Raw genomic sequence first — 57,671 nt, 5'->3', positions numbered from 1 at the left:
TATTTGGAAACCGTATAATATCTAATTGGAGGGCCTGTTTATGCGAATTATAGGATTTCTATTCGTGTACCTGTTTTCGTTGGCCGATTTGGGTGCACAGGTAAAAGACCGGTATCTTGAACTCACTCACGATACTCTTTCTGCCGAAATGGTTGGTACTAACTTCCTGCGTACGACATTTTCTTCCGCTCCGCAGGCTTTCTTTATGAATAAGGATTGCATGGATGATTGTAAAGCCTGGGAAATAGAGCAGTTGGACGATATCTATCGGTTCAAAGCGATTGAGGGCCATCGTCTTTTTCATTATTCTACAGACAGATTATCTGCTAAAACGATGGAAGCACCGGCTGACCGGGAGTTGTACGACCTGCTTTCGAATCTGTTCCGCCGTGCCCTCCTGCTGGCAGAAGATGTAGACGGGTATAGTCTCGGACTGGATGGGTATACCTGTTATTTCGCTTCGACGGATACTTGTGGAAAAGTGAACGTCGCTTTGAAATGGGCACCTGAGGCCGGTTCTTTGTGCCGCGAATTGACCGACCTGGGAGATTCCGTTTACAGCCGGATTGTCAGGAATGAGACTGATTGGGCTTTGACGAAGCAGGTTGCTGCCGCCCTTTTGGAGAAGTTGGAAAAAGAACCTGTCGATACAGTCCGTAATCCGGTTTATCGTGGCATCTGGCAGCTGGGATTACAACTGAAAAATCCGGTGGAGTTAAGTGAGGTGCCTCAATTTCCGGGTTTTGTAGATATTGAAAAGTATTTTTATGATAAGATGGAGTATCCTGTAGATATGTTAAAAGCAAATAGGGGAGGTTACGCCGTTTGCCAGTTTACGATAGACACAATGGGGATGGCAAAAGATGTTTTCACGCTGGAAAGTAGTGAGCCGGCCTGTGAAAAAGAGGTAAAGCGTCTGATAAATACAATGTCGCATTGGCTTCCGGCCTATGATAAAGCCGGCAAACGGGTGGAATGTATGTACGCTGTTTATGTCTCGTTTCGTCCGCAACATCATTATACCCGGCAGAAAATACGCGAAGCATGGGATAAACAGAAAGAACAGCTGTTTGTCGATTATGAATCGATGCCGGAGTTTCCCGGCGGTAGTGCTGCCTGTTTAGAGTTTATCAGGAAACATCTACAATATCCTTCTTCGTATATCGGTTCGAATAAGAATGTGAGGGTTACTTGTACATTTACTATAAATACGTATGGAGAGTTGGAGGATATTGAAGTTGTTCGTGGTAGCAATATTCCTGTATTTGATGAAGAGGCTTTGCGGGTACTTCGGCTTATGCCACGTTGGAAACCGGCTGTCGGTTACTATCAGCAACCTCGTTTTATGAAATGTCGATATACTGTTCCTGTTATATTTACAGACCCGGGGAAATAAGAAATTAGTCAAAACGCCTCTTCCGGTATTCTGACAGTGATTTTCTTTTCGTCTTCACGCTGCTTTTTTTCGTTTTCCTACCTGGGGATTGTGAAGTGCCGATTATTTTGTTTTTCTTTGTTACAGGAAATAAGATGCTATGGATTCGTTTGATACCTATATTGCCCGGAGACTTCCGCTGGTCAGCTTGATTAGTACGGTTTTTATCATATACCCAAACATCGCCTGTATCCCCTGGGAGTTGAAATATGTGGAGGGGACTGGCGTTACCGGTCTTCTTTCCTTTTTCGTGTATCGCTTCCTTTTCTTCTGGGGATTAATCAGCTTGCTGATACGCTATAATCTGAAGAAGATGCCGGCTACCCTGTTCAAGCAACGGTTGATGCGTAACTTCCTGTTTTCTTTTATCGCTTACCTGCTTTATGGCTCCATATCGTACGGGGTTTCTTCTTTGGGTATTCATACGGATGCTTTAGGCAGTATTCTGATATTCCAGTTCTTCGTGACATGTTTTCTCTGTACGTTTATCGGATATATTTCCATGTTGTATTCCCGGCAGCGGGAGAAGGAGTCGGAGATAGAGCGTTTGCGTTTTGAAAATCTGCAAAGCCGCTGCGATGCACTGGCCAACCAGATTAATCCGCATTTCTTTTTTAATTCGCTGAACGGCATCTCTTCATTGATTCGTAAAAAGGATGACGAAAAGACGCTGATGTATGTCCATCAGTTGTCCGATATCTTCCGCTATATCCTTCAGAGTGACCGGAAAGGGTTGGTCTCATTGCGGGAAGAGCTGGAGTTTATGCTGTCTTTCCAGTATGTCATGGAAGTTCGTTTTGCGAATAAACTGACCTTTTCAGTCCGGGTGGAAGAAGAACGGAAAGATTTGTTGATGCTGCCCGTTCTGTCTTTACTGCCTTTGGTGGATAACGTGGTTGTCCATAACAGGATAGACAGCGAACATAAAATGGAAATCTCAATCGTGCTGAACGAACAGGACGAACTGGTCGTATCGAACCCGGTCTATCCGAAGCTGTCCGCTCCCGATACCAACGGAACAGGACTTGCGAACCTGGAGAGCCGCTTTACTTTGTTAATGAATAAGCAGATACGGATAGAATCGACAGAAGAAACTTTCCGCGTCTGCCTCCCTTTAAAATGATACTTGTATGAACGTGTTGATTGTAGAAGACGAAACAGCAGCTTACGAAAACCTGGTGGATATATTGATGGAGGTTGCCCCGGATATACAGATTGCCGGGAATACCGAAAGTGTCACCCAGACCGTCCACTGGCTTCAGTCGAACCCGGCTCCGGAGTTGATATTTATGGATATACACCTGTCCGACGGTTCGGCCTTCAATATATTTGATAAAATAGAACTTGAAACGCCTATCGTTTTCACGACGGCTTACGACCGGTATGCGATAGAAGCTTTTAAAGTGAACAGCATCGACTATCTGCTGAAACCGATTAAGGTCGAAGATATCAGGCATGCTTTGGATAAATACGGCAAACTGAACCGGCAGGATATTCTCCAATACCTGTCACAGCTAACCCGGCTGGCTCCTGCCCCTAAATACAAGGATAAACTGCTGGTCCCTTATAAGGACAAGCTCTTGCCGGTCAACCTGAAGGATGTTTCCTGCTTTTACACATCCGGCAAAAATACCTCCATCTATCTGAAAGACGGAGCCAGTTACCCGTATTCCCGGACATTGGAACAGATAATGCCGTCCCTTAATCCGGCTGATTTTACCCGGGCGAACAAACAGTTCATCATTAACAGGGACAGTATATCCAATATCACTATCTGGTTCGACAGCCGTCTGCTGGTGACGCTCGATGTGGAGGTTCCCGAACGTATCTATGTCAGCAAGAATAAAGCATCCGAGTTTAAAGCGTGGCTGGTAAATGATTGACCGGCATTTCGCGATTATTCCCTTTTTTTTCGTTTTGACGAGACGTCTGTATCTTTTATATTAAAAATCCGGCATATTTGTACCGGATTATTAATCAATAATAGGATACATGATGTTACGAAAAATCAGACTGATAGCGGCTACCTTATGTTTCGTGCTTATCACTCTACTGTTCCTCGACTTTACAGGAACGTTGCACGGATGGTTCGGGTGGCTGGCTAAAATCCAGTTCTTACCCGCCGTGTTGGCATTGAATGTGGGTGTTGTGTTATTTTTAGTCCTTCTGACGCTGGCTTTCGGACGTGTTTACTGCTCGGTGATTTGTCCGTTGGGCGTTTTTCAGGATGTTATTGCGCGGATTGGCAGGAGAGGGAAGAAGTTGCCTTATTCTTATTCACCGGCGTTGTCCTGGTTACGTTACGGAGTATTGTTCGTTTTTGTGCTGGCGTTGGTTGCGGGGGTAGGATCTCTGGTTGCTTTGCTGGCTCCTTACAGTGCGTATGGGCGTATCGCTAATAATTTGTTTCAGTCGCTTTGGATGTGGGGGAATAATTTATTTGCTTATCTGGCGGCACGGGTGGAGAGTTATGCTTTTTATGAGGTGGATGTATGGATGAAGAGTCTGCCGACGTTTTTGGTGGCTTTGGCTACGCTGGTAGTTCTTGTCGTATTGGCCTGGCGTAACGGGCGTACTTATTGCAATACGATTTGTCCGGTTGGTACGGTGTTGGGGTTTATCTCCCGTTATTCTTTGTATCGTGTCACGATAGATACGGATAAATGCAACAGTTGCGGCCTTTGTGCCCGCCAGTGTAAAGCAGCCTGCATCAACAGCAAGGAACATAAAATCGACGGCAGCCGTTGCGTAGCCTGTATGAATTGCCTGGACGTCTGTCGTAAGAATGCGTTAACCTACGCACCGGTATGGAAAACGAAGAAACAGGCAACCGGCACGGAGAAACCTGAACCGGAAGATAAAACGAACCTTTCCCGTCGGCGGGCCTTGTCGGCAACAGCCCTGGTTGTGATGGGCAGTGCCCTGAAAGCCCAGGAGAAAAAGGGGGAAGAGGTTATCATGAAGAGAGACGGGGGACTGGCACCTATCAAAGAACGGAAAGAACAGGAAAAACTGACGGCGATTGTACCTCCCGGAGCCTTGAGCATACGGAATATGAGGCAGCATTGCACGGCCTGCCAGCTTTGTATCTCTGTTTGCCCGAATCATGTCCTGCGTCCTTCCGGCGATTTGATGACATTGATGCAGCCGGAGATGTCTTATGAGCGGGGCTATTGCCGTCCCGAATGTACAAAGTGTTCCGAAGTCTGTCCGGCAGGAGCCATCAAGCCGATAACGAAAGCTGATAAATCATCTGTCCAGATAGGGCATGCCGTATGGGTGAAAGCGAATTGTATCCCGCTGACCGACGGTGTCGAATGCGGTAACTGTTCCCGGCATTGTCCGACGAATGCGATAGAAATGGTTGCATCTGATGCGGATAATCCGAAATCCCTGAAGATACCGGTCATTAATACCGAACGTTGCATCGGCTGCGGTGCTTGCGAACATCTCTGCCCGTCGCGTCCGTTTACGGCTATCTATGTGGAAGGGCATGAAAGACATCGAGTTATTTAATCCGTTTTTAAAGAATAGACCTATGAAGAATCAACATATCAATCGCCGCGATTTTCTGAATATCGTAGGCATCACGGCGGCAACTACTACGGCGGCACTCTATGGCTGTGCCCCGAAAGACCAGAGAGGTTCCGGAAGCAAAGCCTCTTCGCCTGTCCCGACCGATCAGATGACTTACCGCACATTCCCCGGACTGGGGGATAAAGTGTCCCTGCTGGGCTACGGTTGTATGCGCTGGCCGACTATCCCTTCACCCGACGGGAAAGGTGACTTGATTGATCAGGATGCTGTCAACGAACTGGTGGATTATGCCATCGCCCATGGGGTGAACTATTTCGATACGTCACCCGTTTACGTGCAGGGCTGGTCGGAAAAGGCTACGGGAATTGCCCTTAGCCGGCATCCCCGGGACTCGTATTATCTGGCTACCAAATTGTCGAATTTCTCGAACTATACGCGTGAAAACTCGATGGCGATGTACCGCCGTTCATTCAGTGAGTTGCAAACCGATTATCTGGATTATTATTTGCTCCACTCCATCGGTGGCGGCCAGGGAATGAAGACATTCAACGACCGCTATGTCGATAACGGAATGTTGGATTTCCTTATGAAAGAGCGGGAAGCGGGGCGTATCCGCCATCTGGGTTGGTCGTTTCACGGAACGTCGGACGTTTTCGATGAGGTGCTGGCTATGCACGATACCGTTCATTGGGATTTTGTGCAGATACAGTTGAACTATGTCGACTGGCGGCATGCGACAGGAAGGAATGTGAATGCCGAATATCTTTATCAGGAGTTGGAAAAGCGGAATATCCCTGCGATTATCATGGAACCGTTACTGGGTGGCCGCCTGTCGAATGTGCCCCAGCATATCGTTACCCGGTTGAAACAACGCCGCCCCGAAGATAGCGTCGCCTCATGGGCTTTCCGTTTTGCCGGTTCGCCCGAACTGGTGCTGACGGCTTTGAGCGGCATGACGTATATGGAGCATTTGCAGGATAATATCCGCACGTATTCCCCGCTTATTCCGCTGACGGACGAGGACAAGGATTTTCTGGAAGAGACTGCGCAACTGATGATTAAATATCCGACAATTCCCTGCAACGACTGCAAATATTGTATGCCGTGCCCGTATGCGATAGATATTCCGGCCGTGCTTCTTCATTATAATAAATGTGTGAATGAAGGAAATGTTCCGAAAAGCCGGACGGATGAAAACTACCGCGAAGCCCGTCGTGCCTTCCTGGTCGGCTACGACCGCAGCGTCCCGAAACTGCGCCAGGCAGACCATTGTGTCGGTTGCGACCAGTGTAACGAGCATTGCCCGCAAGCCATCGATATTCCAAAAGAGTTACGCCGCATCGACCAGTTTGTGGAACAGTTGAAACAGGAGACGTTGTAAGTGGTGAGTGTTACTTTTCTCTTGAAAGAAAAGTAACCAAAAGTTCAAGGCTACACCGGAGCAGTGAAGCCGGTGCAGCCTTGATCTTTTGTCTGCTTTTCCATCAAGGGAAAAGTAGGTTCATTATTCTATATTCTTACGAATCTTAGTCAGATACCCCTTCATCGCTTCGGAGTCTTTGTCTTTGATGATATCTTGCAGGATATTCAATTCCTCCTGTATCCGGGAAATCTGTTTCGGAGTGCGCGGATTGAAGAGAATTTCTGTCAATAGATAATCATCTTCAGACAGCAAGCCGCGTGCAATTTTCATATGACGTTTGAAGGTCGTACCCGGAGCATCCTGATGCTTCATGATGGCTGCAAAAACCATTGTTGAAGCGAACGGAATACCTAAAGAGTAGGCAACCACCTTGTCATGTTCTTCAAATGTATATTCGCGGATATTCAGGCGCAGGCTTGAATAGATATCCTTGAAGAAAATCTTACCCAGGTGGTCACCTTCGGAAATGATAATCGTGTTTTCTTTTTCCAGATTTCCCAGGTTGGCGAAAGTAGGACCGAACATCGGGTGGGTGGAGACATACGGGAAACCGCAGGTTTCGTAAAACTCTTTCAGGTGGGTTTTTACGGAAGCTATGTCTGAGATAATGCAATAGGGTTGCAGATAAGGCAGAACCGCTTTGAATGCTTCGATCGTGTAGTTCAGTGTTACACAGTTGATAACCAATTCAGGAGCAAACTCTGCTACCTCTTCGGGCTTTTGCAGGCGAAGGGCGTTGTAGATGAAACGCATCCGTTTCGGATCGTTTTCCAATACAGCCACTTCATGGTCGAAACTCAGCAGGTCGGTGAAGAAAGAACCCATCTTTCCGGCACCTAATATTAATATTTTCATTGTCTTATTTTGTTGATAAATTATTTCCGGCGGGTTGTTTTTGTTTTTCCGCTTTCACAACGACTTTGTGACGCCCGTCACAACACCCTTTTGGTGTCCGTCACAACGACCTTGTGATGCTCGTCACAAAACCCTTGTGATGCCCGTCACAAGGTCGTTGTGCAAAATCTGTGTGCAGTTTTGTTACTCATTCATGATAATCATCTGCTGGCGAACAGACTCTTCGTGGATCTCTTTCAGGATTTCTTTTACAAAGTCCGTGTTCAGGTCCATCGTCTGTCCCATATCCGAACGTTTTTCCAGGATTTCGCTGTAACGCGGTGACTGGAGGATGGGCATGTTATGTTCCTTTTTATACACACCGATTTCGCGGGAGATACGCATACGTTTAGCCAGCAGTTCGAGCAGTTGCTCGTCGATACCGTCGATCTGGCGGCGCAGTTCTGCCAGGTTTTCTGTTGTCTGTGTCTCGTTACGGATAACCAGCAGGTTGACAACATAATCCAGTACATCCGGAGTGATCTGCTGGGAAGCGTCGCTCCATGCACAATCCGGACAAGGATGCGATTCGATCATCAGGCCGTCGAAGCTCAGGTCCATTGCCTGCTGAGACAGCGGAGCGATCAGTTCGCGCTTACCACCGATATGGCTGGGATCACAGAAGATCGGCAGGTTCGGCATACGGCGGCGAAGTTCGATAGGTATATGCCACAACGGCAGGTTGCGGTACATTTTCTTATCGTATGAACTGAATCCGCGGTGGATAGCACCCAGTCTGCGGATACCTGCACCATACAGACGTTCGAAAGCACCAATCCATAATTCCAGGTCCGGGTTGACCGGATTCTTGATCAGAACAGGTATATCTACACCTTTCAAAGCATCTGCGATTTCCTGTACGGCGAACGGGTTAACGGTGGTACGTGCACCGATCCACAGGATATCTATTCCGGCTTTCAACGCTTCGAATACATGGTCTTTTGTGGCTACTTCGGTAGCTACATACATACCTGTTTCTTTCTTTACACGTTTCAACCACTGCAAGCCTTCGGCTCCGATACCTTCGAATCCTCCCGGTTTAGTACGGGGTTTCCAGATTCCGGCACGGAATATTTTAACGCCTTTTGATGCCAGCTGATGGGCTGCGTCCATTACTTGTTCTTCTGTTTCGGCACTGCACGGGCCCGAGATGATGATAGGACGCTGTGGGTCTACACCGGGTAATAAGATTGATTCTAATTCCATTTCCATGATCGTATAATTTTCAATTTTTAATTTTCAATTCTTTAATTCTCATAAGTGCTTCCTGTAATGCTTCGTTCTTGCAGCAAAGTGAGATACGGACGTAACGTTCGCCACAGCTTCCGAAGATAAATCCGGGGGTAATGAAAACGTTGGCTTCATACAATACCTTGTTTGCCAGGGCTTCGCTGCCTTCTGCTTCTGCCGGGATCTTTCCCCAGAGGAACATGCCAACCTGATTTTCGTCGTAGGTACAACCGATGGCGTGCATGATTTGTCCGGCCAGGTCGCGGCGGCTACGATAGGTACGGTTCATATTGTCATACCATTCTTTCGGCGCTTTCAATGCTTCCACAGCTGCATGCTGCATCGGTTTGAACTGGCCGGAGTCGATGTTGCTCTTCACTTTCAATATCCATTGAACGAACTGGGCGTTCGAGGCCAGCATTGCCATACGCCATCCCGGCATATTGTGCGCCTTACTCATCGAATTCATTTCGATACAGATATCTTTAGCTCCCGGAACACTCAGGATACTTAACGGCTGGTCGTTCAGGATGAAACTGTAAGGATTGTCGTTACAGATAATGATACCGTGTTTACGTCCGAAAGCAACCAGCTTTTCAAAAAGTTCCCTGCTGGCGTTTGCTCCGGTAGGCATGTTCGGATAGTTGACCCACATCAGCTTTACGTTGGAAAGGTCCATCTTTTCCAATGCCTCGAAATCCGGCTGCCATCCTAATTCTTCTTTCAGCTCATAAGGAATTAGATTTGCCTGTACCAGCTTGCTGACAGAGCTATAAGTCGGATAACCGGGATTGGGAACCAATACGCCATCGCCCGGATTCAGGAATGCCAGTGAGATATGCAGGATACCTTCTTTGGAACCGATCAACGGTTGTATCTCTGTTTTCGGGTCCAGTTCAACTCCATACCATGTCTGATACCAGTCGGCGAAACCTTTACGCAGTTCGGGGATACCCACATACGGTTGGTAACCATGCTCATTCGCATTATGTGCATGTTCGCACAATGTCTCGATGGTCTGTTCCGAAGGAGGCAGATCAGGGCTACCTACGCCCAGGCTGATCACATTCTTGCCTGCGGCATTCATTTCGGCTACTTCTTTCAGTTTCTTTGAGAAGTAGTATTCCTGTACGCTGCCTACACGGTCAGCGGGTGTGATGTTACACACTTTGTTTTCCTTCTGCATATTCGCCTAAAATTTTTAAGTCCTTTGTTAATGGAGTGATGGCATCCAATGCCTGTCTGTATCTTGTATAATCAGTAAATGTCAGGTCGATATAGAACAAATACTCCCATTCGCGGCCGATGATCGGTAACGATTGTATTTTAGAAAGATTCATGTCGTAAAAAGAAAGAATGGAGAGGACTTTGGAAAGACTGCCGGAGGTGTGGGGAAGAGCGAAAACTAACGAAGATTTGTTGATGTCTGATTTTTCAAGAAGATCTTCAGCCGTCCAGCGGTCTGCTATGGCAAGGAAGCGGGTGAAGTTTCGTTTGTTGGTCTCTATCCCTTCGGCCAGTATTTCCATCTTGTAGATTTGGGCGGCCAGTTTCCCGCAAATAGCAGCGTGTCCTTCCAGGTTATTCTCGGCAATCCATCGGGCACTCATCGCCGTATCTTCTTTCTCAACCACCTTGGCATTCGGCAAGGTATCGAGGAAGTCGGTACACTGCATAAGCGCAATAGGGTGGGAGTTGACTTCCGTGACATCGTGTATCGATGTTCCCGGCAGTGCAACAAGCGAGTGCGAGATGCGCAGTTTGTATTCGCCGATCACTCTCAGTCCGCTTTCGCGAATCAGTTCATGATTTTGCAGCAAGCTCCCTGCAATAGTATTCTCGATGGCCATCAGTCCCAACAAAGACGGGTCTTTCTTGATGGCTGAAATAACATCTCTGAATGTATTGCATCCAACAATTTCAATATCTTCACCTTCATAGAAGCTACGGGCTGCGATGTCGTGATACGAACCGGCTATTCCCTGAATTGCTACTTTCTTTTTCATCTTTCTAATTTATTGTCACAAAAAAAGTCCCACCGAAACCGGCAGGACTTTATATTGTTTATTGATACATATTTTCTATCATCAACGCTTTACATACAAATTCCTGCCTTCACTCTGCTAAAGTAAAAGTAATAAAAGAAATATGTAAAGCTAAATCGATTCATTTGTCTCGTTTGTTTTTAAATACGCAGCAAAAGTAACGCTTTTTTGGAAACTACAAGCAAAAAGTAATAATTTTTTTTGTTAAGCGATAAAAATAATGTTCAGACGACTTTTAATCCGGCTTGCAGCGTCAACATCTCTTTGGGTACAGACTTCTTGATGCTCTCGATCAACATACCGGCAATGGTATGACGGATAAAGTCTTTCCGTGTGATCCAGACGATTTCGCGTGCCGGTTTAGGAATGGCAAAAGGACGTACCAGTTTTTTCTGATCTTCGCTGAGTTGCAGGGTTGCCAGTTCCGGAATGAAAGTGACGCCATTGCCGCTTTCTACCATGCGCATAAATGTTTCCAGGCTTCCCAGACGGTAAGCGGCCTGGCGCAGTTTTACCTTTTCCATCTGGCAGAAACGCATTAACTGGTCGCGGAAACAGTGACCTTCATCCAGCAACCAGAGATGTTCGTCGCTGATATCTGCCGTACGGATCATATCTTTTTTGAATACCGGATCATTTTTAGCCACATATCCGAAGAACTGCTCATAATATAATGTATCGCCTTGTATCTGGTTTTCTGTGGGTTGGTTGGCGATGATGGCTGCATCTATCTCGCCATTCAGGATTGCAGCCATAGTGGGAGCCGTTTTCATTTCAAGGATGCGAATATCCAGCTCCGGATGTTTTTCAGACAACTGCTGGAAAAAACGGGGTAGCAGGTAAGGAGCGATCGTCGGAAGTACTGCCAACCTGAAAGTACCTTTTAGTGACTGTTCTTCTTCATTGACAATATCTTTGATAAGGGAAGCCTGATAAAGAACGGTACGAGCCTGGTCGATCACCTTACGTCCGGCGGGGGTAGGGCAGACCGGCTGCATATTCCGGTCGAATAATTTAATGCCAAGTTCGTCTTCCAGTTTTTGTATCATCATACTGAGCGTAGGTTGTGTTACTCTGCAATGTTCTGCTGCTTTTGCGAAGTGGCGGTATGTATCTACTGCCAGGATGTACTCGAGTTGTTGTATATTCATAATGCTTTCAGTTTTTATCTATGGGCTTTCGTGAACATTGTTCGGTTTGTTATAGATAAATGCAAAGGTAGAAAATATATGGTAGCTTTTCTAATCTTCTTTTGTATAATAATGAGATAAACGAAAAGGCCGGAAATCATCTTCCGGCCTTCATCGCTTTTAATAGATTAAAGATCAATCGGTGATCTTTTAATTCAATTTAAACCTAACCCCTAATTTTACCCCGAAAGACATAACCTTCACTTTATCTGTTACGTTTGAATTCATCATGCCATTATAAGGAATACCCTTTCCTACCGTCATGTTCCCATCCGGATGATAAGATGCAGGAGTGGTTAATAACCCCTGGTCTTTCTTTTTCTTCATGTTGGTGAAACCGTAGTCGATGTAGCCGCCCAGCAACAGGTCGGTGTCTTCGCCCAGGGTGAACAGGAAACCGAGTTCGGCAGTTCCGGCTACGCCCAGTTTCAGTTTGTTCTTTCCGCTCCAGTCCAGCTCGCGGCCGGGATCGTTGATCGTGCCGAAGCCGTGGTGAGGAACAGGCGCCTCCGATGGAGAACCCACGTCGGAAGGGATATGGGGGTAGTAACCCGAAACATTCAGTTCGCTGGCTGTATTGCCTTCGACCTTGTATTTGGCTTTGACCGGAATCTGCAACTTCACTCCCAGGCCGGCGTACATGCCCCATTTTTCCTCTTCGCCGAAATGGGTCTGGTACATTGCCAACAGCGGGATATCCAGCAGGAAGGCGGTCTGCTTCTCTTCCAGATTCTTCAATCGGGCACGCAGTTCGAACTCACGCGGGTGGCCGGAGAAGTCATCGTCGTCGGTCATATTGCCCAGTTTCATGTATTTATCGTCGGACATATCACCTGTCAGTTTGCCTGTCGTTGCATAACGGGAGATACCTACCCCCGTCGAGAAACCCCAATGACGGTTGAAGAAGTAGCTGTAACGGAGATCTATTTCATACCCCAGTTTTGCGTTGCGCTTGCCTTTCTCTTCAAAACCTTCGATCTGGTAGTTCAGCTTGTAACGGAAGGAAGAGGAGCCGACACCGCCCGATACCGTCAGGTAAGAGGTCTTCGTTGTATCTTTCTTTTCCTCCCGGTAGTCCTCGCGGTATTCCTGACGCTGGCGCTGTTGCTGCTGGCCGTTGTTATACTGGCTACGCTCTCTGCCACCCGTTTCCTGCTGGGCCGAAACGGTGGTGGCAAGGCAGCCTGCTGCGAATAAAAAGATTGTTTTCTTTATGTTTGAAATTATTGTTGACATATCTGTTAGCTTATTTTACGATGATTTTATGGGTTGTTGTTCTTCCTGAATCGGTGGTCACCTTCACGATGTAGCTGCCTGAAGCCATATTCGCGGGGATGGTGGTTTCGACTGTCGTGGTCGACTGCTTTTCGACCAGCTGACCGTTCAGGTTATAAATCTCGATGACTGCCGCCTCCGAGGCTTCGCCAGGCATGCCCAGCTTGACGGTTATCGGACTGTTCTTTTGAACCATCGTCGGGTAAACGGTGGTTACGGGGAACTGTGTCAGCGTATCGAACGTGATCGGGCAACTCACCACATAGCTGTCGTCTGCACGGTAGGCCTGGATGAAGTAACTGCCCAACAGGCCCTCGGGCACGGAGTAGTAGATCGAAGTGCCGTTCTTCTCGATTTTCTGCCCGTCATGATACCACTGGAAACGGACAAACTCGTTGTCCGGATTGGTGATGTACAGGAATTCGTTCCATTTCACCAGGACTCTCAGGCCGTTCTTGCGCACCGTCACCGTCACACTGCTCTCCATTCCACAGTCGCCGTATACATCTACGTAATAAGAGCCTTCCTTGTCGGACGTCAGGGCAGCCTGGTAGGTGGCCGAGGTCGCTCCTTCGATCGCCTCTTTGTTGAAGAACCACTGATAGGTCAGGTTCAGGCCACGGGCTTCTACGCTCAGGGTGAAGGCGTCGCCGTCACAAACGTATACGGACTGCGGTTGTTTGATGATCATCGTGGTTTCCAGCATCTCGATTTCGAACGGATGCAGTTCCACCAGGCCCGGGTCGCTTTTCTTGCGCACATACACGTTTCCGGAGTAAACGCCCTTGCCGATTATCCGGTAGACGGGCACTGTGAGATAGTCGGGAGTCACATCTTTATAGTCGGAATCCGTAAAGCCGGCTTTAAGCGCTTCGTCGGAGAAGCGGACGGAATATTCCAGGATATTGTCCGGATCGAGCAGGCGGAATGGTATTCTGAATTCGCTTTCCGAACCGCAATGGGAGGCGATGTCGCCCAGTTCGATCATACCACCGTCGCGGATGATGATGGTGTGGACGTAAGGAGGCTCGGTGTAATAGGCTGTCAGGGCCACGCTTTCACCGTTGTAGAGTGTCAGCTTGGTCACCGTATACACGTAGGTACCGACCAGCGTATGGGCTTCGCCCCGGTTGAAGGTATAACGCTCGGTTCTCGGAACGGCTTCCTCCAACGGATAGTGGTAACCGGCGGGGGTGACGGTGTATTCGATCTCCCAGCGGTCATAAGTGATGTTGTTGAAACCGACCGGACGGATCTGGACGTAGACCGGTGTGCCTTTCACCACGCTTGTCGTAGTCAGATTGTCCACATCGCGGAAGTCCTGAAGCTGGTTCGACGCCGTGGAGACCGACCATTGCAGGGCGCCGTGCGGACCGGGGCCGGGACCTTCACCATCCTTAATAATAATTGTATGTTTGTATGGTGAATCATTGTAATCGTATGTCTCGACGATCTTGTTTCCATACAGGTCATATAATGTCAGTTTGGTGACGGTATAGATGTATGTACCGATTTTCGTATGTGCCTCGCGGTTGTTGAAATTATGACGTTCGGTCTTGACGGTTGGATTCATACCATAATAATGTTCCGCCGGAGTCACGGAGTATTCAACATCCCAACGTTCAAAAGTGATGTCTTCATGTCCGATCGGGCGGATTTGTACAAAGACAGGAGTTCCATAATTCACGGACGTTGTTGTCTGGTCGTCCACGTCACGGAAGTTAGATTGCTCGTGAGTGGTGGTCGATACCGACCATTGCAAAGCCGGTATTTTAGCTATTGGCTTCGCCTGGATGATCACGGTGTGGGTACAGGTGGCATCGCGGTAGTTATAGGTAGCGACCTCTCTGTTCCCTTTGTAAAGAATCAGTTTACTTACATTATAATAATAAGTACCCGGTAATACGTGGGCTTCTCCCTTGTTGAAGTCATAACGGATGGTTTTTGCAATCGCATCTTCCATCGGGTAGTGGTAATCAACCGGCGTTGCGGTATATTCAATAGCCCATCGGTCGTAGTCAATCCTGTCCAGATAAACCGGCCTGATCTGTACATAGACAGGCGTACCTTCCATCACAGAGGTGGTAGAGTTGTTTTCTACATCTTTGTATTCATATATTTCATTAGTTGTCTTGGATACCGACCATTGAAGTTTATCCAGGTCTCCTTCAACAACCAACGGATCCCCTTCTTGGGGCGCCTTGAACTTACAGTTATAGAAACTACCGTAATTGGAGTTTGTCACATTGTTCCCATCATCTTTAACAGCGTCATAGATGGAATAATCTTCAGATAAGTCGATGTTATGTAATCTGATATATTCCGGGTTGGTGGCAGGTAAGTTGATTTTTGATCCATTGAATTTTATCAGGTTTGTACTCGTGAGTTCATCTGATAAAGAACTGACGGCGATAATATTAGTTTGTCTTTTACTGAAATAATCTGTAATAGTAAACCCGCCGACTTGATTATCCTTACTTATTAATTTAATAAGCTTAGGTTCCGGCAGTGTACAACTGTCTTTTGCCGCACTAGAAAATAATGTATTGATATTTTTGAACGGATCGCTTGCAGAATTAAATATGAGATATGCCCCGGTCGAAGCATCCATAAATACTGCATCGGTAGTAGATGCTGTTGGAGGGGTAGCTAATTCTCTTGATACCAGAACATCATAGTATGAATTGACATTTGTATTAGGTTTACCTCTTAATTCTAAATATTTGTACTCATTAGGAAAAGAAATACCGGTACTGGAATATTTCCAGATACGTATTTTTTTCCCCGCAGGTAAATCCAATTTTCCTGCAAAAACAATATTTCTGCTTCCCGGATTTTTGTTTGCATGGGTACTTAAACCTGTTATAGAAATATAATAGGGATATGCACCTATGTTTTTTATTGTAATGTCTTTGAAATAGTGGCCGTCACCCGTATTTATATTTATAGGCGCATATGATCCGTGTAATTTCCCGCTTTCGAAAGTAAGATTGATGTAATATCTTTTATGATTAGGATCTCTGGTGTCACTGGCAATACTGGTAAATCCTTCGACGATATTAATAACTGAATAGGAATTTGTTATATTACCAATGTTTTTAAAAGTAAGATCTCTTAGAAGAATATTATCAGCAGCATTGATCGTTATAAAATATTGGTTATTCGCTTGGTTACTTTTGGAGCCGTAGGGATTTCCATAAAATTGCATACTACCTCCGTCAAATACAATGTTCTCGATAACGACATTATCTAATATTTTGTATTTTACATGACCTTTATTGCTTTTATATGTGTCCCAGTATCCATAATTCGGTCCTATAATTGCAGGAGCTGTTTCCCTGTCTCCAAGTCCGATAATTTTTAATCCGTTTTTATAAAAATGTGATTCTCCGCCATTTTCAAGAGGTGCATACATCCCCGAATCAAAAAACAATGTATTATTGGCTAATAAAATATTTGAAGGTATCCTCGCGGCCGATGTTATAGTACATCCTACATCCGAATGATCGTAACTGGTAGCGGTCAGAAGTTTTGTTGTACAAGCATATTCTTTGCCTTTATATGTAACAGTATGGGTTTCACCATCTTTGTAGGTCCCTGTATTTTGAGTGACAAAGTAGTTAGTACCCCCATGATTTGTTGCATCATAATCAACAACTGGATCAGTAAACGTCTGTCCGACCGTCACCGGGAATGCGGTATTATCCAGTTTTGCACCGGCAGGCAGTGCCGGGTTTTTATCCGTTATCATCGTTCCGTCGAATGTAACGCCGGCGGAGGCCTCGGTTGCATCTGTGAACTCTGTTGCTTTGATAGCTACTTTAATTGTTTTGCCATGATCAGCTTTTGCAAATGTGTAGTTTAAAGTCGCTGTCGTCGCGTTGGCTATTGCCTGGTTTCCGATATACCACTGGTAGGTATGGCCCGTAGAACCATTTGCTTTGAAGGCGACAGTCAACGTTACCTGATCCCCTTCTTTAAGGAGTTCGGTCGGCATCCCGGTGAGACTGGTAACAGTCGGTTTTCCAATGACTTTGATCGGGACCAGGTTACTGGAACCTGATGCATCTTTGCATTGTAATAACTTTCCGTTGTCCTTATAAGACAAGGATACATTAGTAAATGTAATACTTTTTCCATCCAATGTCCATCCTGTGGGAGTTCCTCCGCTTACAGAGAAATAGTCACCAAGATTGATGTTGCTTCCCTCCGGTATTGAAGGTGAGGCGGTGGGTGAAATCGTTAGTTGTGCAAAAAGTACTCCTGCTAAATTCAGTAATAGCAATAAAATAAAGTTTTTCCGTATCATGTTTTAATTATTAGTGGCAAATATTCTATGTGTCAAATGTAAATTAAACTTTTTTTACTTACAATTGTTAATGAGTTGGATTAACGCTGATTATGAATTTTTATTGTTAAACAATTGATTTATGGCGTATATGTAAATGAAAATGACCGAAATGTAAAATGAAGAATGTTTAATTAAATCTTCAAAAAGAGTATTTGTTTGTTCCGATATGTATAAATGTGCTTTTTGAGTATATCATTTATATGAATGTTTTTGATCTGATATCAGTAATCTACTTGCTGAAACCGTATTGATAGATTTTGTCTATGATGGTATAATAATTATCTGTTTGACAGGTGTTTATATCTGCCGTATCTTTGCAGTACAAGAAAAATAAAAACGTATAACAATTAAAAAACAGAAGAATATGAAAACATTAGATTATTTGCATTTAGACGCATCAGCAGCAAACAAAGTAGTAGAAGCATTACAGCAGTTATTGGCCGACTACCAGGTATTTTATACAAACCTTCGCGGATTCCACTGGAATATTAAAGGACACGGCTTCTTTGTTCTTCACAGCAAATTCGAAGAAATGTATGACAATGCAGCCGAGAAGGTAGACGAACTGGCAGAACGTATCCTGATGTTGGGAGGTGTTCCTGTAAACAAGTTCAGCGAATACTTGAAAGTAGCCAGGGTAAAAGAAGTATCAGGTGTATCCTGCGGTGACGAAGCCCTGGAAAATATCCTGAATACTTACGGTCAGTTTATCGCTGAAGAACGTAAACTGCTTTCTCTTGCCTCAGAAGCCGGAGACGAAGCTACAGTAGCGCTGATGAGCGACTATCTGAAAGAACAGGAAAAATTAGTTTGGATGTTAGTAGCTTATTCAACTTGCGACTGCAAGAAGTAATGAGAAATAAGTATAAGTATTAATAATTCATTCGTTGCGTTAGGAGAGAGGATGCCGTGAGGTATCCTCTTTTTGTTTTTGAAAAAAAAACAAGAATTTTATGTAGCCTCTGATACGTAAATTATAAAGCCCGTTTCCCCCTGTAAAATACCTGAAAACCGACTTGAATTCACCTGCCTCCAAATAGCTTTCCTTACGATTTGAAACCTGTATTTGTTCTTGGTTATTTGGTTGTGTAATAATGAAATACAATGAAAAATAAGCTTTTTGGAGTTTGCCTTTGATTTTGTAAAATGACTAGATAAAACGATCGTTTTTTCTAGTCATGGCAAAAGTATACATAATTTTTTGAATAGACAAAATAAAAAAATCATTATCCCTTGTTTGACAAGGTTAGATGAATATTTCAATCTTTAAATTTAACAATTTAGTATTCCTAAAAAATGACGAGAAAAAACGATCCTTTTTTCTCGTCATTTTCGTCGTTACAATCTGTAACTGACGAACTTTTTTGTACCCGAAAAACAATAGTAAATGACTAGTATTATATTGATTATCATAGGAGTGATAATTTCAATCCTATTTTCTTCTTTTATTATACCTCGTATATTGGTAGTAGCTTTCCGAAAGCGTTTATTTGATGTTCCGGATGAACGAAAGGTGCATCAAGGCATCGTACCCCGTTTAGGTGGTCTTTCATTTGCTCCCTCTATCCTTTTTACATTATCGTTTACGACAGGACTTCGTTACCTGATGGGTGATGGAATTCCTGAAGAGATGCTTTGCTTTATCATTCCGGAGTTTTATTTCTTGGTCTGTGGGTTAACACTGTTGTTCTTAACCGGCATAAAAGACGATCTGGTCGGTCTGCGCTATCGATCGAAGTTTGTTATGCAGATTCTTGCTGCTATCATGGTTCCTTTATCCGGTTTATGGATTAATAATTTATATGGTATTTTCGGAATCCATGAGTTGACACCCTGGCTGGGAGTACCATTAACTGTTTTTCTGATTGTATTTATATGTAATGCGATTAACTTGATTGATGGCATTGATGGACTAGCTTCCGGTTTAAGCTGCGTATCTTTGGCTATTTTAGGATGTTTATATGTTCATAACCATTTATGGATGTATGCTATGCTTGCTTTTGCCTCATTCGGTGTGTTAGTTCCTTTTTTCTATTATAATGTATTCGGTAAAGTCGAGCGATGCCGGAAAATTTTTATGGGAGATACAGGTAGTCTGACATTAGGTTATATCCTGTCTTTCCTGATCATCCGTTATACAGTTTGTGCTCCTGATATTATACCTTATTCAGACGGAGCGATCATTGTTGCATTTTCAACAATAATTATCCCTATGCTTGATGTAATGAGGGTCATGTTTGTCCGTTGGCGTAGCCATAAGGGGATATTTGTTGCAGATAAAAATCACATTCACCATAAACTGTTGAGTATGGGATTAACACAGAGGCAGGCAATGTTATTGATATTGACTATAGCTTGCTTATTCAGTGGTGTGAATATCTGTTTGATATCATATATTGATAATAATATTCTGATATCTTTTGATATTCTTGTGTGGGTAGGTCTTAACCTATGGTTTGATAGAATACGGAAAAACATTTAACATAAAATCTGCTTGGTGTAGAATTTTAGGAGTAGCGTTGAATTTTGAAATATTGTTAGGTAAGAATAATTAAGTTTTTTATAAACAGAAAAATTATGAAAGCATGTTTTATGGGGTTGGGATACATTGGACTTCCCACAGCGATCATTGCAGCTAAGCATGGAGTAAACGTTTTAGGTGTCGATATCAATTCAGGTGTGGTAGAAATGACAAACCAGGGTAAACTTCATATTATTGAACCCGGTATGGAAGAGTATTTACAGGAAGTGGTAAATGCCGGATTGTTGAAAGCTTCTACTACCCCTGAAATCAGTGATGCTTATTTTATGGTTGTTCCCACTCCGTTTAAAGGCAATCACGAACCGGATATCTCTTATGTCGAAGCTGCAACCCGTTCCGTTCTTCCTTATTTGAAGGAAGGAGATTTATATGTAATAGAATCGACCTCTCCGGTGGGAACGACGGAAAAGATGCAAAGTCTGATTTTTTCAGAACGGCCGGAGTTGAAAGACAAAATATATATTGCTTATTGTCCGGAGCGGGTGTTGCCGGGGAATGTCATCTACGAACTGGTTCATAACGATCGTGTGATCGGAGGAATCAATCAGGAGTCGACTGATAAGGCAATCGAATTTTACAGCCAGTTTGTACAGGGAACATTGCATAAGACAAATTGTAAAACGGCAGAAATGTGTAAACTGACCGAGAATTCATCCCGCGATGTGCAGATCGCTTTTGCGAACGAACTTTCACTTATCTGCGACAAAGCCGGTATTAATGTATGGGAACTGATCGAATTAGCCAATAAGCATCCGCGGGTAAATATCTTGCAACCGGGAGCAGGTGTAGGAGGGCATTGCATTGCAGTAGATCCTTATTTTATTACAGCCGATTTTCCGTATGAGTCACAATTGATTTCCAAAGCACGTGAGATCAATAATTACAAATCCTTCTGGTGTGCCGAAAAAGTGCATAATGCCATCTTAAGATTTGAATTGGAGCACCACCGCAAGCCGATTGTCGCTATGATGGGACTTGCTTTTAAGCCGAATATCGATGATTTGCGTGAATCTCCGGCCAAGTGTATTACGACAAAAGTGATGCAAGCCTGTAATAATGCGGATATTCTGGTAGTTGAGCCGAATGTGAAAGAGCACAAGGTGTTTAAACTGACTGATTATAAAGAAGCCTATGAGAAGGCGGATATTGTGGTATTTTTGACAGCCCATGATCCATTTAAAGAGTTACCTTATATGGAGGATAAAGTTGTATTAGATTTTTGTGGGATTTATAGAAAATAATTACCTGGATTTTTATCCAGCCCAAATAAATTTCGTTAACGAACTTAGGTGTAAAATAGACTTTTCAATAGGAGAATGGACCAACTTAAAGCCGGAGCTTTACTTTCTTATGTAGTTTTAGGGTTGAATACTTTGATAGGATTGCTCTATACTCCATTTATGTTGCGTATGCTGGGGCAATCGGAGTTTGGGTTGTATTCATTGGCTGCTTCCGTTATTGCTTATTTAACTGTTTTGGATTTGGGTTTTGGTAATGCAATAGTGCGTTATACAGCCAAGTTTCGAGCAGAAGGTAAACAAGAAGAGCAATACGAAATGTTCGGTATGTTTTTTTTGCTGTACTTGTTTATTAGTGCATTGGCCTTCATTTTAGGATTGTTTTTGGTGGGTAATGTAGATTGTTTGTTTGATACCCATATGACGACGGATGAGATAGGCAAAATACGGTTGATGTTGTTGTTGATGGCATTTAATCTGGCATTTACATTTCCGATGAGTATTTGGGGGGCTATTATCACAGCCTATGAAAATTTTGTATTTCAGAAAATAATAAACATAGCTCGCATTCTCCTGAATCCAATTGTGATGATTGTTTTGCTTTTGTTTGGTTACAAGGCTGTGGCAATGGTAGTTGTGACAACCTCTTTTAATGTTGCCACTTTAGTCATTAATTGGATTTATTGTAAAAGAAAATTACATATTCATTTACGCTTTACCCATTTTAAATGGGACTTCCTGAAAGAGGTTTCCATTTATTCGTTCTGGATATTTTTGAATGCTATAATAGACCGGATTTATTGGAGTACAGGACAATTTGTTTTAGGTATTTTCCGGGGGGCAGCAATGGTTGCCGTTTATGCAGTAGCCATACAATTGAGTAATCTATATATTATGTTTTCTACAGCTATCTCCGGCTTGTTTTTGCCTAAAGTAATGGCGATGGTGACACGAAATGAAGATCGTAAAGTAATTTCTGATTTATTCATCAGGACAGGACGTATTCAGTTTATTGTAATAGCTTTTGTATTAGCTGGTTTTATAATATTTGGTCGTCAGTTTATTCTACTTTGGGCAGGAGAAGGATATGAAAATGCTTATTGGATTTCCCTGTTATTTTTTATCCCCTTAACTGTCCCTTTAATTCAGAATCTTGGAATTACGATTTTACAGGCTCGTAATGAAATGAAGTTTAGATCTACTTTATATGTAATCATAGCTATTGTCTGCTTGGGACTATCTATTCCAATGGCAAAAAGTTATGGTGGCATAGGTTGTGCGTTTGCAACGGCTTTAGCTCTTACGGCAGGACAAATTGTGGTGATGAATATTTATTATCAAAGAAAACAAGATATAGATATTATAAAGTTTTGGAAAGAGATTGGAAAAATGTCAATCATTCCTTTTGTTGTAACATTATTTTCTCTCTTGCTTATATGGAAAATGGATATTGACATATCAAATATTACTCGTTTAGCCGGTGGTATTGTTTTATTTTCTTTATTCTATCTTCCTCTTTCCTGGTTTGGCTCTATGAATGCTTCAGAACGTTCGTTGTTTAGTGGTATGATCCTGAAATTGATAAAGAGATAATCTATGATTAAGATAGATAGTAAGGAAAAATGCTGTGGTTGCTGGGCTTGTGTACAACGCTGTCCAAAACATTGTATTACAATGGTAGAGGATGATGAAGGTTTCCTTTATCCCAAAGTGGACTCTTCACTTTGTATTGATTGCAGTTTATGTGAAAAGGTTTGCCCTGTAATTAATCAGGGGGAACCAAGAATACCGGATATGGTTTATGCCGCAAAGAATTTGAATGAAGAGATTCGTATGGCTAGTTCTTCCGGGGGAATTTTTACGTTGTTAGCAGAAGAAATAATAGCTAAGAGTGGTGTTGTTTTTGGTGCCAGATTCAATGAAGAGTGGGATGTTGTCCATGATTATACAGAAACGATAGAAGGTTTATCTGCTTTCCGGGGTTCTAAATATGTACAAAGTAGGGTGGGGAAATGTTATTCACAGGTAGAGGAGTTTTTGAAAAAAGGTCGTAAGGTTTTATTCTCTGGTACTCCTTGTCAGATTGCGGGTTTGAAACGTTTTCTCAGGAAAGAATATGATAATCTCTTGACGGTGGATTTCGTTTGTCATGGCGTTCCGAGTCCGGGTATATGGCGAGAATATCTGAAGGAGGAAACCACACGTCAGTGCGGTGGAAAAAATACAGTTTTGTCTCACCCTGTTTTAAATGGCAGAGATGCTCGCATTGAGAGCATTTCGTTTAGAAACAAAAGCTTAGGGTGGAAAAAATACAGTTTTGCTCTCACTTTTTCTGTGTCCGATGGTCACGGAGAAAAAAATTCAGTTTTGCTTTCAGAACCTCTAAACAAGAATATTTTCCTGCGAGGCTTTCTGGCGGATTTGTATTTACGTCCGAGTTGTTATGCTTGTCCTTCGAAAAGCTTTAAGAGTGGGAGTGATATAACGATTGGAGATTTCTGGGGCGTACAGCATGTGATGCCGGAGATAGACGATGACAAGGGGGTGAGCGTGGTGATGGTAAATGACGGGGATAAATGGAAAAGTGAGACTTTATCATTATGGTCTATAGAAGATTATCGGCAATATAGCTTGTACAAATCATGCCAGCATTCAATCTGTGGTTTATTGTTTCATAAAATGGGTGGTAGTGTCAGTTTGCGAGTGATATTATTGGAGAAACCGATCTTAATTAGGCGAAAAATGAGGTCGTTGGTCGCGGCGGTTGCTAAATACTCCGGATTTTTAAGGTTTTATAAATTAATAATCAAAAAGAAATGAAGATCGGGATCGTAACATTTTGGTGGAGTGAGGATAATTATGGGCAAATATTACAATCATTTGCATTGCAATACTTTTTAAGAAAGAAAGGACACGAAGCTTTTGTGATAAAGTATTTGCCTTCTAAACGCAAAAGAGATTTTAGTTGGTGGATTTCTGTTCCTCGAAAAATATTATCAAGGATATTTCAATTTCTTTTTCATAATAAAGAATATCAATTATCTCAGCATTTTAAAAAACAGGCAGAAATCATTCAGCATGAAAACTTGCTCCACCCTCGCTTTTTTTCCATGTTCAAGGATAAATACATAGTATATTCATTGGAAGTGTATAATCAATATACGTTATTCCAAAATCCTCCCGAAGCAGATGTGTATGTGGCAGGGAGCGATCAAATATGGGCCGGGCTAGATCCTGTTTTCTTTTTGTGTTTTGTCTCGAAAGAGAAGAAATGTATTGCGTACGCTCCCTCTTTTGGAGGCCTTGAGAATTCAAGAATCAATAGAAAACAGTTAAAATACTATCTAAATAGATTCTCTATCCTGGCGATGCGAGAGCAAAATGGATTGGACATTTGTAAGAGTATGGGACGAAACGATGCGTTATTAGTGCCGGATCCTACACTGTTGCTTTCCGTAAAAGATTATTCATTGGTTTCTTCAGATGTGCCTGTGGAAAAGGATTATGTATTGCTTTATTTTTTAGGGAACGATATGGATTTTGAAATAGCAAAGGTTTATCGCTGGGCGAAAAATAGAGGATTGGACGTTAAATATGTATCTGCTCAAGGGCGGATAGATGAATATGTTAAAGTTTATCCTAATGTTGATGAATGGTTAGACTTAATTCATAAGGCGAAATATGTTATTACAAATTCTTTTCATGGTACAGTATTTAGCATAATTATGAATAAAAATTTTATGGTTGTTCCATTAAGTGGATCATTCGCTAGGATGAATTGTCGTATTACGGATTTATTATCTCAATTTATGTTGGAAGATCGAATGTATGTGGGAGATATGGATTTATTATTGTCTTCAATTAATTATGATAAGATTAATAATCTATTAGAATCTAAAAGGAATGAAATATCGATCAATTTTGATAAATGGTTAAAATAAAAAAATTATATATAGTATATAATTGAAGTTGTAAATATATGATACCTAAAGTAATCCATTATTGTTGGTTCGGAGGTAATATGTTACCTCCATTGGCTGTGAAATGCATATCATCTTGGAAGAAATATTTTCCGGACTATGAGATAAAGGAGTGGAACGAAAGTAACTTCGATGTGAATATTATTCCTTATACTCAAGAAGCCTATCAAGCAAAAAAATATGCATTTGTAAGTGACTACGCACGTTTTTGGATTTTGTATAAGTTTGGAGGGCTTTATTTTGATACGGATGTAGAGGTTATAAAGTCAATGGATGATATGATAGCTCGTGGTCCGTTTATGGGATGTGAAAATGAGGCAAGCAACATGAGCGTAGCGAGTGTCGCCCCCGGTCTCGGCCTTGGGGTGAACCCCAGTCTCGGCCTGTATGAAGAGATTCTGAAAAAGTATTCTACTTTACACTTTATGCGGAAAGATAGGTCTTTTAATTTAAAAACCGTGGTGCAATATACGACTGAATTACTTTGTGAGCATGGTTTAATAGGAACAAAAGAGATACAGTTTTGTGCAGGGGTATGGGTTTATCCCAAAGATTATTTATGTCCAAAGGATTTTAAAACAGGCGTGATGGAAATTACAGAGAATACTTTGGCAATCCATCATTACGATGGTAGCTGGGTGAGTGATGTGGACCGCTATGCGCAGGAATTAGGTCAAAAGCTAACCTTCTTGCCTAAAGGTATCCGTGGATATATGGCTCAGTTTGGTTCGATTGTGCATTATAAGGGTTTTCAAAAAGCTGTTTTTGAAATATGGAATTGGCTAAAAAGGTGAGAGTAATGGGGCGAGTGCTTTGATTGGTTTATTTTCAGAATTTAGGTTAAATGTAATAGAGTTATATCGTGGTATATCAATTATTAGTATTTTTTATATTGCTAGTTGCTTTTTTTTATAAGCAACTAGTAAAGAATCCTGATCCTTCCCTAAAAGAGCGAGATATTTTTTTGATACCTACTTTTTTTGCATTGTTTGTCGTAATGGGATTTCGAGATGTATCTGTAGGTGTTGATACATATAACTATAGTATGATTTACAGAGATATATCTAGTAAACCTTTTTGGTTTCTCCTTACAGATTATTATTATGAATCTATTGAGATAGGATTCGTAATGCTAGCAAAACTTTCATCTTTTATTCTTGATGATTACTATTTTTTTCAAATTGTAGTATCTTTTGCTATATGCTTCTTTATGTACAAATTTATAAGACAAAATACTCGTGATTTTGTAACGACTTCTATTATATTTATGTCTATAGGAATCTATTTGATATCATTTAATATATCGAGGCAAATGTTGGCTGTTTCAATAGCGGTAAATGCTTGGAATTATTTGAAAAATAATGATTATAAGCGAGCTTTTATATATACATCAGTTTCTCTACTGTTTCACATATCGTCGATTGTTTTTTTTCTTATTTATATTATTTATTATTTTAAGGATAATAAAAAAGTTATGGCTTCTGTGCCTTTATTTTTTATACTTTTTGTGTTCTTTTTCCAAAGACTTATGACTGTAATCTCTGTTTATATAATTAAATATGCAAATTATTATGGTAATAACAGAGAAATTCAAGAAGCTAATATGGTCAAGATATTATGGACTGTTGAATTCCTGTTATCCTTGTATATATTCTATCAAAAACGTTTCAATTCTCAGGAGAAAGTTATCTCTGTTTTGTGTATGGTATATGTGTTGACTAATATTATAGCATTGTCATTCAATTATTTTGAACGGATTGGGTTGTTTTTCTCTCCATTTCTGTTGTTGCTGTTTGGCATATATGGGAATAGTATAAAAAATGTGATTTTAAGGAAGGGGTATTATGTTGTCATAAATATCTGTTTTTTGTTGTTTTTTTTACGAGCTATATCTACTCCTCAGTATATCTATTCTTTCTTTTTCTAATTTACATTTATTATGGAATTAATATCTATCATTATCCCCGTTTACAACGTGGAGCGATATTTGCGAGATTGTATTGATAGTGTTATCAATCAAAACTATCAGAATCTTCAAATTATTTTGGTGGATGATGGGAGTTTGGATAAGTGTCCCAAAATATGTGATGAATATGCATGTAAGGATCATCGTATAAAGGTTATTCATAAAGAAAATGGAGGTCTTTCTGATGCTCGTAATGCAGGAATCGATCAAGCTTGCGGAAAATATATATCTTTTGTGGATAGTGATGATGTAATAGCTACAGATATGATTTTCTCTCTCTATGAGCAAATGATGCAAAATAAGGCTGATATTTCTGTTTGCCAAAGAAGTCATATTGATGAAAATGGTAAGGATTTGGATGTTTCAGTGGATGTCATTTTGGGTGATTATGTCGTGTCTGGGAATAAAAATTGTATGCATGATTTTATGTCTTCAAGAGGAATTGATACAGTAGCTTGGGGAAAATTATATCGTATGGATTTGTTTAAAGATATCCGTTATCCAAAAGGAAGATATCATGAGGATGTATTTACAACTTATCGTTTAGTAGCTAAAGCCAATGTGATAGTGGTTGGAGGCGGGAAAAAATATTATTATAGGGTGCGTAATGCTAGTATTACGCAATCTTCTTTTTCTTCAAGACATTTAGATGCTGTGATAGGAAAATGTGAGATGGCAGACTTTGTTGCTGCTAATTATCCGGAGGAATTAGTTTATGCAAAAGCAGGAGTTGTATATGCGGCTAATCAGTGTGTATGGAGAATGGGGGTATCTCATTGTTATGATAAGCGATTTGTAAAGATGCTACAATTAAAATATCGTTCCTTAGAGATCTCTTTTTTACGCTATGGTAAAAATGGATTGTTCTCTAAGTTGTTCTCTGTGTGTGCCTTTGTTAGTGTGGATAGTGTTGTGAAAGCTGTATCGATTATTTATAAAATAAAGAAAAAATATGCTGAGTGTAATAAGAGAGTTTTTTCAAAATAGAATTAATAATAGAAATAGAAAAAGGTTGACAAATACTTCCCCTTATGACTTTTAACCCCTTTCAGAAGTATCTGTAGGGTGTTAATTTCTGATAAAAATGACTTTTTAAAGTGGATTCATAAATCATTATAACATGCGTAAATTAAAAATATTGCTTACTGCAATTTGTGGTGAGTTATTGAAATTGTATTATAAAGTAGGCCTAGGCTCTATATCTTATGGAATTAATAGAGAGGAAGAACGGAAAGAGAAGGTTACAGTCTCGCTGACTAGCTATGGGCGACGTGTGGTGGGAGTACTCCCTTATACGATCATCTCTTTGCTCCGTCAAACCTACAAACCGGACAGGATTGTCCTTTGGTTGGATGAGGAGCATTGGAATGATAATAACTTGCCCGACTCATTGAAACGTTTGAAAGCGTATGGTCTTGCTATCAAATATTGTAAGGATACTAAATCCTACAAGAAACTGGTGCCAGCTTTGGAGGCTTATCCGGATGACCTAATCATTACTTGTGATGATGATATTTTTTATCGGAAGAATATGGTGGAGCGTTTGATTTCCGAGTATCGTAAAGATCCGACTTGTATCTACACACATAGGGCGCACCGAGTATTGTTTACGAATGATGGGGCTTTGAGGCCTTATAATGATTGGGAGATGGAGATTTCCGGGGTCGATGGCTGTGATGTATTTCCAACGGGGGGCGGTGGGTGTTTGTATAAACGCTCCCTATTGTACAAGGATATTTGCCGAGAAGATTTGTTCATGAGATTAGCTCCTAAAGCGGATGATGTGTGGTTTTATTTTATGGAAGTAATGCAAGAAACAAAATGTGTTGTATTGCCTCATAGTGGATATGTTTATATTCTTTTGGATGTTTTTTATCAGTATTTTAATAAGGAGGCAAGTTTGTCGGCTACGAATTGTAAGGAATCGCAGAATGATGTGCAAATCCGGAATGTGATGAAGTATTATAATTTGATAGATTCAGATTTAATAGAATAATGATTTCTTTTGGTTTGCTATAGAAAGACTGAACAACAGCTATCAATTACCGTGGAGGATCTTGCTATGATTTGTCATAGAAATGGAGGGCAGGATCATGCTTTTGGCCCATTGGGCAAGCATTCTCGAAAATTCGTGATCGATAAGGATTGTTTTAGGGTAGAGGACTCTGTCTCAACAACCGCGAAAACCGTAAGTTTGATTCATCTGGTTCCGGATGTGGAGAGCATATATTTCAAATTGTGATGGGGTATTTATAGATGACTATTTATCAAGTCCATTTGAATTGAATAAAAAAATATATCTGTTTTTGAAGCTAAATCAGCTTTTTCTAGTTCTTGTGCAAAATTGATACCTAGAAGTTCTATTGATAATATAACTTTTCCCTGTGATATATCAATTGGAGAAGATGCTTTTTTTATGTTTAAAGTATCTTCTTCTATAACAAATATAGAACTCTCACACAGTTCTTTGTATTTTAGAAGAATAAGAAAAGATTCGGTTTCTAAAAAAATATTCATTTATTTATCTTGTGAAAAACAGGTCTTTGTTGATACGATATTATACTATTTATTATATACATAACTTTCACAATATAAGATTTGGCTTTTTTCTAAATAGAATATGTGCCATTTTGAAAGGTTTTGTGACTTTAAAGTGTAAATCATGAAAATTCTTTTTTTATCAGACAATTTTCCTCCCGAAGTAAATGCTCCGGCTACTCGTACCTATGAACATTGTAAGGAATGGGTTAGATGTGGTGCGGAAGTAACGGTTATAACCTGTGTGCCGAATTTTCCTCAGGGCAAGGTTTATAAAGGTTATAGGAATAAATTATACCAGTCGGAAATAATAGATGGAATCCGAGTTATTCGTGTATGGAGTTACATTACTGTCAATGAAGGATTTTTGAAACGAACGCTTGATTACATCAGTTTCTCCGTTTCTTCATTCTTCGTAGGACTTTTTCAACGGACAGATATTATCATTGCAACATCGCCTCAGTTCTTTACGGCTCTCTCTGGGCGTACATTGGCTTTCTGGAAAAGAAAACCCTGGATCATGGAGGTGAGAGATTTATGGCCGGAATCGATCAAAACAGTCGGCGCCATGGAAGATAATCCTGTTATTCGTTTTTTTGAATGGGAAGAAAAAAGATGTTATCAGTCAGCCTTAAAGATTATCGTTGTAACTGACTCTTTCAAAAGAAAACTGAAAGAAAAGGGTATCCCCATTCAAAAGATAGAGGTTATAAAGAATGGGGTAGATATTACAAAATTCAAACCGACAGAAAAAGACAGAGCTCTACTCAAGGTATTAAATCTGGAGGGAAGAAAAATTATCGGATATATAGGAACACATGGCATGGCGCATAGACTGGATTTCATTTTGCAATGTGCTGCCCAAATGGATGGCAAAAATAATTGCCACTTCCTTCTGATTGGAACCGGAGCAGAAAAAAATAATTTACTAAAACTAAAAGAGCAATTAAATTTAAAGAATGTAACAATGCTTGATCCGGTCCCCAAGCACGAGGTAAAACGATATATATCCATTCTTGATATTGCTCTGATCAACTTGCGTAAATCCGATTTATTCACAACAGTTATTCCTTCTAAAATATTTGAGAACGCAGGTATGAGGATCCCTATCCTCATGGGGGTGAATGGCGAAGCTCGCCAGATTGTAGAATCCTACCATGCTGGAGTGTGTTTTGAACCGGAGTCAGAAGACGATTTTAACAAAAAGCTGCATTTGCTTCTTTCAGATTTTGCTTTATATGAAGAGTGTAAAGAAGGGTGCCGCAAATTGGCCCATGACTTCAACCGTAAACATCTCGCCGAACAAATGTTACATGTAATAAAAGAAACAATATGAAAACAATAATGCTCGTCTTCGGGACTCGTCCTGAAGCAATAAAAATGGCTCCTTTGGTGAAGGAGTTTGAGAAGTATCCCGAACAGTTTAAAACAGTGGTTTGTGTGACTGGCCAACATCGCGAAATGTTGGATCAGGTGCTTCATCTTTTTGAAATTCATCCGGATTATGATTTGAATATCATGAAGCAAGGACAGGATTTATATGATGTGACTGCCCGTGTCCTTACCGGCATGCGGAATGTACTCAAAGAAGTACAACCGGATCTCGTGCTGGTACATGGCGATACGACTACTTCGACGGCTTCTGCTTTGGCAGCTTTCTATCAGCAGATACCAGTGGGGCATGTTGAAGCGGGGCTTAGGACACATAACATATATAGTCCCTGGCCGGAGGAGATGAACCGTTTGATAACGGGGAGGATTGCTACGTATCATTTTTCTCCGACACAGTTGAGCTGTCAGAATTTGTTGGATGAAGGTGTGAAGCAGAAGTCTATCCTTGTAACCGGAAACACGGTGATCGATGCTTTATATCTGGTAGTCGATAAAATTAAAGGAAATGAAGCGTTACAAAAGGCATTGACGGAAGAATTAAAAACTGCCGGATATGAAATCAGGGATCGTCGCCTTGTTCTTATTACCGGACACCGCCGCGAGAATTTTGGGGAGGGTTTCATTCAAATGTGTAAGGCTATCAAGACACTGGCGGAGAAGTATCCGGAAACGGATTTTGTCTATCCGATGCATCTGAATCCGAACGTGCGTAAACCGATTCATGAAGTTTTCGGAAATTCGGATTTGCAGAATATGTTTTTCATTGAACCGTTGGAATATCTGCCGTTTGTTTACCTGATGGAGAAATCGGCCCTTGTGCTTACCGATAGCGGTGGAATACAAGAAGAGGCTCCGGGATTAGGTAAACCGGTATTGGTTATGCGTGATACAACCGAGCGTCCTGAAGCTCTGGAAGCGGGAACAGTTAAATTGGTGGGAACGGATTACGATAAGATTGTACAGGAAGTTTCCGCTTTGCTGGATGATAAAGGGTATTATGACAAAATGAGTAAAGCAGTAAACCCTTATGGAGATGGTAAGGCTTGCGAAAGAATTGTTCATTTTGTAATGAGGTAAAGAGGTTGTACGAATAACTTTATACACGAAAAGTCTGTTACCCCCTCCATATCAGAGAAGATAACAGACTTCAAACGATCAAACATCCGTCTCTTCATCTTCCCATTCCTCTTCCGGAAAATACTGGTCGATGATAACGAAAAACAGATGATATTTACATAAAATATGACGTATCCAGCGTTCGCTCACCAATAGCTTTTTACTGATCCGGGAGATATCCCGGTCGGTAATCCCGGAGATATCCATACTTTCAGCATGTTTTCGGTAAGCCTTCAACAGACAGTCATAGATGGCATATCCGGTCGCTTTGTTGCGGCGGATCATGTGTTGGTAATTTTCTTCGTAACTCATGCTGTGAATAATTTGTACAGACCGCCGATCAGTCCCGCCGCCATCAGGCTGTAACCGGCAATGTCTATGGGTTCGACACGTTGTTTGGTTCCCCAGTCGCTCTGGTTGAGAGCGAGAGTATCGCTCCGATAGCCGTCAGCGTCACTTCCGTCTGCTCCATCAGGAGAGACAGCAGGGTGATCGCCATCAGGAACAGGACGAGGATAGGGATGGGGACAAGGGCAGTCACCGGCTGCCGGCTTTTGCTTGCGGGGAAAGATGATCCGGACAAGGCTGGTGAGAAAGTTGAGAATGGTTTCAAGAGTTTTCATTTTGTATATATTAATATTTAGAAATAATTGAGCTATCAGTTTATAGTGATGGGAGTAACCAATTCCCCTCTTGAGAGGGGATAAGGGGTGTGTTAAAGCTAGTTATAGGGCGAACAATAACACACCCCCTTCCCCCTCTCAAGAGGGGAGACAGGTACAACCGGTCAATAATCGGATAGTTCAAATCTGATAAAAGGTGAACTCAGCAAACAGTATATCTTTCGATCGTCCGGCAAATCGACACCAACATCCTTTGATAGGCAGCACGGTTGTCGCCATTCACTTCGCTGATGTATTTACTGTAAGCGATCTCTTTGGCATAGGCCGAAGGATGGGCACTGAGCGAGGTAGCCACCGGATAAGCAGTGTGGATCAGACGGGCGAAATCCATAAAACTGTCTTCCGCCGATTCGTAGGTGCGGAACCATAAGGAAGTATGGCCACTGTTTTCAGAAAGATCGGTCTTTGTCCCTTTCCAGAAAGTGTTTGGATGTCCGTAGGCGGTGATACCGAAGAAGTTGTTATGCTCCTTTGCCAGCGTACTTTCTCCCCAGCCGGTTTCAATGGCCGATTGGGCGAGGATGACGATCGGATTGATTCCGAAACATTCCCCCGCTTTTTGAGCGGGGAAAAGATATTGTTTGATAAATTCCTGTTTTAACATAACGGATAATTGATACGTTACTACTCGATTTCCGGACGGTCCGAATCACCTCCTGTAGGCGGAGTGACGGTTTCGGTATCCATCTTTTCATATTTGGCATTCTTGCGGATCTCGTTGAGCATGGTGCCCGGTGAGAAGACGATACGAGCCTTGTTGAAGAGGGAGACATTGAAGTCCTTTTCATTCTCAATACCCTTGCTGCCGGCAACCATACGGAAGTTACCCAGGCGGCCCATCTGGATCACATCGCCTTCTTCCAGGCGTTCTTCCATAACGGAAAGAAGACCTTCGATGACAAGCATCACATCACCGATAAAAGCGGTGCTTCGAACAGCGATCAGATCACAGAGCTTGTTGAAATCGAGTTTCTTCAATGAACGGACCTGTGCATAAAATAATTTGGAACCTTCGGCAGCGTCTTTGCGCATGTCGGGACGTTTTACTAAGTGAAAACTTAAAGCCATGGGGGATAATTTTTTAATTTGACAATGTGCCAATATGCCAATGGAAATACTCCGAAAGCTATTGACGGTTAACTGGTTGGTTATCGATAACATGACAAAGATAAGGTGCTGGAAAAACGGCTGTGACATGAAATGTCATCATCGGCGGCGAAGGGTTAAATAAGTCCGTATAAATAATGCGCATAAATATTGAATTTCATTTCTTTATGTGGATTTAATTTCTTATCTTAGTAAGACTAAATCATAAGAATATGGACGAAGGAAAATTCAAAATCCGCAGTTACGGATGGACGGAATTGGCACTCTGTTACAACCCGGATTTGCATCCGAACTCAGCATCACGTTTGTTGCATCGCTGGGTGGTAAGAAACGAAAAATTGACCAGGGATTTGAGGGCAGCCGGGTTCTGTGAACGGCAACGAAAACTGACTCCGAAACAGGTCGGGGTGATTGTCGATTTCCTGGGAGAACCTTGAGAATTGAAAATTTGAAAGTCCCTTATTTCGGAGATGAAAGATATATGTTTTGAAGATAAAATAAGGGACTTTTGAATGCAAAAGATATATGTTTTTTTAGAGGGAAAGGAGATTCTTACTGTTGACAGGAAACATCTGTTGTACAGCATCAACTTAAAAGTTATGCTGACAGAAGAATTAAAACGCTATAAAAAAAAATTGGTGGAATTGTAGGAAAAAATTTGGCTTTGGATAAATTGGAAGCCTATATCGGAGAGTGTCCGGACCGACGGACCGAAATAATGAAACTGGCCTGGCTGTTGGGGAGTGATGAGTGTCACCAAAAAAAGGGTTGGACTGATTTGGCAAATAAGTTTTTTGACAAATTCCGACCGGAAATATTGACTTGGTGTGGTTTTGACCTGGTAGACCCGTGGAAGGAGAGAGTACCGGTGAACGACCGGAAATTTTTGAGTGACCTGCTGGGGCAAATGAAGGTATATTATTTCAATGATGTGTCTTTCGACTTCCTGGCTGAGCACTTTTATCTCTGTTTTCGTCTGGAGGGAACGGTCGGTTCTTTTTGTACCGAAATGAAAGTACATGACTCTGATTATTCGGATTGTATCAAACATTTTTTGAATGAAATAAATAGGATTAATAACAAAAATAAGAAATAATAATTGATTAATACGCTGTATAACAGGTTTTTCTGTGCTTGTTTTTGCTGCGATTTTAGTAATTGCCGTCTGGTGCATACCCTCTACCTTTGCAGGGTGAAAGTGAATGATACCGGATGTTGTTAATCTTTGAAATCTGAAAAAAAATGGCCGCAGGCCCTTATTTAGTTATAAATATTTATATTCTATATTAAAAGAGGAATTTCAGGACATTCCCGGGCGACTTGAAAAGTCTCTTATTAATAGGCTCATTATCAGAGAGGTATAGACACGAAGCAAATTCATTTTCATCTTGATATTAATTTCAAACTTAATTTGTATAGGGTATGAAAGATTATTGTGCTGAAAATGAGAAGAATGCGTCCAGTATTTTTGGAAGTGCATTCCTGACTGTTCCCCGCTTTATCCTGGATCAGTTGTTTAGTGAAAATCTGCCGGTCCGGCAAGGGGGATGGTTACATCTGCTTTTATTTGCCGGCTGTTTTTATGCAGATGGGCATGTTCGGTTGAACGACCGAATGGTAAGTTGCCGCAAAGGCGAGTTTGTCGGTACCCAGGCCCAACTGGCTCGTTTGAGCGGGATCAATGTATCGACGGTCAATCGCTTGCTTCGCCAGATGGCGGATAAGAAATTGATTACTATGAACCGTATTCCCGGTGGAACCCGTATCCGGGTGAATGGTTATGTGAACTTTACGGCAGCTCCCGAAAAACCGAAAGTCGAGGAGAATACCCTTGCCGATCAATTGAAAGCTGCCAAAAAGCAATTCGGAGGGAGACAAATGGATGATGATGTTTCAACTTGTTAAAACGGACGGATATGAAAGCATTTGAAAAAGCAGAAGCGGCGGTTATCAGTTCCGTTTTATCGGTAGAGTCGGCCATCATAGAAGTTTATCCGGTATTGAAACCGGAGATGTTCAGTCATCCGGACCTGGCGTTTGTCTACAGTGCGGCTTGTTCGCTGTATGAAAAAGGGAAGAGGGCGGACCTTGTGACGGTGGATACGGAGATGCACCGGTTGGATGAAAAACATTGGAAAGATATTAACGGGGTAGCGGTCCTGAACGACTGGATGATACAACTTCGGCATACCGCTAACCTGAAACAATATGCAGAAGAGGTGAAACGCCGTTATATGCTCCGGATACTTTCGGGGTTGTTCGGCGGATTGAAGGGGAAGGCGGATGACTTCGGTACTTCGTATGCCGACCTGATCGGAGAGGCGGAACAGAAGTTGTTGTCGCTGCGTGAGACTTGTACGGTCGGTAAACCGCTTCGACAGATCGGAGCGGTGGCACAGGAGGTGTTGCAGATGCACCGCGAACGTCTGGAAACCGGTACCGACAGCATGCGTATCCTGACGGGGATCGAGGCTTTCGATTATGTGACCGGCGGACTCTATAATGGCGAACTGACTGTGGAAGCCGGACGTCCCGGCGACGGTAAGACGGCTGTAGCCATGCATATTGCGATGAATGTGGCGATGGCGGGGAAACATGTCTGTTTCTTCAGTTTGGAGATGACGGCATTGCAAACCCTGAACCGCCTATTTGCCGGTTATGCCGGGATAGATGCGAACCGTTTGCGTATCTCCGGAGCGAACCAGGCGGACCTGGGAAGGATGGAGCGGTTGGCGGAAGATTTTAAGAAGCTGCCGTTGTATTTTGACCATACGTCGGGAAACAGTGTCGCCAATATCCGTGCCCAGGTGAAACTGCAACGGCGTAAGAAGAAATGCGACCTGGTGGTTATCGATTATCTTCATCTGATACAAAAGGAACGTTCCAAAAACGAGACAGTGGACCAGGCGATCGGACGGATTGTAGAAGCATTGAAGCAATTGGCGCAGGAAGAGAATATCCCTGTGCTGCTTCTTTCGCAGATGAACCGTAACAGCGTGAACCGGGATGGCAAACTTCATTTGCCGGAGCTGCATGACTTACGTGACTCGGGGGTGATCGAACAGGTCGCCGATTGTGTCTATTTTGTTTATATTCCCCTGAAGAACGGGGTGGAAAATGATCCGGTGACGGGCGAAAGCCTGGTGGATGTCGGTGAACTCTGGATTAAAAAAGTACGTAACGGTTCTGTCGGGGTGGCTCGTTATCGTTTCAATGAGAGTTATACGCTTATTTCCAACTATTCAAACCGGAAGAAGCCATGACGAAAAGAGAGATCGAACAAATGAAGTCGTCTGTCTGCATCAAGGAGGTAGTCGAGGGGTATGTGTCGCTGGAACGGAAGGGGAGTAACTATATGGGGCTTTGTCCGTTTCACGAAGATCATCATCCATCACTTATAGTGAATCCAGAGAAGCAAACTTTTCATTGCTTTGCCTGCGGGGAACATGGGGATGCGATTGCTTTTGTGCAGAAGATGGAACATTGCAGTTTTATGGAGGCGGTGGGAAAGCTTGATATAAAAAGGAAGATAACACACCCCCTGCCCCCTCTCGAGAGGGGAAAAGTTACTCCGAACGCTATATACCACGGGGAGGAATGTCTGATGGTATCTCTTTCCCCTCTTGAGAGGGGGCAGGGGGTGTGTCATCTTACGACCAAAAACAATTTCTTTCTTTCCTCCCTTTTGCCTTATGCTTGCGGTAACTCTGAATTGACGCCTGCTTACCTGGATTTTGAAGTCGGGCAATCTCCTGTAAATGTACCGAAGGAGTGGTATGCGATGCGTAACCGTGTCATTTTCCCGATCCGTGACGAAGCCGGGCAGTTAATTGCTTTTGCTGCCCGCCGGTTGGCGGATGGTAATCCGGATGAACCGAAATATATCAATACTTCAACAGCCGGCGGGTATAAAAAAAGCGATCATTTGTATGCTTTGAACCGGGCGAAGGAGGCGATTGTGCGTGAAGGTTTTGTTTTTGTGGTCGAGGGATATAAGGATGCGATAGCCATGCATGCGGCGGGTTTGACGAATACGGTCGCTTTATGCGGGACGGCTCTGACTGGCGGGCAGGTGGAATTGTTGAAACGGTATACCGGCCATCTGTGTCTGTTATTGGACGGGGATAAGCCGGGGCGTGATGCGGCACGGAAAATTGCGCTGTCGCAGGAGGCGGCTTTTTCGGAGATACAGGTTCTTTATTTACCGGAAGGAGAAGACCCGGATTCGTTGTTCCGGCGGCATGGGAGAGAGGTGTTCGTCGCCTTGATCGACCGTTGCCGGACAAGGCCGCATTATTCGGAAGAGTTGTTGTTGTCGGCTTGCCTCTTGTATGCGGATACGTATTATTTTTTCAAAGGGGAGTTTTGCCTGTTTACGGAGGTGATCCATACGATTCTCCGTTCGGATAACCTGTTGTTTGAACATGGGGACTATCGGACGATTTTGTCCCATCTGGCGGAAGGGTATCCGGAAGCTGACCTGGAGATGGTGCTGAGAGGGGTGGCGGACGGGTTGCATGCGGAGTATGACGGGATGGTCCGGCAGGATGTGGAGGCGTTTCGGCTTCTTTATCCGGAAGCATCCAATTACCGGGAGATGTATCTGGTCCGCTTGTTGTTCTTTTATACTGAAAACCGGATATTGAAGGATATCCGGAAGACGGTGAGGGCTTTGTTGCAGTCTTCTCCGGATGAGACCGGGCAACGACTGGAAATGCTCGTTCATATAGCCGAACGACGGGAGTTGTTACGGCACGTGGCGGAGAATCTGGACAGGCCGGGGACGGTTTGGGGATGATGGGGTTGATTCAATTCTTTCTAATCAAAAACAAATGAAATCAATATCAAACTTACTTCTTTGGGGAGGCATTCTACTGCTTCCCCTAAACTCTTATGCTCAGTTTACCAAAGGACTGAGTTATCGGGCGGAAACCGGCGTCAGCTTCAGCGGAGGGGAACATACTCCTTTCTGGTTGACTGCGAATAAGCAGGGACTTTCGTCCATTGAAAAAAATAATGGGTATCTGCGTGCCGGTATTTTTCGGGAGTTGGAAAACGGTAAACGTTTCTCATATGCTTTCGGGGCGGACCTGGCTGTAGCTTATAATTTTACATCGACTTTTGTGGTGCAACAATTGTATGCGGATTTGAAATACCGTTGCCTGGGGTTGAGCATCGGAAGTAAGGAGCGACATAGCGAATTTAATAATTCGTTACTGAGTAGCGGCGGACTGACATTCTCGGGAAATGCCCGTCCGGTTCCGCAGGTTCGTATCGGTATTCCTGAATATACGCTCGTTCCGGGTACAAAAGGTTGGTTAGCTTTCAAAGGACATATCGCTTATGGTATGTTTACAGACGATGGCTGGCAAAAAGACTTTGTGGCTCCGGGAGGAAAGCATACGGAACATGTGCTGTATCATTCCAAGGATTTGTATGTGAAGATCGGTAACCGGGAGAAGTTTCCGTTGATTTTAGAAGGGGGATTGGAAATGGCCGCCCAGTTCGGAGGAAATGCTTTCATTGGAGATAAGAAGATCGATATGCCGAACGGGATAAAGGATTTCTTTAAGGTGTTTATCCCAAGTGGTGGAGATAGTAGCACACCAACAGGAGAACAGACAAATGTCTATGGAAACCATTTAGGCAGCTGGAACTTCTCTCTGACCTGGTATGCTCCAAAAAATTGGACAATCCGTCCTTATTACGAACATTATTTTGAAGATCATTCGCAGATGTTCGGTGAATATGGCTGGAAAGATTGCCTGGCAGGAATAGAAATAACGTTTCCCAAGAATCCGGTGATTGGTAGTTTCGTTTATGAATATATTTCAACAAAGGATCAGACCGGTCCTGTTTATTGGGATCATACACCGGAAATACCGGAACAAGTGAGTGGTACAGATAATTATTACAACCACTACATCTATGCCGGTTGGCAGCATTGGGGAATAGGAATTGGAAATCCGCTAGTCATGTCTCCGATTTATAATGATGATGGAGAAATAGTCTTTAAAAGCAATCGTCTGCAAGGACATCATTTGGGGATCATGGGTAATCCTGTTAACGATTTGCAATACCGAATCCTTTTATCGTTTACCCGCAACTGGGGAACTTATAGCTTACCTTTTTATGAGATCAAAAAGAATGGAAATGCGTTGATTGAATTAACCTATACACCCCATCAGTTAAAAGGTTGGGACTTTACAGGAGCGCTGGGTGTTGACAGAGGCGGGATGTTGGGTAAAAGTGCCGGTGGAATGCTAACAATCAGAAAAACGGGATGGATACGATGAATACAATGAATACGATGAAAAGATATATAACGGCAGTGTTGCTGGCCCTGATAGTCAGTTCCTGCGGAAAAATGCCGGTCAACGGAGACCTGGATGGTCGCTGGCAGATCATGAAAATAGCATATACGTCGGGAGAGGAAGAGACACCGGAACGGGCTTACTACAGTGTTGCTTTGCATACAATCAATCTGATGAAGGTTGATGTAACCAGTCAGACCGGTAATATGGAATATACCGGAGATTCATTGTTTGTAGTCATGCCGGTCAGTAAAGTTGAAGATTTATTGCCATTTGGCATGAACGGAACGGAGCAACGTTTCGGCGTCAAAGAATTAACATCAAAGCATTTGGTCCTGCAATCGGATTATGCCCGATTGGAGTTCAGGAAGTTTTGATTCAACAATTTTTTAATTGAAATATCAACAAAAACAAATAATATATGAAAATGAATTTGAACAAACAACTTTTAGGAGTTTTGCTTGTGGTGCTACTGGGCTCTTGTGCATCACCCAAAAACATTATTTACATGCAGGATGTAGAACCTTTTAGGCAGGGAAATATCGAACAGATATACGAGCCGATCATCCATGAAGACGATTTGCTGGCAATCATGGTGAACAGCCGTGATCCGGAACTGGCATTACCTTTTAATATGCCGATGGTTACTTATCAGTTAGGCACAAATAACGGAACGACTGGTCAGCAGCGTGTGTTGGGCTATTTGGTAGACCGCTATGGTGATGTCGATTTCCCGATTTTGGGTAAGATCCGTGCCTCGGGCCTTAGCCGTATGCAATTAACGGAACTGATTAAGAAACGGTTGGTGGACGAGGATTTGATCAAAGACCCAATCGTAACAGTACAGTTTCTGAATTTTAAGGTTTCTGTCATTGGTGAAGTTAGCCGGCCGGGTAGTTTTACCGTATCGGGTGACCGTATCACATTGTTGGAGGCTTTAAGTATGGCAGGTGACCTTACGATTTACGGTCGTCGCGATCGTGTGGCGGTGATCCGTGAGAATAATGGTAAACGTACGATCCTGTTCCATGATTTACGTTCGGCGGATATCTTCGATTCGCCCTGCTATTATCTTCAACAGAACGATATCGTGTATGTGGAACCGAACAAGGCGAAAGCGGGCCAGAGTGGCATCAATCAGAACAACACGGTGGGTGTGTGGGTATCGGTCGTATCCCTGTTGACCACGGTTGCAGTATTAATATTCAAATAACAAAAGAGTATAAGAGTGATGAATCCCGAACAAGAAACAAATATGCTTCGTGAAGAGGAAAATGAGTTGAACCTGATCGATATGTATCGTGTCGTACGTGCCAACTGGTACTGGTTCCTGTTATCTGTGGCGGTCTGCTGTGCAGTAGCGGTGCTTTATCTGGGGTGGGCACCGAAAATCTACCAGCGTACAGCGACGGTATTGATCAAGGACGATACGAAAGGAGGCGGCGCAGCCAGTGAGGCTGCCGTTTTTGAGGATTTGAATATGTTCAATATGAAAAGGAGTGTGGATAACGAACTGCTGGTCTTCAAATCGAAACAGTTGATGAAATCAGTTGTCAAACGTCTGGACCTGGATATCAGTTACAGCATTCGTGAAGGGTTGCGTACGGTGGAGTTGTACAGTCATTCACCTGTAGTGGTCCGTTTCCCGGAGGCAAATGAAAGCCTGGAATTTGGTTTGACGGTAGTGCCGGTATCAGATAAAGAAGTGAGCTTGTCGGGTTTCTTTTCCGAAGAACTGGAGGAAGAAGGACAGGTGCTGGAAGACCAGACGTTGACTGTGGCGTTGAACGACACGGTATCGACGCCTATCGGAAAAGTAGTGGTAACTCCTAGTTTGTATTATACGGATCTTTATTATGGGAGTGAGATAACAGTTTCTAAAAGCAACCAGGATCGGGTAGCCTTGGATTATAATGAATCTCTGCAGGTTGTGCTAGCGAGTAAAACAGCTACCATTTTGAATTTGTCACTGCAGGACGTTTCTGCATCCCGTGCGGAGGATGTGTTGAATACACTGATTGCTATTTACAACGAGGATGCGATAAGCGACAAGAATCAGGTGATGGTCAATACATCGAATTTTATCAATGACCGCCTGATTATTATTGAAAAAGAACTGGGAAATGTGGATGCAGAAATCGAGGTCTTCAAAAGAGAAAATCAGCTGACCGATATCCATTCGGAAGCTGGTATGTATTTGCAGGAAGGTAGCCAGTACAGCCAGGAAGGACTTGGATTGGAGAACCAGTTGACGCTGGCAAAATATATTCGGGAGTACTTGACTGACCCACATAAGGGGGCCGACCTGATACCAGCCAATACGGGTATCTCGGATGTAAGTTTGGAAAGTCAGATTTCGGAATATAATACCTTGCTCTTAAAACGCGACAAGTTGATCGGTAACAGTAGTAACAGGAATCCGGTCGTGATGGACCTGAACAATTCGCTGGGTGCGATGAAGCAGACAATTATCCGGGCGGTAGACAATCTGATCGTAGGTTTGAATATAAAAATAAAGAACATACGTGAACGTGAAGTGCAGACGACCCGTCGTATAGCAGCTGTCCCGACTCAGCAAAAGTACGTGTTGTCGGTTGAACGCCAACAGAAGATCAAGGAGGAACTTTACCTTTACCTTCTGAACAAGCGGGAAGAGAATGCCTTATCGCAGGCGATCACGGAGAGTAATGCCCGTATTATCGACCCGGCACAGGGTAGCGAGAAACCAGTGGCACCCAAATCGATGCTGGTTCTTTTAGCAGCCTGTGTGTTGGGGATGGTGGTTCCTTCGGGTATTCTTTGGGTGCAGTTGACGATGAACACGACGGTACGTTCAAGGAAAGATATAGAGGATAACCTGTCTGTTCCGTTCCTGGGTGAGATTCCTTCGCGTAACCGGAAAGACAAGAGTGAAATCCTGGTGCATGAGAACGGTCGCGACGGTGTCTCGGAGGCATTCCGTATTGTCCGGACGAATATGGAATTCATGCGTGTAAAAGCAAAAGATCTGAAAGTGGTGATGTTTACCTCTTCAAATCCGGGTGCGGGGAAAACTTTCGTATCAATGAACCTGGCGATGAGTTTTGTTCTAACGAATAAAAAGGTGATCCTTGTCGATACTGATATTCGTAAGGGTACCCTTAGCGCCCGCATCAGCCACGCTGGTGCGGGATTGACGCACTATTTGTCGGGGAGGGTGGATGATGTGGATAAGATCATTGCACCATCGGGCATCAACGACCGTTTGGACGTAATCCATGCAGGTCCTGTGCCTCCTAATCCTTCGGAGTTACTTCTGAGCAATCGCTTGGAAGAATTGGTAAATACGTTGCGTGAGCGTTATGATTATGTGATTTTGGACAATGTGCCGGCCGGTATGGTAGCAGATGCCACGATCGTGAACCGCGTGGCTGACTTGACGGTTTATGTGATTCGTGCAGGTTTGATGGATCGCCGTCAGCTACCGGAAGTGGAAAAGTTATATAAACAGGAGAAGTTTCGCAATATGGCGGTGATACTGAATGGTATCAATATGAAACGTGCCGGTTATGGGTATGGTTATGGGTACGGTTATGGATATGGCTATGGTTATGGAAACGAAAAATCTCAAAAACATAAGAAATGAATAAAATTGTTCGACAAATGTTGATCTGCTTGTTATGGGTGGTTTGTGTATCAACGGCTTACGGTCAGCACACGGAGGATGCGTCCGTTGATACGCTAAAGCAGTCTTCCCGGGAGCAGCAAATGCAGGCCCGTTTGGAAAACTATGTACAGTTATTGTCAACGCGTAAAAAGCCTGAAAGGCCCCGGGTGATGGTGATGCCTGTGATGGGGTTCCGTACTTCCCAGATGTCGTACGGTTTGATGGTTGCTGCAATGAGACGCACGGGGGGATATATAAAAGCGAAATATAGTTTCAGCAATACTCCTTCGGATGATTTCGAATGCAACGATGTCGGGATGTCGGGTGAAGATGGTGAGGTACAGTGGTACACGGGGAAGACGGAAAAAAGCCGTTTGTCTGTCACAGGGGGGATCGTACAACGCCTGTGGAAACCGTTTTATCTGTATGCCGGAGTAGGGTACGGCACACGTACGCTGGTCTGGGAAACGGTGGGAGGCAAGTGGGGTAAAAACAAAGACCATTCCCTGGAGGGTGTGGAAGCTGAGATCGGAGGAATCCTGTCTGCCGGACCAATGGTATTTTCGCTGGGTTTGCAAACGAACAGCTTTAAATATCTGGAGGGAAATCTGGGAATTGGAGTTATTTTTTAATCGATGAACCGAAAAAACAGAAGAGTCCATGAATCTATTGAAGTATATATTGTTTTTTCTTCCTGCTGTGTTGATGTTGGGAAGTTGTGAAAAGGACGCCGAACCTGAAGCCATATCGATCGGCATGCAGTTGGAGGAACCGCAGCATATAGGGCGAACGTATGTCAGGTTGAAAGGGAGCGTGACGAGTCAGATACCGTTAAAAGAGACTGGTTTTCTTTGGTGGAAGGCGGGTGACCGTGATCATGCCTCGGAGGTCGTATGCCGGGATTCTTTATCATTTGGCATGCAGGTGCTGCTGGAAGGACTGGATGCGGATGCGTCGTACGAATATTGTTTGTATGCGGGTAACGGTACGGATCGTCTGACAGGGCAGTCGGGTAGTTTTAAGACGTTGTTGTATGGTGAGCCTTTGTTGTCGGACCTGTCGGCGGACGAGGAGGTCGCTAACCGTTTCACCTTCCGGGTGAAAGATGATGGAATAGATGGTACGGGGGCTAACTTGTTATCGAAAGGTGTCTGCTGGAATACAGAAGGCAACCCGACGGTAGACGACCGGAAGCTGGAAGCGGAAGGTGAGGAGGCTGCGTTTTCCGTTTCCATTCCGGACCTGGAAGAGAACACGACCTATTATCTGCGTGCTTTTGCATTAAACGATAGTTCGTATCTTGCTTACAGTCCGGAAATAAAGATTCAGACGGGCAAAACATTTCCTAAGGTCGGCAGTATCCTGTTGTCTGATTCATTGAAGAAGGAATTTCGTGCTACACTGGAAGACAGCGGAGGTGCTGAAATCATATCGAAGGGTTTCTGCTGGAATACGACTGGTACGCCGACGGTGGCAGATGAGAGGGAGACAGCGGGCAAAGAGTTTACTGCCGTGTTGTCGGGGCTGAATCCCAATACGGTTTATTATGTACGTGCGTTTGCCGAGAATACATATGGTGTGGGTTATAGTGAGGAGTTGGTGGTCAATATTATATCGCTGCCGGTAGTGGGGGCGGTGGAACGTATTGATCCGGATAACAATGTGTTCCGTTCCGTATTAGTGACAGATGGTGGAAGTGAGATAACGGAAAAAGGTTTTTGCTGGAACATGACGGGAAAACCGTCGGTGGAGGATCATGTAGTTGTGGCTGATGATGATTTTATGGCTACGATATCAGAAATGGAATCGGGTACTTACTATATACGTGCCTATGCTGTCAATAAAGCAGGTGTCGGTTATGGTGAAGAGTTGAGTGTGTCGATTCATGTGCTGACGGTTCCGGTACTTGACAGGGTTCGTATTGTTGATTGGGAAACCAACCGGATACAGTGTTCAATACTGAATGCGGGAGGCAGTAAAATAACGGCTAATGGTTTTTGCTGGAGTACGCATGAATATCCGGATGTTTCGGATAATCTGTTGGAAGCGGATGATGATTTCATGGCAGTTATGGGTACTATGTATCCGGGTGTTTACTACATAAGGGCTTATGCGAGTAATAAGATAGGTACGGGGTATAGTCGTACGTTGGTGTTGGATACGCGTACAGTTCCGGTTGTGGATGAAATAGAAGTATTGGATGCTACAACGTATACATTCCGTTCGAGAGTGCTGGACAACGGTGGCGGGAATATAAGTGAATGCGGATTCTGTTGGAATACGGTCGGTGAACCGAACATCTGGGATTATAGTGTGCAGGCGGATAGTGATTTCACGGCAACGCTGGGTGATTTGTCTCCGGGTGTCTATTACATCCGTGCCTATGTGATTAATGAAAAAGGTGTTGGTTACGGTCCTGGATATTCGATTATAGTCTCTCCTGAGGGTGTGGATTAAGAAGTAAAACAGAAAGAGTCTTTTTGAAACTTGCATATTATTTGTGCTCTGCGATCTTTATCATTCTTACCATTATTTTATCACTGAAGAATCCGGCTGTCTGCTGGTAGGCTTCAGGGAGGACTCCGTTACTTTCATTGTAAAAGAGGTATGGAATAAGGAACCTGTCGGCTTGCCGGAAGTGGATGGGCTGTATTCTGAAATGCAGCGTATCGGGGAAATGTGCGGCTGTAGCCAGTTCCGTGTCCTGGCTCATGGCGGTTATCTGCCGGAGGCACTTTCCTTTGAACTGCATGGACTGACTGTTTCGGATGATAGCTATCTGAGTAGTCTGGAAACGGGAAAACATATTGAACTCTTTTCGCATAATGAAGCGGCTTACCGGGCCATCGAGGAAGGATTCAAAACAAACAGGATCGGAGCGGTTGTACAGGCGACCGGAACAGGAAAGTCCTACCTGATTGCCCGCTATATCGTCAATCATTCGGAAGATGATATAGTGGTTATTGCTCCCAACGTTACGATTATCGCCGAGATCAAAAAAGCAATTGGCAGGACAATGCCGCATGTTGCCTACCGGACTTTCCAGGCATTAGTCCTGAATCGCGGTACGGTCGGTGAGCTTAAAGCGGATCATATTATTATCGATGAGTTCCATCATTTCGGGGCGGAGGTATGGGGTAAAGCCGTACAGGAAGTCATTGATAACAATCCGGAGGCCCGTGTACTGGGAATGTCGGCAACCCCGATACGTCCCGAAGAGATGCTCGATACGGTAGAAGTCTATTTCAAGGGAAACCTGTTCCATGAACTGTCTTTGTCTATGGCCTGGTATTATAAGATACTGCCTGTCCCTGTCCTGGTGCAGAGCGTATTCGATCTGAATAACCAACTGGATAAGGTACAGCGTATGTTGAACAGGAGCGACTGTACATCTGAAAGGCGCAAGCGTATTCAGGACAAGATAGACTTTGCCCGTCTCGACTTTCGCGGTTCGTTGAGTGCATCGGAACTGATTCGGCGTTATCTTCCGAAAGAGGTAAAGAAAATGCTTGTCTTCTGTAAAGACAAGGAAGATCTTCAGCATATGGTTCCCGAAGTATCGAACTGGCTCGGGCAGGCTGGTTTTGAGACGGAAACATTCGAGATCCATAACGGACTCAGCAATCGGGAGAATGAAAAGACGTTGCGTCGTTTCCGTAGGGAAACGGGAAAACTGCATGTCCTTTTCTCTATAAATATGTTGATCGAAGGATTGCATGTGGAGGGAGTGGATGCCGCCATGTTCCTGCGTCGGACGGAGTCGTATGTAGTAGCCTTGCAACAGTTGGGCCGCTGCCTGAAAGCCGGTTCGGACCGGCATCCGGTGGTGCTTGACTTCGTCAATAACCTTTCGGGCCGTTCTGTTTATGAGGCTATGTCAAGGGAGTTGGCTTATCATCCGGCAATCCGTGCTCCAAAGAGCTTTAAAGGCTTTATGGAGTTTGAGGTAACTGGATTTTTGTCTGATATCCGTGCCCGTGTGGATGATATGCTGGCGGAACTGGATGCATGGCCGGTGATGTATGAACGTTTGATCGAATATAAGGAACGTGAAGGGCGCTGGCCGCAGGCAGCCGAAGGAAAGTTGGGAAACTGGTGTAACACCCAACGGATTGCCCGGAAGAAAGGAACGCTGTCGGAAGATTATATCTCGCAGTTAGACCGAATCGGTTTCGAATGGGAAGTACAGGACAGTCGTTGGATGCAGTATTATGAAGAACTGAAGATTTTTATAACTCAGATGCAACGTTATCCTAAGAAGGGAGAAAATAATCTGAGTATCTGGTGCAACACCCAACGGCAGGGACGTAAAAAAGGGGTGTTATCTGAAGAACGGATAGCTTTGTTGGATCGCATCGGTTTTGCGTGGGAGCAAGATTTGGATGCCCAGTGGATAAAAAATTGGGAACAGGTGGTGTTTTTTTATCACCAAAAGGGATATTGGCCTAAAAGTAATGATGGCAAATTAGGTTCCTGGTGTAGTACCCAACGTAAGTTCCGTAAACAGGGGGGACTAGCCTCCGAACGTATCAGGATGATGGATGAAGCCGGTTTTGTCTGGAATACCGACGATATCTGGATTGAAAACTATGAAAAATTAAAACTGTTTTACCAGGAGAAGCACCGTTGGCCTACTGTCCGTGAAAACAAGCTCGGCAGTTGGTGCTTCGTCCAACGTCGCTTATTCAAAAACGGTAAACTTCTCTCCTGGCGAAAACAGATGCTGGAGTCTATCTCTTTCCCTTTATAAGGTTTGTTGTTTACTTATCTGTTTCAGGTATTTGAGGATATTCATCTTCTTGTTTATACCAACTTATTTTCCGGGAGAAGAACATAATCGTTCCCAGGATTACAAACAAGCCGATACTTCCTATTAATAAGGCAACATCTTCGAGTTGCAGAACAACATACAGGAAAATATATAATAAACATAACATGCCGGTGAGTGCTCCGGTCTGTATTTTATTTTTGAAGATGCTGTGAGTATAAGCTGTGATCAGGCCGATGGTGGCGATACTGGCAATCAGATAGGCCGTGCCGAAGTTTATCTGTTCGGAGATAGACAGGAGCAGGCTGTAAAACAGGATCAATGCGAAGCCGACCAACAAATACTGTATAGGGTGGATCCGTTTTCTGGTCAGGATCTCGACGAAGAAGAAGACAACGAAGGTCAGGGCGATGAACATGATGGCATATTTGGCGGAACGCATGTTCTGCTGGTAATGGTTTACCGGGTCGATCAGGCTTACCCCGAAGGAGGAATCGTCGAATGAGTTTCCCGGGTAGTCGATCCACATTTCCGGGATACTGCGGTTGAAACTGAGGATACTCCAGTCGGCTTCGAATCCATTTTCGGTAATATGGTGCTCCGGGGAGAAGTTGCCGATGAAACCGGGGGACTTCCAGTTGCCTGTAACGTGCACTTTAGTCGTTTTGCCTATGGGGATGAAATTGATGTTACTGCTGCCGTTCAGTTTTAATTTGCAGTTGAATGTTTGGGGTTGGCTGAACAGGAGAGGGTCGGTATTCTTTAATGGCATGACCAGCATTTTTCCTATCTGCGTATCCAGGTTACCGGTGGCTTCGACCGACAATTGTTTGTTGTCCAGTTTGAAGTCGATGTTTTCTGTTATGCCCCTCAGGTCGGAAACACCGATGGATAGATAGGCCTGTTCCCAATGAATGATACTGTTTTCCGGTTTGGGGAAGTTTATTTTGTCGAAGTTTCCTGTTATGTCTATCTCGCTTTTGTAAAGGATCGTTTTGTAGATACCGTAATATCTTTCCTCTGGAAATAACTGTGTTGTGATATTCAGGTTTTCCGGTGTGATATTCAGAAGGTGTTCCTGAATGGTTGTCTTGTTGTCCGGATTTACCTGCGTCGTGGTATAAGGGATGGAAATGACCGGACCGCAAAAGGTTTGGGCATTGCTCCATTTGTTGTTAATCTTTTCGATTGTTTCCAAACTCCGGTTTTGTCTTTCCCGGATCAGATCCTGGATCATTAATCCCGGAATCAGGAGGATGAGGGTCAGGAATCCGATAATCAGTGCTTTCAGTGTGATAGACTGATTGATTTTTGCTGCTTTTTTGATTGTTGTTTCCATAAGCTAAACCTGTTTTATGTAGTTTAAAAGTACTTTGCGATTCAAAGTAGATGGGTAAAAAAAATTATTTGATAAGTTCTTCCAGTGCATTCAAATGCTCTTTGAAACTTTTTCGTCCTTCTTCGGTGATGGAATATTGGGTATTGGGTTTCCGTCCGATGAATTGTTTGACGGACTGGATATATCCGAGAGTCTCCAGGGCTTTCAGGTGGCTGGCCAAATTCCCGTCGGTCAATTCCATCAGTTGCTTCATGGTGTTGAAGTCGGCTGATTCGTTTACCGAAAGGATAGACATGATACCTAATCGTATCCGGTTTTCGAAGGCTTTATTTAATTTGGACAGTATGTTTTTCATTCTTTCTTCAAATCATATTTGATGTACATAGCTGTGCCGTAAATGATATGGCAAACTCCGAATCCGATAGTCCAAAGCAAGAGGCTCCAGTCGGGGAACAGGGCGGCAACAATACCTAACACGACTTCTGTCAAGCCTAAATAATGTACTTCGTCGAGGGTGTATTTGGATACATTAATTAATGCCAGACCATAGAAGGTCAGCGTCATGGTGATCGCCATAGCCAAATCGCCGCGTAGCAGGAAAATGAGGGCAAAGATACCTCCGGCAATCAATGGGATACCGAGGTTATAAAGTGTCCTTTTTATCAGGCTTTTGGAGGGCATCAGGTTCTTTTTCACCGATTTTCTCCAGGAAAAATAGATACCGAAACAAATAGAGAAGAGCAGCACGGCGGAAGCGTCGGTTATCAGCAAAGTGACTTCGCGGAACATGGCTTCGTGTGTCGTGTCGAAGTTGGTACTGGCCGGTTCCCGTAAAATATGGAAATAGGCAAGTGCTGCTCCGATAATGGCTATGACTCCGGCTGATATGCCTGACAAACCGCTTAACGAAAGGAATTTAGATGATTTCTCCATCATCTCGCGGATAGCTTTTATGTCTTCTATTTGTTTATTCATATACTTAAAATAAAAAGTACTTTGTGTTGCAAAGTTAATGAGGTTTCTGAAGATTCCAAATAGTAGGGGTGAAGTTTTTAGGATAATGTTATAGATCTAAATCGAAATTTAGTAGATTTTTGTCGTTAAAGCTGTCAAAATCAGACTTAAACAGTTTATCTTGTATAATTCTGTATTTTTCGAATTCAGTTTCAGCAAAGGCTTTCGCAACTTGTGCAGAAACTGTACCTATATTATGTAATAAGTCATATTCATTGAAATTAAGAAAGGCATTCAATTTTTTTTCCCAATCCTCCATGGACATAGGGATATGGCGTTCTGCTTGTAGTTCTGCATAATCGAGATACATGGAAACGATACGATCAAAGCTATGCAATTCTTTTTCCGTTAAATAATTTTTTGCGATTGAAACATCACTTTTAAGAATTTTACCACCAGGTGAGTTTTTCCAAGAGGTCAATCCCATATGTTCTTTCTCACTATTGGCACGTTTCATAATTAACTCGGCAGCTGTATGGTGATGTATAGCAAAATGTAATTTATTTTGAACTGTAGCAAAGAAATCTAGTGTGATTTGTGAATGTGGATCGTAATTAAATGCTGTGGCATAAATATCTGTTATTTTTTGATAGAATAACCGCTCACTGGCCCGGATTTCACGGACTTCTTCTAATAAGCTGTTGAAATAGTTTTGATTAAAGAAAGCCCCATTTTTCATCCGTTCTTTATCTATTATGTATCCACGTATAGCATAATCTCTTAGGATGTTTGTTGCCCATTGCCGGAATGCCGTAGCTCTTTTTGTATTTATACGATAACCAACAGCAATAATTGCATCAAGGTTATAATGTTTTGTACGATAATTTTTTCCATCGGAAGCAGTTACCGAGAATTCCTCGGTAACTGAATCGGGGTCCAATTCTCCATCATTAAATATATTTTTGAGATGAAGTGAAATATTATCGGTTGAACAGTCGAATAAAATGGCCATTAGCTTTTGACTTAACCAAATGGTCTCGTTTTGTACTCTGACTTCTATGCCATTTTCTTTGGCTTGATTTGTAAATATCAGAAATTCGGCTGTACTATTCTTAATTTGGAATTTTTTGCTCATTTTTTTATAGTCATTTAATTGGTTTTTAGTTAATTCAGCTACATGTTTACTGATTAACAAATATTTGTTTACAAAGATAATGTTTTTAAATAACAACAGGCAATTAATATTCTGAAAATAGATGATTTTGTTTGTGATAGCTTTCATATAATAAATACTTATCTTTGCCTTCTGAAAATAAAAGTAGAGAACATGGATAATAAAACGATATTACCGGCAGAATGGTATCCTCAGAGTGCTGTTCAACTGACCTGGCCGCATGAAGGGACCGATTGGACTCCGATACTGGATGAGGTGGTTCCTTGTTTTGTGGAAATTGCCAAAGAGGTGATCAAACGGGAGAAGTTATTGATTGTTTGTCCGGATGAAACGGCGGTACGCTCGCAGTTGGGAGAGGTGGATTATAACCGTGTTATTTTCCGTGAGATGGAGACGAACGATACCTGGGCGCGTGACCATGGGGGCATTTCCGTGTTTGATGACGGGGTGCCGGTGGTGTACGATTTTGTGTTCAACGGTTGGGGGATGAAGTTTGCTGCCAACCATGATAATCTGATTACGCGGAAATTGTTTCATGGCAAGACTTTTGCCGATGAAGTGGTTCCTGTCAATATGCAGCCGTTTGTATTGGAAGGCGGCAGTATCGAGTCGGATGGAAAGGGAACTTTGCTGACTACGGTCGAATGTCTATCTTCCGTGAACAGAAACGAATATCTCCAGCAGGAAGAACTGGAAAATTATCTCCAGCAGGTGTTCGGACTGGACCGTATCCTGTGGTTGGAAAGCGGTTATCTGGCGGGAGACGATACCGACAGTCATGTCGATACGCTGGCGCGTTTTTGCAGTGAGGATACGATTGCCTATGTGCAGTGCACGGATGAGGAAGACGAGCATTTTGCCGAACTCCGGGAGATGGAAGAGGAATTGAAGGAGTTCACGCAGGCAAATGGCGAACCTTATCGGCTGGTCGCTTTGCCGATGGCGGATAAAGTGGAGTGGGAAGGCGAGCGTTTGCCGGCTACCTATGCCAATTTCCTGATTATAAACGGGGCTGTGCTTGTTCCGTTCTATAACTCATCGAAAGATGAAGTGGCGAAAGCGGCCTTGCAGACGGCGTTTCCGGACAGAGAGATTGTAGGTATTAATTGTTTACCGTTAATTAAACAACATGGCTCATTGCATTGTGTGACGATGCAGTACCCAAAAGAATTTATTGTATGAAAGTAGGATTGATTCAACAGGCAAATACCTGTGACCGGGCAGATAATATAAAGAAACTGAAAAATAGCATCCGGCTTTGTGCCGACGAAGGTGCGGAACTGGTTGTCTTGCAGGAGTTGCATAACGGCCTGTATTTTTGCCAGACGGAAGATACGCAGATGTTCGACCTGGCGGAAACGATTCCGGGACCGTCTACGGAAGAGTTCGGGGCTTTAGCAAAAGAGCTGGGCGTGGTTTTAGTACTTTCCCTGTTCGAGCGGCGTGCTCCGGGATTGTATCATAATACAGCCGTGGTGATTGAGAAAGACGGCTCGATTGCCGGAAAATATCGTAAGATGCATATACCGGACGACCCGGCTTACTACGAAAAGTTTTATTTTACTCCCGGCGATTTGGGATTCGAACCGATAGAGACGTCTGTCGGGAAGTTGGGCGTATTGGTTTGCTGGGACCAGTGGTATCCGGAAGCAGCCCGCCTGATGGCGATGAAAGGTGCTGAGATGCTGATTTATCCGACGGCTATCGGTTGGGAGAGCAGTGATACGGAAGAAGAGAAAAAACGTCAGCTGGGTGCCTGGATAACTGTGCAGCGCGGACATGCCGTAGCTAACGGACTTCCGGTGATTACGGTAAACCGTACCGGACATGAGACGGACCCTTCGGGACAGACAAACGGTATCCAGTTTTGGGGAAATAGCTTTGTGGCAGGTCCCCAGGGAGAGTTGCTGGCTGAGTTCCCGAACGACCATGAAGAGGTGCGTGTGGTAGAGATTGATAAAGCACGGAGTGAGAATGTGCGCCGTTGGTGGCCGTTCTTCCGTGACCGTCGTATCGATGCTTTCGGCGGACTGACAGAGCGATTTTTGATATAATATGAAGTTTTGCAATAAAGAAGAAGCCGTCCGGTATATGAATCGATTGGGATTATCCGGGCGGCCTTTTATATTTGTCGTTGATTATAAGCAGGAGCAAGTTTGGGTGGCGGAGCCGGAGGAGGTAGAGCCGGGTGAGGTGTTGTATGATTTGAATGGCGTTACCAATGTGACGTCAAAAGCGGAAACCTTTCCGGAAAAACATGTTGAATGGGAGACTAATCCGGTTTCTTTTGAAACTTACTCCCGGTCTTTCCGGAAAGTAATCGAGCATATTTATGCCGGTAATTCTTATCTGGTCAACCTGACTTGTGCGACTCCGGTACGAACGAACCTGACGTTGAAAGAGATTTTCTATCTTTCCCATGCTCCTTATAAATTATGGGTGAAAGAGCGTTTTGTTGTTTTCTCTCCTGAGATATTTGTGCGTATCGAGGATGGATTTATCTATTCTTATCCGATGAAAGGGACGATCGATGCCTCTTTGCCTGATGCGCGGGAACGGATTTTGGCAGATAAAAAAGAAGAGGCGGAACATGCCACGATTGTCGATTTGATTCGTAACGACCTGAGCCAGGTAGCTTCGGAAGTGACGGTGTCGCGATACCGGTATATAGATGAGTTGCAGACAAACAGGGGAAGACTGTTGCAAGTCAGTTCGGAAATTAGAGGTAAGCTACCGGAAGACTGGAAAGCCTCATTGGGAGACATATTGTTCCGGCTGTTGCCCGCAGGGTCTATCACCGGAGCTCCCAAGAAGAAGACGATGGAGATTATCGGGGAAGCTGAAACATACGAACGGGGATTTTATACCGGGGTTATGGGATATTTTGACGGTCATCGTCTGGACAGTGCCGTGATGATTCGCTTTATCGGGCAGGAGGGAGGAGATTTCCTGTTTAAGAGCGGCGGTGGGATTACTTCCCAAAGTGATTTAGAAAGTGAATATAATGAAATGAAACAAAAAGTATATGTGCCAATTTATTGAAACAATCCGTATCGAGGATGGAAAGGCGGTTAATCTGGCCTTTCATAATTACCGCTTCAACAAGACGCGGAGAGATGTGTTTGAATGTAACCTGCCTGTAAACCTGGCGGATTATATCCAGCTCGGAGATTATTCCGGACGTACCAAATGCCGGGTCGAATATCAGGAGGAAGTGGAGAAGGTGGAATATCTACCTTACACCGTTCGTCCGGTGAATCGTTTGAGACTGGTCACGTCGGACGGGTTGGATTATACATATAAAAGTGCTGACCGTCAGAAGTTGGATGAATTATTTCGTCAGAAGGGAGAAGCGGACGATATTTTAATCATACGTGATGGCGTCTTGACGGATACATCGATTGCCAATATTGCTTTATGGAATGGTAGCCAATGGGAGACACCCGAGGTCCCTTTGTTGGAAGGAACGATGCGGGCATCTCTATTAGGAAAGGGGAGGATTGTTCCGGCTGTTATTCGTCCACAGGATTTGTCTCGTTACTCGTTGGTTCGCCTGTTTAATGCGATGATCGGGTTTGGTGAGATCGAATTTCCGGTGGAGAACATTATTTAATAATGTAATAAACGGTATTGCTGATACGTGCCTGATATACTTTGTTGTCGTGCATGAGCGAGCATAGAGCCAGACAGAGCTCCGTGTCTTTAAAATTTGTTGCTCGTTGTAATTCAGCAAATGTACTCTTTCCAACCTGACACAAAGTCTCATATAATTGAGAAATGCTATGAGACAACTTTACATTTAGCGTATTCATAAGCTGTTATTTTATAAGTTAATACTATATAGGACCGGCGGTAGAGGGATACTGTCCGGTTCTTTTTTCGAAGACTAAAGTACCGGATATTTTTGTAAGAACCGTCTCTTTTTTTACTGTAACGGTAATTTTTGCTTCTTAAACGTATTATCGGGAAACTGAAATAAAAACGGGTGGTTATCTGTCTTTGGGCAACCGCAGTACGAACCGTATCAGTGCCACGAATACCTTTCCGTATTTTTCCAGTTTGATTTCTCCCACACCGCGTATTTCGCTGAACTCTTCCAGGGTAACAGGCCTTTTTTGTACCATATCTTCCAGTGAATCATCGGAAAAGATGATGTAGGCTGGTGTCTGTTCGCGTTCGGCAATCTGCTTGCGGAGTTGCTGGAGCGAGTCGAGTAGTGTCTCTTCGACCGAAGCCGATTGGATGGGTTTGATGGGGCGGTATTTGAATTTCGAGTCTTTTCTTCTGAAATAAGTTTTTTCTTCCGGCTCTTTATAGATAGCCATCATCGCTTTCTGTTCACCGAACAATACTTTTCTGCCTAGCGGAGTGACTTTCAGTATTCCGGCATTGACATAATCGATTTCGATATATCCCAATTGAAGCATCTGGTAAAGATATTCTTTCCATTCTTTATAGGAGAGGTCTTTTCCGGCACCGTATGTCTTTAATTTATCGTATCCTTTTTCCGTGATCTCTGTCTTCTCCGAGCCGCGGAGGATATTGATAAGCATATTCATGCCGACAAATTCGCCGGTACGGAAGATGGCGCTTAACGCTTTTTGGACGAGTATGCTGCCGTCGAACCGTTGGGGAGGGTTTTTGCATACATCGCAGTTGCCGCAGTCCTGGTCGCTTTCTTCTCCGAAGTAGCTGAGGAGGATACGCCGGCGGCAGATGTCCGCTTCGCAATAACGGCGCATACGGTTCAGCTTCTGGAGGTTGGTGTCTTTTTGTCCGCTTTCTTCGGCAAAACGGCGGAGGACAAGCAGGTCGCCTACCGAATAGAACAGCAAGGTGTCGCTTTTCATCCCGTCGCGTCCGGCACGGCCTATTTCCTGGTAGTAGTTCTCGATACTTCCGGGCATATTATAATGTACGACCCAACGCACATTGCTTTTATCTATTCCCATCCCGAAGGCAACGGTTGCACAGACCACGTTTACCCGGTCGTTGATAAAATCATCCTGTGCCTTTTCGCGTTGAACAGGCGGGAGTCCGGCATGATAGGCAACGGCCTTGATCCCGTAAGAAGAGAGTTCTTCTGCTAGGTTCTCTGTACTGTTCCGGCTCATGCAGTAAACGATCCCGCTCTGATGGCGGTGGGCATGGATGAAATGGACGATGGCGGAAGTTTTCTCCTTTTTGTTCAGTCCCCGGCGGATAGTCAGGGATAGGTTCGGACGGTCGAAGGACGAAACGAAAACTTCCGGATCACGCAGCTTCAATTGGGTGACAATGTCGGTACGTGTGACTTTGTCGGCTGTAGCTGTCAGGGCGACGATCGGGACTTTGGGGAACTGTTCTTTCAAAACGGACAGTTGGGTATATTCGGGACGGAAGTCGTGCCCCCAATGTGAGATACAATGGGCTTCGTCGATGGCGATCAGGGATATATCCATACGGGGAAGCAGCCAATGCAGTTCGCCAACCAGTGCTTCGGGCGACAGGTAAAGCAGTTTTATTTTACCCTGGATGCAGAGTTGTTTTATTCT

General features: G+C 43.4%; 51 protein-coding genes (1 of these 51 only partly in view). 33 read left to right on the top strand and 18 right to left on the bottom strand.

The window, feature by feature from the left end:
* Positions 1 to 40 precede the first annotated feature (40 nt).
* The 5 genes from HMPREF1535_RS22025 (at position 41) to HMPREF1535_RS22005 (ending at position 6,353) form a co-directional block, all read left to right on the top strand.
* Positions 41 to 1,396, top strand: coding sequence for a TonB family protein (locus HMPREF1535_RS22025; protein ID WP_046147484.1), 1,356 nt, complete (start codon positions 41 to 43; stop codon positions 1,394 to 1,396).
* 139 nt (positions 1,397 to 1,535) lie between these two features.
* Positions 1,536 to 2,558, top strand: coding sequence for a sensor histidine kinase (locus HMPREF1535_RS22020; RefSeq protein ID WP_046147483.1), 1,023 nt, complete (start codon positions 1,536 to 1,538; stop codon positions 2,556 to 2,558).
* 7 nt (positions 2,559 to 2,565) lie between these two features.
* A complete protein-coding gene (locus tag HMPREF1535_RS22015; protein WP_046147482.1) occupies positions 2,566 to 3,318 on the top strand; it encodes a LytR/AlgR family response regulator transcription factor in 753 nt (250 codons plus the stop codon).
* A 112-nt stretch (positions 3,319 to 3,430) separates the two neighbouring features.
* On the top strand, positions 3,431 to 4,951 hold the full coding sequence (locus HMPREF1535_RS22010) for a 4Fe-4S binding protein (protein WP_046147481.1): 1,521 nt from the start codon (positions 3,431 to 3,433) through the stop codon (positions 4,949 to 4,951).
* 22 nt (positions 4,952 to 4,973) lie between these two features.
* Positions 4,974 to 6,353 (top strand): aldo/keto reductase, encoded by a 1,380-nt coding sequence (locus tag HMPREF1535_RS22005; protein WP_046147480.1) that lies wholly within the window; start codon positions 4,974 to 4,976, stop codon positions 6,351 to 6,353.
* Positions 6,354 to 6,476: 123 nt separating this feature from the next.
* Here the strand turns inward: HMPREF1535_RS22005 and HMPREF1535_RS22000 are convergent, their stop codons facing one another.
* The 7 genes from HMPREF1535_RS22000 to HMPREF1535_RS26345 form a co-directional block, all read right to left on the bottom strand.
* The gene (locus HMPREF1535_RS22000; RefSeq protein WP_007658525.1) at positions 6,477 to 7,250 is read right to left on the bottom strand and encodes a prephenate dehydrogenase; all 774 of its coding nucleotides are present in this window, start codon (positions 7,248 to 7,250) and stop codon (positions 6,477 to 6,479) included.
* Positions 7,251 to 7,433: 183 nt separating this feature from the next.
* On the bottom strand, positions 7,434 to 8,501 hold the full coding sequence (locus HMPREF1535_RS21995; RefSeq protein WP_007658523.1) for a bifunctional 3-deoxy-7-phosphoheptulonate synthase/chorismate mutase type II: 1,068 nt from the start codon (positions 8,499 to 8,501) through the stop codon (positions 7,434 to 7,436).
* Positions 8,502 to 8,514: 13 nt separating this feature from the next.
* Entirely contained in the window at positions 8,515 to 9,705 is a 1,191-nt protein-coding gene (locus tag HMPREF1535_RS21990) for a pyridoxal phosphate-dependent aminotransferase (RefSeq protein WP_046147479.1), read from the bottom strand.
* Positions 9,680 to 10,525, bottom strand: a complete 846-nt coding sequence (locus HMPREF1535_RS21985) for a prephenate dehydratase (protein ID WP_007658519.1) — start codon at positions 10,523 to 10,525, stop codon at positions 9,680 to 9,682. The genes HMPREF1535_RS21990 and HMPREF1535_RS21985 overlap by 26 nt, the downstream gene beginning before the upstream one ends.
* 263 nt (positions 10,526 to 10,788) lie before the next feature.
* Positions 10,789 to 11,715 (bottom strand): hydrogen peroxide-inducible genes activator, encoded by a 927-nt coding sequence (locus tag HMPREF1535_RS21980; RefSeq protein WP_007658518.1) that lies wholly within the window; start codon positions 11,713 to 11,715, stop codon positions 10,789 to 10,791.
* A gap of 189 nt (positions 11,716 to 11,904) precedes the next feature.
* Positions 11,905 to 12,990 (bottom strand): outer membrane beta-barrel protein, encoded by a 1,086-nt coding sequence (locus HMPREF1535_RS21975; RefSeq protein ID WP_046147478.1) that lies wholly within the window; start codon positions 12,988 to 12,990, stop codon positions 11,905 to 11,907.
* 10 nt (positions 12,991 to 13,000) lie between these two features.
* Positions 13,001 to 17,338, bottom strand: coding sequence for a T9SS type A sorting domain-containing protein (locus HMPREF1535_RS26345; RefSeq protein ID WP_244275672.1), 4,338 nt, complete (start codon positions 17,336 to 17,338; stop codon positions 13,001 to 13,003).
* A 406-nt stretch (positions 17,339 to 17,744) separates the two neighbouring features.
* Between HMPREF1535_RS26345 and HMPREF1535_RS21965 the strand changes: the two genes are divergently transcribed.
* From HMPREF1535_RS21965 to HMPREF1535_RS21920, 10 genes are all read left to right on the top strand, one after another.
* Positions 17,745 to 18,233, top strand: coding sequence for a Dps family protein (locus HMPREF1535_RS21965; protein WP_007658513.1), 489 nt, complete (start codon positions 17,745 to 17,747; stop codon positions 18,231 to 18,233).
* Positions 18,234 to 18,767: 534 nt separating this feature from the next.
* Complete coding sequence (locus HMPREF1535_RS21960; protein WP_046147477.1) at positions 18,768 to 19,862, top strand: MraY family glycosyltransferase; 1,095 nt, start codon at positions 18,768 to 18,770, stop codon at positions 19,860 to 19,862.
* A gap of 95 nt (positions 19,863 to 19,957) precedes the next feature.
* Positions 19,958 to 21,163 carry a UDP-N-acetyl-D-mannosamine dehydrogenase gene (gene wecC, locus HMPREF1535_RS21955; RefSeq protein WP_046147476.1) on the top strand — a complete coding sequence of 402 codons (1,206 nt, stop codon included), beginning with the start codon at positions 19,958 to 19,960 and terminating at the stop codon, positions 21,161 to 21,163.
* Positions 21,164 to 21,238: 75 nt separating this feature from the next.
* The gene (locus HMPREF1535_RS21950) at positions 21,239 to 22,753 is read left to right on the top strand and encodes an oligosaccharide flippase family protein (protein ID WP_046147475.1); all 1,515 of its coding nucleotides are present in this window, start codon (positions 21,239 to 21,241) and stop codon (positions 22,751 to 22,753) included.
* A 3-nt stretch (positions 22,754 to 22,756) separates the two neighbouring features.
* Complete coding sequence (locus tag HMPREF1535_RS21945) at positions 22,757 to 23,980, top strand: Coenzyme F420 hydrogenase/dehydrogenase, beta subunit C-terminal domain (protein ID WP_046147474.1); 1,224 nt, start codon at positions 22,757 to 22,759, stop codon at positions 23,978 to 23,980.
* Positions 23,977 to 25,101, top strand: a complete 1,125-nt coding sequence (locus tag HMPREF1535_RS21940; RefSeq protein ID WP_046147473.1) for a polysaccharide pyruvyl transferase family protein — start codon at positions 23,977 to 23,979, stop codon at positions 25,099 to 25,101. The genes HMPREF1535_RS21945 and HMPREF1535_RS21940 overlap by 4 nt, the downstream gene beginning before the upstream one ends.
* Positions 25,102 to 25,139: 38 nt before the next feature.
* A complete protein-coding gene (locus tag HMPREF1535_RS21935) occupies positions 25,140 to 25,934 on the top strand; it encodes a glycosyltransferase family 32 protein (RefSeq protein WP_046147472.1) in 795 nt (264 codons plus the stop codon).
* A gap of 68 nt (positions 25,935 to 26,002) precedes the next feature.
* The gene (locus HMPREF1535_RS21930; RefSeq protein WP_046147471.1) at positions 26,003 to 27,067 is read left to right on the top strand and encodes an EpsG family protein; all 1,065 of its coding nucleotides are present in this window, start codon (positions 26,003 to 26,005) and stop codon (positions 27,065 to 27,067) included.
* Between the two features lie 12 nt (positions 27,068 to 27,079).
* Positions 27,080 to 28,093, top strand: a complete 1,014-nt coding sequence (locus tag HMPREF1535_RS21925) for a glycosyltransferase family 2 protein (RefSeq protein WP_046147470.1) — start codon at positions 27,080 to 27,082, stop codon at positions 28,091 to 28,093.
* A 133-nt stretch (positions 28,094 to 28,226) separates the two neighbouring features.
* Entirely contained in the window at positions 28,227 to 29,102 is an 876-nt protein-coding gene (locus HMPREF1535_RS21920; protein ID WP_046147469.1) for a glycosyltransferase family A protein, read from the top strand.
* Between the two features lie 254 nt (positions 29,103 to 29,356).
* On the opposite strand, the gene HMPREF1535_RS21910 is transcribed toward HMPREF1535_RS21920, so the two are convergent.
* Complete coding sequence (locus tag HMPREF1535_RS21910; RefSeq protein WP_046147467.1) at positions 29,357 to 29,623, bottom strand: hypothetical protein; 267 nt, start codon at positions 29,621 to 29,623, stop codon at positions 29,357 to 29,359.
* A 145-nt stretch (positions 29,624 to 29,768) separates the two neighbouring features.
* Here HMPREF1535_RS21910 and HMPREF1535_RS21905 point away from each other — a divergent pair, with 145 nt between their 5' ends.
* Both HMPREF1535_RS21905 and wecB read left to right on the top strand, forming a co-directional pair.
* Complete coding sequence (locus HMPREF1535_RS21905) at positions 29,769 to 30,980, top strand: glycosyltransferase family 4 protein (protein ID WP_046147466.1); 1,212 nt, start codon at positions 29,769 to 29,771, stop codon at positions 30,978 to 30,980.
* Positions 30,977 to 32,113: a non-hydrolyzing UDP-N-acetylglucosamine 2-epimerase gene (gene wecB, locus HMPREF1535_RS21900; RefSeq protein ID WP_046147465.1), complete on the top strand. Its 1,137-nt coding sequence runs from the start codon at positions 30,977 to 30,979 to the stop codon at positions 32,111 to 32,113. The genes HMPREF1535_RS21905 and wecB overlap by 4 nt, the downstream gene beginning before the upstream one ends.
* Positions 32,114 to 32,191: 78 nt before the next feature.
* Here the strand turns inward: wecB and HMPREF1535_RS21895 are convergent, their stop codons facing one another.
* The 4 genes from HMPREF1535_RS21895 to HMPREF1535_RS21880 form a co-directional block, all read right to left on the bottom strand.
* Positions 32,192 to 32,464 carry a hypothetical protein gene (locus tag HMPREF1535_RS21895; RefSeq protein WP_046147464.1) on the bottom strand — a complete coding sequence of 91 codons (273 nt, stop codon included), beginning with the start codon at positions 32,462 to 32,464 and terminating at the stop codon, positions 32,192 to 32,194.
* Positions 32,461 to 32,775, bottom strand: a complete 315-nt coding sequence (locus HMPREF1535_RS21890; RefSeq protein ID WP_046147463.1) for a hypothetical protein — start codon at positions 32,773 to 32,775, stop codon at positions 32,461 to 32,463. Before HMPREF1535_RS21890 ends, HMPREF1535_RS21895 begins: the two co-directional genes overlap by 4 nt.
* Positions 32,776 to 32,977: 202 nt before the next feature.
* Positions 32,978 to 33,439, bottom strand: coding sequence for a glucosaminidase domain-containing protein (locus HMPREF1535_RS21885; RefSeq protein ID WP_046147462.1), 462 nt, complete (start codon positions 33,437 to 33,439; stop codon positions 32,978 to 32,980).
* Positions 33,440 to 33,459: 20 nt separating this feature from the next.
* A complete protein-coding gene (locus HMPREF1535_RS21880; protein WP_046147461.1) occupies positions 33,460 to 33,903 on the bottom strand; it encodes an HU family DNA-binding protein in 444 nt (147 codons plus the stop codon).
* 251 nt (positions 33,904 to 34,154) lie between these two features.
* Here HMPREF1535_RS21880 and HMPREF1535_RS21875 point away from each other — a divergent pair, with 251 nt between their 5' ends.
* The 12 genes from HMPREF1535_RS21875 (at position 34,155) to HMPREF1535_RS21820 (ending at position 48,652) form a co-directional block, all read left to right on the top strand.
* Complete coding sequence (locus HMPREF1535_RS21875) at positions 34,155 to 34,379, top strand: DUF4248 domain-containing protein (protein WP_010802611.1); 225 nt, start codon at positions 34,155 to 34,157, stop codon at positions 34,377 to 34,379.
* A gap of 227 nt (positions 34,380 to 34,606) precedes the next feature.
* Entirely contained in the window at positions 34,607 to 35,038 is a 432-nt protein-coding gene (locus HMPREF1535_RS21870; protein WP_010799906.1) for a hypothetical protein, read from the top strand.
* 326 nt (positions 35,039 to 35,364) lie between these two features.
* Positions 35,365 to 35,847 (top strand): helix-turn-helix domain-containing protein, encoded by a 483-nt coding sequence (locus tag HMPREF1535_RS21865; RefSeq protein WP_010802613.1) that lies wholly within the window; start codon positions 35,365 to 35,367, stop codon positions 35,845 to 35,847.
* A gap of 11 nt (positions 35,848 to 35,858) precedes the next feature.
* Positions 35,859 to 37,205, top strand: coding sequence for a replicative DNA helicase (locus HMPREF1535_RS21860; protein ID WP_007658471.1), 1,347 nt, complete (start codon positions 35,859 to 35,861; stop codon positions 37,203 to 37,205).
* On the top strand, positions 37,202 to 38,740 hold the full coding sequence (locus tag HMPREF1535_RS21855) for a DNA primase (protein WP_046147460.1): 1,539 nt from the start codon (positions 37,202 to 37,204) through the stop codon (positions 38,738 to 38,740). The genes HMPREF1535_RS21860 and HMPREF1535_RS21855 overlap by 4 nt, the downstream gene beginning before the upstream one ends.
* Before the next feature lie 34 nt (positions 38,741 to 38,774).
* Positions 38,775 to 40,238 carry a capsule assembly Wzi family protein gene (locus tag HMPREF1535_RS21850; protein WP_046147459.1) on the top strand — a complete coding sequence of 488 codons (1,464 nt, stop codon included), beginning with the start codon at positions 38,775 to 38,777 and terminating at the stop codon, positions 40,236 to 40,238.
* Between the two features lie 5 nt (positions 40,239 to 40,243).
* Complete coding sequence (locus tag HMPREF1535_RS21845; RefSeq protein WP_316246745.1) at positions 40,244 to 40,633, top strand: lipocalin-like domain-containing protein; 390 nt, start codon at positions 40,244 to 40,246, stop codon at positions 40,631 to 40,633.
* 50 nt (positions 40,634 to 40,683) lie between these two features.
* On the top strand, positions 40,684 to 41,469 hold the full coding sequence (locus tag HMPREF1535_RS21840; RefSeq protein WP_007658467.1) for a polysaccharide biosynthesis/export family protein: 786 nt from the start codon (positions 40,684 to 40,686) through the stop codon (positions 41,467 to 41,469).
* An 18-nt stretch (positions 41,470 to 41,487) separates the two neighbouring features.
* Positions 41,488 to 43,881: a GumC family protein gene (locus HMPREF1535_RS21835; protein ID WP_046147458.1), complete on the top strand. Its 2,394-nt coding sequence runs from the start codon at positions 41,488 to 41,490 to the stop codon at positions 43,879 to 43,881.
* Positions 43,878 to 44,534: a hypothetical protein gene (locus HMPREF1535_RS21830; protein WP_228100174.1), complete on the top strand. Its 657-nt coding sequence runs from the start codon at positions 43,878 to 43,880 to the stop codon at positions 44,532 to 44,534. Before HMPREF1535_RS21835 ends, HMPREF1535_RS21830 begins: the two co-directional genes overlap by 4 nt.
* Before the next feature lie 28 nt (positions 44,535 to 44,562).
* Entirely contained in the window at positions 44,563 to 46,359 is a 1,797-nt protein-coding gene (locus tag HMPREF1535_RS21825) for a fibronectin type III domain-containing protein (RefSeq protein ID WP_046147457.1), read from the top strand.
* Positions 46,360 to 46,393: 34 nt separating this feature from the next.
* On the top strand, positions 46,394 to 48,652 hold the full coding sequence (locus tag HMPREF1535_RS21820; protein ID WP_046147456.1) for a Helicase associated domain protein: 2,259 nt from the start codon (positions 46,394 to 46,396) through the stop codon (positions 48,650 to 48,652).
* A 10-nt stretch (positions 48,653 to 48,662) separates the two neighbouring features.
* On the opposite strand, the gene creD is transcribed toward HMPREF1535_RS21820, so the two are convergent.
* The 4 genes from creD to HMPREF1535_RS21800 form a co-directional block, all read right to left on the bottom strand.
* Positions 48,663 to 50,009: a cell envelope integrity protein CreD gene (gene creD, locus HMPREF1535_RS21815; RefSeq protein ID WP_046147455.1), complete on the bottom strand. Its 1,347-nt coding sequence runs from the start codon at positions 50,007 to 50,009 to the stop codon at positions 48,663 to 48,665.
* 64 nt (positions 50,010 to 50,073) lie between these two features.
* Positions 50,074 to 50,364, bottom strand: a complete 291-nt coding sequence (locus HMPREF1535_RS21810; RefSeq protein ID WP_046147454.1) for a winged helix-turn-helix domain-containing protein — start codon at positions 50,362 to 50,364, stop codon at positions 50,074 to 50,076.
* Positions 50,361 to 50,984: a hypothetical protein gene (locus tag HMPREF1535_RS21805; RefSeq protein ID WP_046147453.1), complete on the bottom strand. Its 624-nt coding sequence runs from the start codon at positions 50,982 to 50,984 to the stop codon at positions 50,361 to 50,363. The genes HMPREF1535_RS21810 and HMPREF1535_RS21805 overlap by 4 nt, the downstream gene beginning before the upstream one ends.
* An 88-nt stretch (positions 50,985 to 51,072) precedes the next feature.
* A complete protein-coding gene (locus HMPREF1535_RS21800) occupies positions 51,073 to 52,098 on the bottom strand; it encodes a virulence RhuM family protein (protein WP_046147675.1) in 1,026 nt (341 codons plus the stop codon).
* Between the two features lie 192 nt (positions 52,099 to 52,290).
* On the opposite strand from HMPREF1535_RS21800, the gene HMPREF1535_RS21795 reads away from it, so the two are divergent.
* Genes HMPREF1535_RS21795 through HMPREF1535_RS21780 form a run of 4 tightly spaced genes read left to right on the top strand, consistent with a single transcriptional unit; the run spans position 52,291 to position 55,750 of the window.
* Positions 52,291 to 53,319 carry an agmatine deiminase family protein gene (locus tag HMPREF1535_RS21795; protein ID WP_046147452.1) on the top strand — a complete coding sequence of 343 codons (1,029 nt, stop codon included), beginning with the start codon at positions 52,291 to 52,293 and terminating at the stop codon, positions 53,317 to 53,319.
* Positions 53,316 to 54,191, top strand: a complete 876-nt coding sequence (locus HMPREF1535_RS21790; protein WP_046147451.1) for a carbon-nitrogen hydrolase — start codon at positions 53,316 to 53,318, stop codon at positions 54,189 to 54,191. The genes HMPREF1535_RS21795 and HMPREF1535_RS21790 overlap by 4 nt, the downstream gene beginning before the upstream one ends.
* Position 54,192: 1 nt before the next feature.
* A complete protein-coding gene (locus HMPREF1535_RS21785; protein ID WP_046147450.1) occupies positions 54,193 to 55,179 on the top strand; it encodes an aminodeoxychorismate synthase component I in 987 nt (328 codons plus the stop codon).
* Entirely contained in the window at positions 55,163 to 55,750 is a 588-nt protein-coding gene (locus tag HMPREF1535_RS21780; protein WP_046147449.1) for an aminotransferase class IV family protein, read from the top strand. Before HMPREF1535_RS21785 ends, HMPREF1535_RS21780 begins: the two co-directional genes overlap by 17 nt.
* Here HMPREF1535_RS21780 and HMPREF1535_RS21775 read toward each other — a convergent pair.
* Together HMPREF1535_RS21775 and recQ are read right to left on the bottom strand one after the other, a co-directional pair.
* The gene (locus HMPREF1535_RS21775; RefSeq protein ID WP_007658438.1) at positions 55,743 to 55,949 is read right to left on the bottom strand and encodes a winged helix-turn-helix domain-containing protein; all 207 of its coding nucleotides are present in this window, start codon (positions 55,947 to 55,949) and stop codon (positions 55,743 to 55,745) included. The two genes, HMPREF1535_RS21780 and HMPREF1535_RS21775, sit on opposite strands and share 8 nt — an antisense overlap.
* Before the next feature lie 177 nt (positions 55,950 to 56,126).
* On the bottom strand, positions 56,127 to 57,671 hold the 3' portion of the coding sequence (gene recQ, locus HMPREF1535_RS21770; protein ID WP_046147674.1) for a DNA helicase RecQ. It continues 288 nt past the right edge of the window; 1,545 of the gene's 1,833 nt are visible here — the last part of the coding sequence; the start codon falls outside the window, past its right edge; it ends in the stop codon at positions 56,127 to 56,129.

The organism is Parabacteroides goldsteinii DSM 19448 = WAL 12034, from assembly GCF_000969835.1.
In the GTDB taxonomy this organism is placed as follows: domain Bacteria; phylum Bacteroidota; class Bacteroidia; order Bacteroidales; family Tannerellaceae; genus Parabacteroides; species Parabacteroides goldsteinii.
Note: the sequence above shows the minus strand (reverse complement) of the source record. Positions and strands in the feature narration are given on the sequence as shown.

Coding starts and splice junctions, on each gene's coding strand:
- HMPREF1535_RS21990 (WP_046147479.1), bottom strand. CDS start 9,705: ATGCAGAAGGAAAACAAAGTGTGTAACATCACACCCGCTGACCGTGTA.
- creD (WP_046147455.1), bottom strand. CDS start 50,009: ATGGAAACAACAATCAAAAAAGCAGCAAAAATCAATCAGTCTATCACA.
- HMPREF1535_RS21910 (WP_046147467.1), bottom strand. CDS start 29,623: ATGAATATTTTTTTAGAAACCGAATCTTTTCTTATTCTTCTAAAATAC.
- HMPREF1535_RS21995 (WP_007658523.1), bottom strand. CDS start 8,501: ATGGAAATGGAATTAGAATCAATCTTATTACCCGGTGTAGACCCACAG.
- HMPREF1535_RS21840 (WP_007658467.1), top strand. CDS start 40,684: ATGAATTTGAACAAACAACTTTTAGGAGTTTTGCTTGTGGTGCTACTG.
- HMPREF1535_RS21925 (WP_046147470.1), top strand. CDS start 27,080: ATGGAATTAATATCTATCATTATCCCCGTTTACAACGTGGAGCGATAT.
- HMPREF1535_RS21825 (WP_046147457.1), top strand. CDS start 44,563: ATGAATCTATTGAAGTATATATTGTTTTTTCTTCCTGCTGTGTTGATG.
- HMPREF1535_RS21985 (WP_007658519.1), bottom strand. CDS start 10,525: ATGAAAAAGAAAGTAGCAATTCAGGGAATAGCCGGTTCGTATCACGAC.
- HMPREF1535_RS26345 (WP_244275672.1), bottom strand. CDS start 17,338: ATGATACGGAAAAACTTTATTTTATTGCTATTACTGAATTTAGCAGGA.
- HMPREF1535_RS21890 (WP_046147463.1), bottom strand. CDS start 32,775: ATGAAAACTCTTGAAACCATTCTCAACTTTCTCACCAGCCTTGTCCGG.
- HMPREF1535_RS21780 (WP_046147449.1), top strand. CDS start 55,163: ATGTGCCAATTTATTGAAACAATCCGTATCGAGGATGGAAAGGCGGTT.
- HMPREF1535_RS21795 (WP_046147452.1), top strand. CDS start 52,291: ATGGATAATAAAACGATATTACCGGCAGAATGGTATCCTCAGAGTGCT.
- HMPREF1535_RS21880 (WP_046147461.1), bottom strand. CDS start 33,903: ATGGCTTTAAGTTTTCACTTAGTAAAACGTCCCGACATGCGCAAAGAC.
- HMPREF1535_RS22020 (WP_046147483.1), top strand. CDS start 1,536: ATGGATTCGTTTGATACCTATATTGCCCGGAGACTTCCGCTGGTCAGC.
- HMPREF1535_RS21965 (WP_007658513.1), top strand. CDS start 17,745: ATGAAAACATTAGATTATTTGCATTTAGACGCATCAGCAGCAAACAAA.
- HMPREF1535_RS22000 (WP_007658525.1), bottom strand. CDS start 7,250: ATGAAAATATTAATATTAGGTGCCGGAAAGATGGGTTCTTTCTTCACC.
- HMPREF1535_RS22005 (WP_046147480.1), top strand. CDS start 4,974: ATGAAGAATCAACATATCAATCGCCGCGATTTTCTGAATATCGTAGGC.
- HMPREF1535_RS22025 (WP_046147484.1), top strand. CDS start 41: ATGCGAATTATAGGATTTCTATTCGTGTACCTGTTTTCGTTGGCCGAT.
- HMPREF1535_RS21895 (WP_046147464.1), bottom strand. CDS start 32,464: ATGAGTTACGAAGAAAATTACCAACACATGATCCGCCGCAACAAAGCG.
- HMPREF1535_RS22010 (WP_046147481.1), top strand. CDS start 3,431: ATGTTACGAAAAATCAGACTGATAGCGGCTACCTTATGTTTCGTGCTT.
- HMPREF1535_RS21945 (WP_046147474.1), top strand. CDS start 22,757: ATGATTAAGATAGATAGTAAGGAAAAATGCTGTGGTTGCTGGGCTTGT.
- HMPREF1535_RS21775 (WP_007658438.1), bottom strand. CDS start 55,949: ATGAATACGCTAAATGTAAAGTTGTCTCATAGCATTTCTCAATTATAT.
- HMPREF1535_RS21975 (WP_046147478.1), bottom strand. CDS start 12,990: ATGTCAACAATAATTTCAAACATAAAGAAAACAATCTTTTTATTCGCA.
- wecB (WP_046147465.1), top strand. CDS start 30,977: ATGAAAACAATAATGCTCGTCTTCGGGACTCGTCCTGAAGCAATAAAA.
- HMPREF1535_RS21860 (WP_007658471.1), top strand. CDS start 35,859: ATGAAAGCATTTGAAAAAGCAGAAGCGGCGGTTATCAGTTCCGTTTTA.
- HMPREF1535_RS21950 (WP_046147475.1), top strand. CDS start 21,239: ATGGACCAACTTAAAGCCGGAGCTTTACTTTCTTATGTAGTTTTAGGG.
- HMPREF1535_RS21940 (WP_046147473.1), top strand. CDS start 23,977: ATGAAGATCGGGATCGTAACATTTTGGTGGAGTGAGGATAATTATGGG.
- HMPREF1535_RS21835 (WP_046147458.1), top strand. CDS start 41,488: ATGAATCCCGAACAAGAAACAAATATGCTTCGTGAAGAGGAAAATGAG.
- HMPREF1535_RS21980 (WP_007658518.1), bottom strand. CDS start 11,715: ATGAATATACAACAACTCGAGTACATCCTGGCAGTAGATACATACCGC.
- HMPREF1535_RS22015 (WP_046147482.1), top strand. CDS start 2,566: ATGAACGTGTTGATTGTAGAAGACGAAACAGCAGCTTACGAAAACCTG.
- HMPREF1535_RS21865 (WP_010802613.1), top strand. CDS start 35,365: ATGAAAGATTATTGTGCTGAAAATGAGAAGAATGCGTCCAGTATTTTT.
- HMPREF1535_RS21785 (WP_046147450.1), top strand. CDS start 54,193: ATGAAGTTTTGCAATAAAGAAGAAGCCGTCCGGTATATGAATCGATTG.
- HMPREF1535_RS21845 (WP_316246745.1), top strand. CDS start 40,244: ATGAATACGATGAAAAGATATATAACGGCAGTGTTGCTGGCCCTGATA.
- wecC (WP_046147476.1), top strand. CDS start 19,958: ATGAAAGCATGTTTTATGGGGTTGGGATACATTGGACTTCCCACAGCG.
- HMPREF1535_RS21960 (WP_046147477.1), top strand. CDS start 18,768: ATGACTAGTATTATATTGATTATCATAGGAGTGATAATTTCAATCCTA.
- HMPREF1535_RS21875 (WP_010802611.1), top strand. CDS start 34,155: ATGGACGAAGGAAAATTCAAAATCCGCAGTTACGGATGGACGGAATTG.
- HMPREF1535_RS21850 (WP_046147459.1), top strand. CDS start 38,775: ATGAAATCAATATCAAACTTACTTCTTTGGGGAGGCATTCTACTGCTT.
- HMPREF1535_RS21800 (WP_046147675.1), bottom strand. CDS start 52,098: ATGAGCAAAAAATTCCAAATTAAGAATAGTACAGCCGAATTTCTGATA.
- HMPREF1535_RS21855 (WP_046147460.1), top strand. CDS start 37,202: ATGACGAAAAGAGAGATCGAACAAATGAAGTCGTCTGTCTGCATCAAG.
- HMPREF1535_RS21935 (WP_046147472.1), top strand. CDS start 25,140: ATGATACCTAAAGTAATCCATTATTGTTGGTTCGGAGGTAATATGTTA.
- HMPREF1535_RS21790 (WP_046147451.1), top strand. CDS start 53,316: ATGAAAGTAGGATTGATTCAACAGGCAAATACCTGTGACCGGGCAGAT.
- HMPREF1535_RS21810 (WP_046147454.1), bottom strand. CDS start 50,364: ATGAAAAACATACTGTCCAAATTAAATAAAGCCTTCGAAAACCGGATA.
- HMPREF1535_RS21830 (WP_228100174.1), top strand. CDS start 43,878: ATGAATAAAATTGTTCGACAAATGTTGATCTGCTTGTTATGGGTGGTT.
- HMPREF1535_RS21885 (WP_046147462.1), bottom strand. CDS start 33,439: ATGTTAAAACAGGAATTTATCAAACAATATCTTTTCCCCGCTCAAAAA.
- HMPREF1535_RS21905 (WP_046147466.1), top strand. CDS start 29,769: ATGAAAATTCTTTTTTTATCAGACAATTTTCCTCCCGAAGTAAATGCT.
- HMPREF1535_RS21920 (WP_046147469.1), top strand. CDS start 28,227: ATGCGTAAATTAAAAATATTGCTTACTGCAATTTGTGGTGAGTTATTG.
- HMPREF1535_RS21805 (WP_046147453.1), bottom strand. CDS start 50,984: ATGAATAAACAAATAGAAGACATAAAAGCTATCCGCGAGATGATGGAG.